This is a genomic window from Arthrobacter sp. BC5 (genome assembly GCF_056680255.1).
The window spans coordinates 224,846-275,029 of record NZ_JBWXPX010000002.1 but is presented as its reverse complement, the minus strand read 5'-3'; the positions used below and the strand labels follow the sequence as shown (position 1 = coordinate 275,029).

Annotated in this window: 46 protein-coding genes and 1 riboswitch; of the genes, 27 read left to right on the top strand and 19 right to left on the bottom strand. The window is 62.3% G+C overall.

Going from position 1 to position 50,184, the window contains the following annotated elements:
* The 7 genes from AC1MFI_RS18905 to AC1MFI_RS18875 all read left to right on the top strand — a co-directional run.
* On the top strand, positions 1–765 hold a 765-nt coding region (locus tag AC1MFI_RS18905), incomplete at its 5' end, for a hypothetical protein (RefSeq protein WP_479821280.1).
* Positions 762–1,508, top strand: coding sequence for a M48 family metallopeptidase (locus tag AC1MFI_RS18900; protein ID WP_479821279.1), 747 nt, complete (start codon positions 762–764; stop codon positions 1,506–1,508). The genes AC1MFI_RS18905 and AC1MFI_RS18900, both read left to right, overlap by 4 nt.
* A 300-nt stretch (positions 1,509–1,808) precedes the next feature.
* Complete coding sequence (locus AC1MFI_RS18895; RefSeq protein WP_479821278.1) at positions 1,809–2,393, top strand: recombinase family protein; 585 nt, start codon at positions 1,809–1,811, stop codon at positions 2,391–2,393.
* On the top strand, positions 2,390–3,073 hold the full coding sequence (locus tag AC1MFI_RS18890) for a M48 family metalloprotease (RefSeq protein WP_479821277.1): 684 nt from the start codon (positions 2,390–2,392) through the stop codon (positions 3,071–3,073). Before AC1MFI_RS18895 ends, AC1MFI_RS18890 begins: the two co-directional genes overlap by 4 nt.
* Positions 3,070–3,375 carry a hypothetical protein gene (locus AC1MFI_RS18885; RefSeq protein ID WP_479821276.1) on the top strand — a complete coding sequence of 102 codons (306 nt, stop codon included), beginning with the start codon at positions 3,070–3,072 and terminating at the stop codon, positions 3,373–3,375. The genes AC1MFI_RS18890 and AC1MFI_RS18885 overlap by 4 nt, the downstream gene beginning before the upstream one ends.
* Before the next feature lie 23 nt (positions 3,376–3,398).
* A complete protein-coding gene (locus AC1MFI_RS18880) occupies positions 3,399–3,884 on the top strand; it encodes a hypothetical protein (RefSeq protein ID WP_479821275.1) in 486 nt (161 codons plus the stop codon).
* A gap of 717 nt (positions 3,885–4,601) precedes the next feature.
* Entirely contained in the window at positions 4,602–5,009 is a 408-nt protein-coding gene (locus AC1MFI_RS18875; RefSeq protein WP_479821274.1) for a four-helix bundle copper-binding protein, read from the top strand.
* A gap of 176 nt (positions 5,010–5,185) precedes the next feature.
* Here the strand turns inward: AC1MFI_RS18875 and AC1MFI_RS18870 are convergent, their stop codons facing one another.
* From AC1MFI_RS18870 to AC1MFI_RS18845, 6 genes are all read right to left on the bottom strand, one after another.
* Positions 5,186–5,515 (bottom strand): metal-sensitive transcriptional regulator, encoded by a 330-nt coding sequence (locus AC1MFI_RS18870; RefSeq protein WP_479821292.1) that lies wholly within the window; start codon positions 5,513–5,515, stop codon positions 5,186–5,188.
* Positions 5,516–5,667: 152 nt separating this feature from the next.
* Positions 5,668–6,540, bottom strand: coding sequence for a prolipoprotein diacylglyceryl transferase (lgt, locus tag AC1MFI_RS18865; protein WP_479821273.1), 873 nt, complete (start codon positions 6,538–6,540; stop codon positions 5,668–5,670).
* 188 nt (positions 6,541–6,728) lie between these two features.
* Positions 6,729–7,478 carry a cytochrome c biogenesis CcdA family protein gene (locus AC1MFI_RS18860; protein ID WP_479821272.1) on the bottom strand — a complete coding sequence of 250 codons (750 nt, stop codon included), beginning with the start codon at positions 7,476–7,478 and terminating at the stop codon, positions 6,729–6,731.
* 84 nt (positions 7,479–7,562) lie between these two features.
* Complete coding sequence (locus AC1MFI_RS18855; protein WP_479821271.1) at positions 7,563–8,495, bottom strand: F510_1955 family glycosylhydrolase; 933 nt, start codon at positions 8,493–8,495, stop codon at positions 7,563–7,565.
* A gap of 146 nt (positions 8,496–8,641) precedes the next feature.
* Positions 8,642–10,354 carry a bifunctional copper resistance protein CopD/cytochrome c oxidase assembly protein gene (locus AC1MFI_RS18850; protein ID WP_479821270.1) on the bottom strand — a complete coding sequence of 571 codons (1,713 nt, stop codon included), beginning with the start codon at positions 10,352–10,354 and terminating at the stop codon, positions 8,642–8,644.
* 206 nt (positions 10,355–10,560) lie between these two features.
* On the bottom strand, positions 10,561–11,208 hold the full coding sequence (locus AC1MFI_RS18845) for a copper resistance CopC family protein (RefSeq protein WP_479821269.1): 648 nt from the start codon (positions 11,206–11,208) through the stop codon (positions 10,561–10,563).
* A gap of 261 nt (positions 11,209–11,469) precedes the next feature.
* On the opposite strand from AC1MFI_RS18845, the gene AC1MFI_RS18840 reads away from it, so the two are divergent.
* The 9 genes from AC1MFI_RS18840 (at position 11,470) to AC1MFI_RS18800 (ending at position 17,481) form a co-directional block, all read left to right on the top strand.
* Positions 11,470–11,877, top strand: a complete 408-nt coding sequence (locus AC1MFI_RS18840) for a hypothetical protein (protein ID WP_479821268.1) — start codon at positions 11,470–11,472, stop codon at positions 11,875–11,877.
* On the top strand, positions 11,877–12,104 hold the full coding sequence (locus AC1MFI_RS18835; protein WP_479821267.1) for a hypothetical protein: 228 nt from the start codon (positions 11,877–11,879) through the stop codon (positions 12,102–12,104). The genes AC1MFI_RS18840 and AC1MFI_RS18835 overlap by 1 nt, the downstream gene beginning before the upstream one ends.
* Before the next feature lie 503 nt (positions 12,105–12,607).
* Positions 12,608–13,654 carry a cytochrome c biogenesis CcdA family protein gene (locus AC1MFI_RS18830; protein WP_479821266.1) on the top strand — a complete coding sequence of 349 codons (1,047 nt, stop codon included), beginning with the start codon at positions 12,608–12,610 and terminating at the stop codon, positions 13,652–13,654.
* Between the two features lie 89 nt (positions 13,655–13,743).
* On the top strand, positions 13,744–14,322 hold the full coding sequence (locus AC1MFI_RS18825) for a peroxiredoxin family protein (protein ID WP_479821265.1): 579 nt from the start codon (positions 13,744–13,746) through the stop codon (positions 14,320–14,322).
* A complete protein-coding gene (locus tag AC1MFI_RS18820) occupies positions 14,322–14,591 on the top strand; it encodes a thioredoxin family protein (RefSeq protein WP_479821264.1) in 270 nt (89 codons plus the stop codon). The genes AC1MFI_RS18825 and AC1MFI_RS18820 overlap by 1 nt, the downstream gene beginning before the upstream one ends.
* A 73-nt stretch (positions 14,592–14,664) precedes the next feature.
* Positions 14,665–15,042: a BlaI/MecI/CopY family transcriptional regulator gene (locus AC1MFI_RS18815; protein WP_479821262.1), complete on the top strand. Its 378-nt coding sequence runs from the start codon at positions 14,665–14,667 to the stop codon at positions 15,040–15,042.
* A gap of 116 nt (positions 15,043–15,158) precedes the next feature.
* Positions 15,159–16,001 carry a M56 family metallopeptidase gene (locus AC1MFI_RS18810; protein WP_479821261.1) on the top strand — a complete coding sequence of 281 codons (843 nt, stop codon included), beginning with the start codon at positions 15,159–15,161 and terminating at the stop codon, positions 15,999–16,001.
* 186 nt (positions 16,002–16,187) lie between these two features.
* The gene (locus AC1MFI_RS18805; protein ID WP_479821259.1) at positions 16,188–16,460 is read left to right on the top strand and encodes an SHOCT domain-containing protein; all 273 of its coding nucleotides are present in this window, start codon (positions 16,188–16,190) and stop codon (positions 16,458–16,460) included.
* A gap of 322 nt (positions 16,461–16,782) precedes the next feature.
* Entirely contained in the window at positions 16,783–17,481 is a 699-nt protein-coding gene (locus tag AC1MFI_RS18800) for a DUF4396 domain-containing protein (protein ID WP_479821257.1), read from the top strand.
* A gap of 524 nt (positions 17,482–18,005) precedes the next feature.
* Here the strand turns inward: AC1MFI_RS18800 and AC1MFI_RS18795 are convergent.
* Entirely contained in the window at positions 18,006–20,828 is a 2,823-nt protein-coding gene (locus AC1MFI_RS18795) for a heavy metal translocating P-type ATPase (protein WP_479821255.1), read from the bottom strand.
* A gap of 172 nt (positions 20,829–21,000) precedes the next feature.
* Here AC1MFI_RS18795 and AC1MFI_RS18790 point away from each other — a divergent pair, with 172 nt between their 5' ends.
* The gene (locus AC1MFI_RS18790; RefSeq protein ID WP_479821253.1) at positions 21,001–21,630 is read left to right on the top strand and encodes a TlpA disulfide reductase family protein; all 630 of its coding nucleotides are present in this window, start codon (positions 21,001–21,003) and stop codon (positions 21,628–21,630) included.
* A 489-nt stretch (positions 21,631–22,119) separates the two neighbouring features.
* Here the strand turns inward: AC1MFI_RS18790 and AC1MFI_RS18785 are convergent, their stop codons facing one another.
* Complete coding sequence (locus AC1MFI_RS18785; protein WP_479821291.1) at positions 22,120–22,281, bottom strand: DUF4396 domain-containing protein; 162 nt, start codon at positions 22,279–22,281, stop codon at positions 22,120–22,122.
* A 494-nt stretch (positions 22,282–22,775) separates the two neighbouring features.
* Here AC1MFI_RS18785 and AC1MFI_RS18780 point away from each other — a divergent pair, with 494 nt between their 5' ends.
* From AC1MFI_RS18780 to AC1MFI_RS18770, 3 genes are all read left to right on the top strand, one after another.
* Positions 22,776–23,339, top strand: a complete 564-nt coding sequence (locus AC1MFI_RS18780; protein WP_479821251.1) for a DUF2243 domain-containing protein — start codon at positions 22,776–22,778, stop codon at positions 23,337–23,339.
* A complete protein-coding gene (locus AC1MFI_RS18775) occupies positions 23,339–24,172 on the top strand; it encodes a cytochrome c oxidase assembly protein (protein ID WP_479821250.1) in 834 nt (277 codons plus the stop codon). Before AC1MFI_RS18780 ends, AC1MFI_RS18775 begins: the two co-directional genes overlap by 1 nt.
* 235 nt (positions 24,173–24,407) lie before the next feature.
* Complete coding sequence (locus AC1MFI_RS18770) at positions 24,408–26,951, top strand: AMP-binding protein (RefSeq protein ID WP_479821249.1); 2,544 nt, start codon at positions 24,408–24,410, stop codon at positions 26,949–26,951.
* A 1,294-nt stretch (positions 26,952–28,245) separates the two neighbouring features.
* On the opposite strand, the gene AC1MFI_RS18765 is transcribed toward AC1MFI_RS18770, so the two are convergent.
* Positions 28,246–29,658 (bottom strand): TrkH family potassium uptake protein, encoded by a 1,413-nt coding sequence (locus tag AC1MFI_RS18765; RefSeq protein WP_479821248.1) that lies wholly within the window; start codon positions 29,656–29,658, stop codon positions 28,246–28,248.
* 187 nt (positions 29,659–29,845) lie between these two features.
* On the bottom strand, positions 29,846–31,363 hold the full coding sequence (locus AC1MFI_RS18760) for an LTA synthase family protein (RefSeq protein ID WP_479821246.1): 1,518 nt from the start codon (positions 31,361–31,363) through the stop codon (positions 29,846–29,848).
* A gap of 425 nt (positions 31,364–31,788) precedes the next feature.
* Here AC1MFI_RS18760 and AC1MFI_RS18755 point away from each other — a divergent pair, with 425 nt between their 5' ends.
* Both AC1MFI_RS18755 and AC1MFI_RS18750 read left to right on the top strand, forming a co-directional pair.
* Positions 31,789–32,247, top strand: coding sequence for a DUF3817 domain-containing protein (locus AC1MFI_RS18755; protein ID WP_479821244.1), 459 nt, complete (start codon positions 31,789–31,791; stop codon positions 32,245–32,247).
* A 278-nt stretch (positions 32,248–32,525) separates the two neighbouring features.
* Entirely contained in the window at positions 32,526–33,353 is an 828-nt protein-coding gene (locus AC1MFI_RS18750; protein WP_479821241.1) for an SURF1 family cytochrome oxidase biogenesis protein, read from the top strand.
* A 267-nt stretch (positions 33,354–33,620) separates the two neighbouring features.
* Here AC1MFI_RS18750 and AC1MFI_RS18745 read toward each other — a convergent pair whose 3' ends face one another.
* Positions 33,621–34,805 carry a heparan-alpha-glucosaminide N-acetyltransferase domain-containing protein gene (locus AC1MFI_RS18745; protein ID WP_479821239.1) on the bottom strand — a complete coding sequence of 395 codons (1,185 nt, stop codon included), beginning with the start codon at positions 34,803–34,805 and terminating at the stop codon, positions 33,621–33,623.
* A 430-nt stretch (positions 34,806–35,235) separates the two neighbouring features.
* A riboswitch (cyclic di-AMP (ydaO/yuaA leader) is annotated at positions 35,236–35,456 on the top strand.
* A 2-nt stretch (positions 35,457–35,458) separates the two neighbouring features.
* Between AC1MFI_RS18745 and AC1MFI_RS18740 the strand changes: the two genes are divergently transcribed.
* Complete coding sequence (locus AC1MFI_RS18740; RefSeq protein WP_479821238.1) at positions 35,459–36,370, top strand: C40 family peptidase; 912 nt, start codon at positions 35,459–35,461, stop codon at positions 36,368–36,370.
* 285 nt (positions 36,371–36,655) lie between these two features.
* Positions 36,656–37,633 carry a cytochrome c oxidase assembly protein gene (locus tag AC1MFI_RS18735; protein WP_479821237.1) on the top strand — a complete coding sequence of 326 codons (978 nt, stop codon included), beginning with the start codon at positions 36,656–36,658 and terminating at the stop codon, positions 37,631–37,633.
* A 107-nt stretch (positions 37,634–37,740) separates the two neighbouring features.
* Here the strand turns inward: AC1MFI_RS18735 and AC1MFI_RS18730 are convergent, their stop codons facing one another.
* Positions 37,741–38,493 (bottom strand): DsbA family protein, encoded by a 753-nt coding sequence (locus AC1MFI_RS18730; protein WP_479821236.1) that lies wholly within the window; start codon positions 38,491–38,493, stop codon positions 37,741–37,743.
* A gap of 338 nt (positions 38,494–38,831) precedes the next feature.
* On the opposite strand from AC1MFI_RS18730, the gene AC1MFI_RS18725 reads away from it, so the two are divergent.
* Positions 38,832–41,249: a transglutaminase TgpA family protein gene (locus AC1MFI_RS18725; protein WP_479821235.1), complete on the top strand. Its 2,418-nt coding sequence runs from the start codon at positions 38,832–38,834 to the stop codon at positions 41,247–41,249.
* A 471-nt stretch (positions 41,250–41,720) separates the two neighbouring features.
* Here AC1MFI_RS18725 and AC1MFI_RS18720 read toward each other — a convergent pair whose 3' ends face one another.
* The 7 genes from AC1MFI_RS18720 to AC1MFI_RS18690 form a co-directional block, all read right to left on the bottom strand.
* A complete protein-coding gene (locus AC1MFI_RS18720; RefSeq protein WP_479821234.1) occupies positions 41,721–42,086 on the bottom strand; it encodes a DUF4307 domain-containing protein in 366 nt (121 codons plus the stop codon).
* A gap of 98 nt (positions 42,087–42,184) precedes the next feature.
* Positions 42,185–42,352 carry a hypothetical protein gene (locus AC1MFI_RS18715; RefSeq protein WP_479821233.1) on the bottom strand — a complete coding sequence of 56 codons (168 nt, stop codon included), beginning with the start codon at positions 42,350–42,352 and terminating at the stop codon, positions 42,185–42,187.
* 370 nt (positions 42,353–42,722) lie between these two features.
* A complete protein-coding gene (locus tag AC1MFI_RS18710; protein WP_479821230.1) occupies positions 42,723–42,944 on the bottom strand; it encodes a hypothetical protein in 222 nt (73 codons plus the stop codon).
* Between the two features lie 460 nt (positions 42,945–43,404).
* A complete protein-coding gene (locus AC1MFI_RS18705) occupies positions 43,405–44,058 on the bottom strand; it encodes a DUF3105 domain-containing protein (protein WP_479821228.1) in 654 nt (217 codons plus the stop codon).
* A 318-nt stretch (positions 44,059–44,376) separates the two neighbouring features.
* The gene (gene lspA / locus AC1MFI_RS18700) at positions 44,377–44,883 is read right to left on the bottom strand and encodes a signal peptidase II (protein ID WP_479821227.1); all 507 of its coding nucleotides are present in this window, start codon (positions 44,881–44,883) and stop codon (positions 44,377–44,379) included.
* Complete coding sequence (locus AC1MFI_RS18695) at positions 44,880–46,835, bottom strand: heavy metal translocating P-type ATPase (RefSeq protein ID WP_479821225.1); 1,956 nt, start codon at positions 46,833–46,835, stop codon at positions 44,880–44,882. Before AC1MFI_RS18695 ends, lspA begins: the two co-directional genes overlap by 4 nt.
* A complete protein-coding gene (locus tag AC1MFI_RS18690; protein ID WP_479821224.1) occupies positions 46,832–47,218 on the bottom strand; it encodes an ArsR/SmtB family transcription factor in 387 nt (128 codons plus the stop codon). Before AC1MFI_RS18690 ends, AC1MFI_RS18695 begins: the two co-directional genes overlap by 4 nt.
* Positions 47,219–47,496: 278 nt before the next feature.
* Here AC1MFI_RS18690 and ccsB point away from each other — a divergent pair, with 278 nt between their 5' ends.
* Together ccsB and AC1MFI_RS18680 are read left to right on the top strand one after the other, a co-directional pair.
* Complete coding sequence (gene ccsB, locus AC1MFI_RS18685; protein WP_479821222.1) at positions 47,497–48,537, top strand: c-type cytochrome biogenesis protein CcsB; 1,041 nt, start codon at positions 47,497–47,499, stop codon at positions 48,535–48,537.
* Between the two features lie 188 nt (positions 48,538–48,725).
* Positions 48,726–50,009, top strand: coding sequence for an Nramp family divalent metal transporter (locus tag AC1MFI_RS18680; protein ID WP_479821221.1), 1,284 nt, complete (start codon positions 48,726–48,728; stop codon positions 50,007–50,009).
* Positions 50,010–50,184 lie beyond the last annotated feature (175 nt).

Below are 50,184 nucleotides of genomic sequence, written 5' to 3'. Positions count from 1 at the left end.
ACCCAGGCCGATGTCGACCGCTACCGAAACGACTACTCCCAGTTCGCTGAACTCCGCCTATCAGTGCAAATGCGCTACCAGGAGACAGTTGACCTTCGCGACTACGAGCCACGCATCCGCCGCCTGCTCGATGATCATGTGACGGCCCTGCCAGCCGAGACAATTATTGAACAACTCAACATCAACGATCCCACTGCGCTGAAGGCCGTTGTGGACGAGAAGGGCACGACGCCCGACTCGAAGGCGGACCGGATCGTCAGCGCCACTAAAAAGACCATCACCGAGCGTATGGACGAGGACCCGGCCTTCTACGCACGATTCTCGGAGTTACTGCAGCAGGCAATTGACGAGTACCGCCATCGTCGGGACGGTGAAAGGTACCTGTTCCAGGCGCGGGAGATAGCTGAACAGTTGGCCAGCGGTGACCGCGGCGCGGTGCTTCCCTCCGCAGTAACGCACGACGACGATGCCGCTGCAATTTACGGTGCGCTCGGCAAAAGTCTTCTCGAGTCCGCACTCCAAGGATTCCTGGCCGTACCCGACGACGAAAAAGCGAACATGGCAAAGACGGTAGCGGACATGGTTCGCAGCCGGATGGTGGTCAATTTCTGGACCAAACCAAATGAGCAGAACGCCCTCGCCACGGAACTGGATGACTTTTTCTATGACTTAGGTGAACGCCGCGGCATCCAGATGAAACAACCCATGGTAGACAGCCTCACAAACACGGTCCTCACGGTAGCAAGGGCGCGTTTCAGGAAATGAGGCTGGAGGAACGGCAGGTTGAATACGGAACTCACATCATTGAGTACCGTTTGGAGCGCCGAGAGCGCGCCACGCTTGAAATCACGGTAGAGCCGGGTGGGTTAGTTCGCGTCACCGCGCCAAGCAACGCGGCTGCGGAAGACATCGCTGCCCGGGTCCAAAGACGCGCCCGATGGATCCTTGCGCAACAGGCATCCTTTTCCAGATTTCGTCCACACACACCACCTCGCACTTACGTCCCTGGCGAGACTCACCTCTACCTGGGCAGGCAGTACCGCATTCGCGTCGTTCCACCGGAAACGGGAAAGGGGGGGGCCAAGGTGCCGAGCACACCAAGCGTGAAGATGGTTCCTGGGTTTATAGAGGTGCGTTGCGTCGACTTTCACGATACCGAAACCATAGAGAAGCACATCAAAGAGTGGTACCACAAGCGGGCACAAGTACAACTTCCCAGCCGTTTGGAATTGAATAGGCAGCGATTCCCAGATCTACACGCCGTGCAGCCAGCGTCGCTAAGGCTTCGACGTATGCCCACGCGTTGGGGCTCTACGTCGCCGGCCGGCAGTCTTGTGTTGAACCCGGATCTGATCCGCGCACCCATGGATTGTATTGATTACGTGGTCACCCACGAACTTTGTCACTTGCTGGTTCCAAACCACGGGAGGCAGTTTTTTGAACTTCAGCAATTGGTGATGCCCGACTGGGAGTCCCGTAAGCAGCGGCTTGAGAGGGTGATGGCATAGCCCGCGAGGGTTAGCTCCAAACAGTTATGCAGGTCAAAAGGTACAAGCAAGGGCCTTAACCGGGTGAGGCCGCCACCATTTGAGCACCAGTAGGTTCTACTACTGCTCAGGGTGGTTGGGGGTGCGCCACAAGCCATATGCGGAAGTCTCGCTGCGGTTTTAGTGAGTTCGGATGGTTTGTCACTCTGCCGAGGTGTTGCGTTTGGGTACACCCCAACGCCACAGTTCCAGACAGGCGGATTAGTGTAGTTTTAGGGTCCTTTTCTGGTTTTCGCAACACTTCTGTGCGAAGGTCTAGACATGACGCAACACAAAGGGCAACGAATTGGGTATGCCCGTGTGTCAAGCGTCGACCAGAATCTAGCCCGTCAGCTAACCAGCCTCGGCAGCGTCGATCGGCTGTTTGAGGAGAAGCAATCCGGTGCGCAACGATCCGGCCGGACCGCCCTCGCGGAGATGATCGGATACGCCCGCCACGGCGACACCGTCACTGTGTCGTCCATGGACAGGCTGGCGCGATCGGTCATCGACCTCAATCAGATAGTGGGGGAGTTGACCGCGAAGGGTGTAACCGTGGAGTTCATCGCCGAACGGGTCACGTTCACCCCGGGCGGGGCGGATCCGTTCGCAGAGTTCCAGCTGAACATCATGGCGTCCTTCGCGCAGCTTGAGCGAGCGATCACCAGGGAACGGCAGGCCGACGGCATCAGGGCAGCGAGGGAACGCGGCGCCTACCAGGGCAGATCCCGCAAGCTCACTGACGACCAGCTGCTCGAGGCCCGGAACCTGATCGAGGCGCGCGTACCGAAGGCGGAAGTCGCCCGGCGCCTGAACATTGACCGCACCACCCTGTACCGGGCGCTGGATCGGACGGCTCCCGGATGACAACGCCACACGACCGGACACCCAGCAATTACCTCTTACAGGAGGCCCGCGCCATCGTCGGGCGAGCCGCGGCACGGGCAGGTCTACCAACGCCGGTGGTCGCTCTTGCCCCATTGGTAGGTAAGCCGCGCTCACCACGGGCTAACGCCCGGTTCAAGACGCTTCATGGGGTGCCGACAATTAAGGTTACCGAGGCCGCCCTGCGCGAACTGCCGTACGGCGTTCTTGAGTTCTTACTTACGCATGAGCTGGGTCACCTTGCCAACGAGGAATGGTGGACGCAGAAGTTTCGGCGGTTTGCCGCCGGGTTCGCTTTCGGAGCACTCCTGCTGTTCGGGGGGATCATCGCGGGAGGCCTTGCACAGAGCGCTAGTGCCAGCACGATCCCTGGTGGAGCCACCACAGCTATCGGTGCCGTCATCGCGGCAGGATCATGGCTCCTACTACGTGCGAACAGCCGCACGGACGAGTTGTGCGCGGATGTTTTCGCTGCACGCCAGCACGGCAATCTGTCGAGTGCTCATGGTCTGTTCGACGTGTGGGATCGAGAAGCACCAGAACGCGAGTGGGGCCGGGGTCTGCTACTTCCGATCCGAAGCCACCCATACCGAGCCACGCGACTTGAAGCCATCGAAGCCGAACTCAACCGGCAAGACCCGCTGGCGACCAGGAGAACATGATGATCAGAATCATCCGATGGTTGCTCACCTCGAGCATCCGCTACAGCTACCTGTTCGTCCGTGCACTCATCGGACTTCCCCTGCTGTTGCTGCCGATCCCTGCGCGCATGCGCAACCAGGTCGCTGGCGCGTTGGCCGTCGGCCTGTGGTTCTTCTCATCGTGGTTCGTCGCCACCGCGGCCGGCGCACCGTGGTGGGGACAGCTGATGGTCGCTGCTGCAGCGGCCCTCGTCATCGCAGGTGTGGTGCGGATGGAAGGCCGTCGGCCGATCGTCCGCCGCCGACCCGCCCGCGTCCGATGACGTCCTGGCAGGGGTAGCCGGCGATGAGGCAGCGCAGGGGAGAGGCTGACCGGTTCTGGGAAAAAGTCGTCAAAGGCCCGCGGCCGCATGACTGCTGGATCTGGACCGGCGCCGTGGCCGACGACGGCTACGGACGGTTCTGGGTCACCAGGGACGGCGAGCAACGCGCCCTGCGGCCGCAACGCTACGCCTACGAACACCTCACCGGGGAAACCCTGCACCCCGGAATCACGCTCATGCACGTCTGCAACGTCCCGCTCTGCGTCCATGCCAGCACCGGGACGGAAACTCACCTGCTGCCCGGCACCCAGGCGTTGAACATGCTCGACCGGTCCCAGAAGGGCCGACATGCCAACGCCTCGACCTTCCGGTGGCGCGGCGTCGGCCGCGCCCAGTTCCGAGCCCAATCCGTCGAGCTGCGCACAGCCCTCCTCGAGCACGGATGGAACGAACCGATCATCCGACCCCTGCTCACCGGCATCGACCCCGAAGCCCCAACCCTGTTCTAGGGCTTACCTGATCTGCGCTACCAAGGTTGCTCGCCGTACACAGCTTCCGGACACGGCTCATGCAACACGACTACCACTCCGGATGCAGCTACTTCTAGATGTCCTATGGACGGCCGTTAGTTGACACCGTTCTGTACTCGATCTCATCGCGACTACTCAGCTTTTACAGAGATTCATCCAGATTGCTGGTGTGCGCACTGGCACTCAGCTCCAACCTAACGAACACTTCAACGATGCTGCACTTCATACGATCGTGACGATCATCAATGGTTCGCCGGACGCCTCACCACTCTGACGTTGCAATCCGCAACGCAGTTCGCGAGCTCAAGCAGACTTGCCCTGATGAATGGGCATGACTGCTGTTAGAACGTGCCACTTATCGCTGCGACTCATAATCTCCAACGAGGATTGGCAGCCTGTGTAGCAGAAATGTTCGTTTTGGGTGTTTAGATTCTGGGACTGACCGGTGACCGGTGATCATGGTGACCACTGTGATCGCCATGCTCAGGAGAGCGGGAAGGTTCGGCAGGAGCCGGGTACATGTCACCTTCAGACATGACCTGCCCGTATGTGCCCGAGGTGTTTTCCGCGCTATCAATTTTGCCGATTGATGGCCTGCAGTGCCGGGCGGAAGTTAGCGTGGCACTTGGGGCTCCGGTCCCGGACGCCCCAAAGCTCAGCAAAGCCAACCCGAACTGACGGAAGAGGAGCGGAACAATGACACATATCACCTCCATGCTGGAGACGTATCCGAAGGATCTGGGCGGGCTTGACCGGCAGAAATTGGCCGAGTGCATCGCGGCCTGCTTCGAGTGTGCGCAAACCTGTACGGCCTGTGGGGACGCCTGTCTGAGCGAGGACATGGTTGCCGAGCTCACCAAGTGCATCCGCACCAACGCTGACTGCGCCGACATCTGCGCGACTACTGGGCGAGTCCTCTCCCGGCACACCGGCTACGACGCGAACATCACCCGCGCGATCCTGCTCGCTTGCGAGGTTGCCTGTAAGGCATGTGGCGATGAGTGCGAGCAGCACGCCGACATGCACGAGCACTGCAGGATTTGCGCCGAAGCGTGCCGCCGCTGCGAGGCAGCCTGCCGCGATCTCGCCGCAACCCTTGGCTGAAACGCTGATCACCGGCGGCTGCCCCTCTTTTCACCGCCCAGGGCAGGAGGGGCATCCGACCAACAAGCCGGCGCCCGACATGTGCCGCGTAAGGCCCGACATGTGCCGCGTAAGGACTGGAGAGCGGTAGCCAGTAGTCAGTGGTGAGCAGCAGCAGGTAGGGAACTGCTCAAGATTCAGCGCAGAAGACGGCCGATGGCTTGAGTTGCTTCCTTGATCTTCGCGTCTACGGCGTCGGAAGAGCCACTGGTTGCGGCTTCGTTGGCTGCGTCGACGACGCAGTGCTGCAGGTGGTTCTTCAGTAGTCCGAGGCTGACAGCATGCATGGTGCTGTCGACGGCGGCGACCTGGGTGAGGGTGTCAGGTGCGGTGTTCCCTCTGCAGTGAACACGATGAGATTCATCCACGCCGTGGACTCCTCCAGCTGGTATTTCCCATACCCGCAGTGACCTATCGCGGACTGCTTGTTCTGCGTTTGGCCTGCAAAAAGGACTGTAGGCAATCATCACGCCCGGTGTCCTTGCTCGCGCCGGCGTTTTCCCGGGTCATCCCCTTGTGGGCGGGTGGAGCCCTTGCGGCCCAGCTCAAAGCCGTCCACCTGTGGGTGAGCCGAGCACCGGCGCAATAGGCGTTGCGTTGATCCTGCACACGGGGCGTTTCAATCGTTGGAGGAGCCTGTTCTGGAGCGGGAGCGGGAGCGGGAGCGGGACCTCAGGGCGAAGAATGCGATGGTCGCGGCGAGGAAGAGGATGCCGGAGACCCAGGTGTTGATGCGCAGTCCGAGGATGGTGTTGGCGTAGTCGGAGCGCATCAGTTCAAAGAAGAACCTGCCTGCGGTGTACAGGGCAACATACAGGGCCAGAACTGATCCGGCGCCCAGCGTGTATTTCCTGTCCAGAAGCAGGATCAGGAATGCTGCGGCCAGTGACCACAGTGACTCATAGAGGAAGGTCGGCTCGAAGTACCCGAGAACGACGGGAGCGCCGTCGGCGCCTTCCCGGGCTTTGCCGGTTGCGGGGTTCATGTCATGGATCTGGAGCGCCCAGGGCTGGGTGGAAGGGGCGCCGTAGAGCTCGTTGTTGAACCAGTTTCCCCACCGGCCGATCGCCTGGGCGATGAGCACGCCGGGGGCGGCGGCATCGGCGAAGGCGGTGAACTGGACGTTGTTTCGACGGCAGCCGATGTAGGCGCCGACCGCGCCGAGGGCGATAGCTCCCCAAATGCCCAGTCCGCCCTCCCAGATGCGCAGTGCATTCCAAGGGTCTTTGCCGGGTCCGAAGTAGAGCTGGTAGTCGGTGATGACGTGATACAGCCTGCCACCGAGGATTCCGAAGGGGATTGCCCAGACCACCACGTCGAGTACCTGCCCTGGCTGTCCGCCGCGGGCGGTGAGCCTGCGCTCAGTAAGCCATATCGCGACCACGATCCCGGCCAGGATGCACAGCGCGTAAAAGGCGATGGACAGTGGCCCGAGCTGTAGGGCGCTAATGGTCGGGGAGGGAATGTACGATCCTGGTTCTTCGGGGTTCATGGGCTGGTCCGATGAGAGGAGGTGTGGGAGGCAGGAGTATTGGCAGGCTCAGGAAGGGCCTCTGACATAGAAGCGGGATGGTGACGGGCCTGCGATTCAGCGGGTCAACCGTCCGCCGTGGTTTGTGGACCGGCCGATGGAAGGAACGCACTGCGGGGCTCGACCGTCGCTGGCCGGGGCTTGCCGTATCAGATTGGCGTGAGGAAGGTGCCGGCCAGGTTTTGCAGTTGGTAGATCCATAGGCCCCAGGCTCCCGAGACCATGAGCACCCCGACCAGGATCAGCAGGGACCCGCCTGCGATGTTGAAGACCCTGATGTGCCGCCGGACAAAGGACAGGGTCCGTGTCACCCAGCCGACCCCGAGTGCTACGAGGATGAAGGGGATGCCCAGGCCGAGGCAGTACACGAATCCCAGGAGCGCGCCGCGCCATGCGGTTCCGGTGGTTGTGCTCAGCGCCAGGACCGCACTGAGGGTGGGACCCATGCAGGGTGTCCACCCCAGACCGAACACCACTCCCAGCAACGGTGCCCCGGCTACCCCGTTCTTTGGCTTCCAGTTAAGCTTCTTGGTCTGCTGGAAGAAGGAAAAACGTCCCACAAGGACCAGGCCCATGAGGATGACGAACAGTCCGAGGACGCGGATGAGCAGGTCCTGCCAGCGCAGTATCCACCCTCCGATAAGTCCGAAGGCCGCACCGTAGAAGGTGAAGACCAGCGCGAATCCGAGGATGAACAGTCCAACGCCGGTGAGGACTTTCCGCCGGTTCCTGGGGGAATCCGGGTCAGTGAGCCCGGAAACGTACCCCACGTAGCCTGGTACCAGTGGCAGGATGCACGGGGACACGAAGGACACGATGCCTGCGATCAGGGCCAGTGGAATCGCCAGCAGGAGCGCCCCCGATTGCACGGATTGCGCGAAGAACTCCCCGATCGTCATGCGGTTTCCCTGCCCCCGTCAGCGTCGTCTTCAGCATGATCAGGGAACGGGTATGGTGCAGGCGTCGTGTGCCCGAGGCTGTCGCTACCCTGCCTGCACCGTCGTGGCAAAGGACGCTCCCTCATCGTCGGAGAACTCGAGGCCTTCCTGCGTGGAGACCCAGATCCGCAGGTCACCCTCTTCGTTGGCGTGCGCGGCGACCGCGGACGGCTGGGCTGTTGATCCGCCGGTTTCCGCCCAGGTCTGGCCTGCGTCCTGGCTGATATGCACGATTCCTTCCGGGCTGACGCCTACAACGGTGTCCGCATCGGCAAAGGCTGTCAGCAGCAGCACCGGCGAGTCAGCTGGCAACGTCCACGTCGTTCCGCCGTCGGTGGAGCGTTGGACGCCTTCTTCGGTGGTACCCAGGACGATCGGCCCGTCGACGGAGGCCGCGAGGTTCGCGGGCTGAATCTGCGTTTCGGCGTCGGACCATTCCTTGCCGTCAGATGTTATCCGCAGCGTCCCGTCAAACCCGATGACACCTTCTTCTGACACCGCCATGGTGTGGAAGTCCGACTCGCCCTGGCGGGAGAGTTCCTGCCAGGTCTTCCCGCCGTCGGTCGACTCGATCAGCCCTACCGGGTTGGGCAGATCCACTCCGGGTCCAGGATGCCCTGAGGCGTAGTACAAGTCCGGGCCGGCGCTGGCGAACCCCATCAGATCGATGGCCGGACTCAGCTTCTCGATAGGGTCGACGGCAACATCGAACAGGCCGTTGTGGGTGGCCAACAGGAGCTGCTCGGTGTCCTCATCAAAGGCGAGGCCATGCACATGGCCGAACGGGTCCTCTTCGGCGGACGAGGACCCATCGGTGTGCGGGCTCTCATCGCTGTGCGGTGTTTCATCATTGTGGGCGGCCTCGTCCTCATTGGTGCCCGCCTGTTGCCCGCATGCCGCCAGGAGGAACATCGCGGCGATCCCCAGGGCTGCGGTGCGTATCTTCCTGCCGTTACCGGGAGCAGTCGTGCGGGGCATGGAATCCCTCTCATTTCATGTGGTGGTGGCGCCGGTGGCCCCGCTCGACAGCGAGCCGACGCTGGTGCACGGCTGACGCTGCGAGGAAGCAGGACGACGATTATTACTACTCTTGATAGTAGATGAGTCGTCGGGACGAGTCCAAGTCAGAGTGTCGCGGCAGTGTCAGGCAGGTTGTGAGGCAGATCGTGGGCCACAGTGTTTTCGCGTATTCGTACGGTGTTCGAACGTCCGACGGCCAGAGCGGGCACTGGTGCCAGTGCGGCGCCCCAAAGAATCAATCCGGCGATGGGCTGGTCGGCGGTCACCGGGATGTTCCAAAGATCGGCTACGAGCAGATACCAGTCTCCTCCCAGAAGACTCTCGCGGGTGGCCAGTGAAATGCCCGTGATCGTATGGAAAGTCAGAACGATCAACAGGGCCGCTGAGGTGATCTTCACCGCGCCAGGGTCGGGCGGGTACGACAGGAGTGCGTGAGAGAGCATGAAACCGATGGCCAGCGCCGCTGCAGTGATGATAATCCGTCCGCCGTTGCTGCTGACCAGCGGACCCAGTACTGGGGTGAAGTACAGGGCACCGTGGAATCCCGCATAAAGGATCGCCGCTGGCAATGGGCGCAGCAGTGTGCGCGTTAGCGTCAGGCCCGCAGCGCAAGTGAGCCATTCTTTGGTTCCCATACTTCCGTCGGACCGTGGAGCCAGCGTATGCCGGGCGAGCAGCACGGGGCAGGCAAGAGCGAACAGGACAGGCACCGCAAGGCCGACGATGACCTGCCCGGTCACGAACATGCTGGGCAGCAGCCTTGCGTAGACAGCCGGGGCGCCGTTGGTGGCCCAGAAAAGAAGCACGCAGGCCAGTACCCAACTGACGGTCCTTGAGGCCGGCCATGCCAGTCCCTGCTGTCCTGCTTTCCGCACAGCACGGACGTACCAACCCAGGAGCAGTACGGCCACAGGCGCCCAGACGACGTCGATTCTCCATTGAGTCAACCACTGCATGGCGTCAGGTTCCGGCGGTAGGGCAGCGCCCAGAAAAGATTCGGCGGCGCTCTGGACGGCGGATTCAGCGAACGGAGATGTCCGCCCCAGTGCGACGGACAACCCGAAGACGAACGCCATGATGAGAATCTCCCAGCCGGCGAACAGGGCAAAGGTTCGTCCTGCCGTGGCTTGGGAGGCCAGCCGGGTGAGGATGCGGCGCCGCTGGTACCAGCCGGCGGCACCGAGCAGGATGACGGCCGCTGTCTTGGCCAGCAGCAGGATCCCGTAGGTTCCCTCCAAGCTCGAGGCCGAAGTCAGGCGCAATACCGCCCCTGCTACGCCGGTCACCAGAACCAGGATGTAGCTCACCCCGGCAATCCGTGAATACCTTTGCGCTACCGGGGCGAAGTCCTCGCCCAGAGTTTTCCGCAGAACCACGAGTGCAACGAGGCCTCCCGTCCAGATCGTGACTCCGATGAGGTGCAGACCGAGAAGGTTCACGGCCGCTTCATGGTTCGATGCGCCATGGGCCGTGACCGTCAACGGCAGCAAGGCCAGAAGGCTGAGCAGCGTGAGGATGCCGACATGAAGGGTCCGTGTTGCCATCCAGCACCCGGTCGCGACGATCAGGGCCAGAAGGGCGCTCAAGCCCAGGGAGCGGCCCAAGTCGAAACTGATGAGGAACTGAACCATGTCCCCGCCGTTGATGCTGGAAGGGCTGGATCCTGCGATATCGGAGTAGGCGAAGGTGATACCGACCGCACCGGAAACGGCCCACAGGGAAGCCGCCACCGCTCCAAACAACACCGCCTTGGCTGCGGCCGAACCAAGGGCCCCCCGGTCCTGCGTTCGGTGAGGAAGCATGAGCGCGGCTGCCATGAGGAAACCAACAGTGAGCGCTGCCCCCGCGTCATGGAGGGCGCGGGCGACAGGGGTGCCCCACCGGGTGATCGGGCCCGGGTCGGGAAGCCCTGGACCAGGCGGTCCCGCAACGCCTGCTGCGACAAGGACCGCGACCGCGGTGAGCGGCACGAGGACCAGCACCATCACCGCCCCCACACCCCGACGCATCGTAGTGCTGGGGCTCACTGTCGCACCCCGCGCGACCGCCGGCGAAGAACTAGACCCCTGGTCAGCACGGTCAGGATGGTCACGACGGTGACCCCCGTCAGCGAACCAAGAACCAGCAGCCACCCTTGAGGGATTCGCTGAGAACGGTCCTCAGCAGCCCATACCTCGGAGTCCACGCCATTCGCGGGCGCGGCGACTGGCCCTGCGTCCGCGGCGGCGACGGAACCTGGTGCAACGGTGAACGAGAAGGCTTCGTTCACCGGATGCCCGTCACTTGCGGTGACTCTGTAGGCGATCTCCCATAGCGCTGGCTCGCCGTCGGCCTGACCGGCAGCTGCCCCTGGTGGGATACGCACCACCAAAGATGTGCCCTTCGTCTCGATCAGTGCACCGTAGGCCGGGCCATCGGATACCGAGACGGTCACGCTGGCGAACTCCAGTTCAACCTCCTCCGTGAAGTCAAGGCTCACCTGGCTCGGGGCCTCCTCCAGGGTTGAACCATCGGTCGGATCCGCTGCCAGAAGATACGTATGCGCCAAGGCAGGGCTGGCGGGAACAGGCATCATCACGAGCAGGACTGCGCCGAGCGACGCTGCCAGCATCCACAGCGGCCATAGCGCGGGGGTAGGGCCGCTTCCTGTCTTCACCAGTTCCCGGTCCATCCAGCCACTCCTTCATCACTGCCGTGGAAGCGGTGCCTCCACGACATGGTGTGCCGATCGACACGACAAATCGGACAATACTATCAGCGGTAGTAGTTTATGGCCGATAGAGCCATGGGTGTTACCCACGGTCGCCCGGAGCGGTGGAAGTCACTGTGGCGCCCCAGGTCCCTGCCGACTCGTCCACTACTAATCTGCGTAGTATGTTGCTACTATCATTCGTAGTAGTTGATGTTGTCCGAACCGATGAGAGGAACGCACATGACTTCACGTATATGGATTCCAACGATGGCAGCCGTAGGGCTTCTCGCCCTGGGAGCCGCTGCCCCATCAGTGGCCGCCGCACCTCTGGCCATCACTGCCTCGAGTCCTGCCTCGAGCGCCACCACTGAGGCGACTACCGAGCCCGCTGATAAGCATCACGGCATGAACGGCCAGGATTCCACTCCTGGCATGGCCAAGATGCACGAAAAGATGATGGACGGCAACCCGGGCATGAAGCGCATGCACGAAAAGATGATGGACGACAACCCGGGCATGAAGCGCATGCACGAGCAGATGATGGACGGGGATCTTGAGACGGACCCGGACGACATGATGTCGGACGAGATGATGTCCGACGGAATGATGTCCCCCGAGTCGGCCCCGAAGGATGAAGGAGAACTTTAATGAGTGAAGCACTGTACGCACTTGCCCTGCTCGCATGCCCTGTGGGCATGGGTCTGATGATGTGGTTCATGATGCGGGGCAGCAAAGCCGCCCCCATGCAGGCAACAACAACTGAAGACGCGGAACTGACCAAGCTGCGCGCCGAAGTCGACCAGTTGCGCGCACATCAGAACGACGCAGGCGCTGATCCCGCTCAGCCCCAGCCGGCCAAGGCGAATCTGCGATGACTGAGTGGGTTTTCCCGCTGGCTATCCTCGCGGCATCGCTGAGTGCCACCTACTTCTTCTGCCTCCGCCCCATGCGACGTGGGCACTGCGCCGGGGCCCCACGAACCCGGACCGCAGGAGCGGGCGCCGCGCCAGCAGCCCACACAGCAGAGCTCGCACAGCTGCGCGAACAGGTTGAAGCCCTGAAGGCTCAGCCGCACACGCCCTCCCGACGCTGAGGCGACATCCTCAACCGCCTGATTGTCCGGCCATGACTACCGGGTCATCGTGCACAGCGTGGCTGCAAGACCGGCACGACCGCCGGCGCTGGCATCGCGATGCCTCTGCACCGCTCACCCCCACAAAATTCCCACGGCGTGAGCGTGCACTGTGGCAGTGACCGGCCCCTGGTGCAGCAGTGGTGGTGCTTCATGACTCACTCCTGGACAGTCCACGGCCCACCCATGGCTTATCCGTGTGCCATTCGTGGACCGCATCGTCATCACCATTGAAAGGATCGGGGCGTGGAGGGGATACTCCTGTCGACCACCATCTTGGCGTCATTTCTCGGGGGCATGGTGGCCCTTTTCGCCCCGTGCTGCGTCTCGGTCATGCTGCCGGCGTTCTTCGCCACCACCTTCAGGCGGAAGACGCAGATCCTGGGGATGACATTGGTCTTCGCCGCCGGGGTTGGCACCATCATCCTGCCAATAGCGTTCGGCGCCGCAGCGCTGAGCCGGCTGCTGATCGACTATCACACGCCGATCTTCGCCGTTGGTGGTTCGTTGATGATGTTGATGGGCGGACTCATCTTGGCGGGCCGGAAGATCATGCTGCCCATGTTCTTCCGGGGTGGAGCCGGTGGAAACAACACTCGTTCCGTCTATGCGCTGGGCGCTTTTTCTGGTGCTGCCAGCGCCTGTTGCGCCCCCGTGCTGGCAGGTGTGGCAGCAGTGTCCGGTGCGGCATCATCGTTTCCGGCGGCGCTGGCGGTCGGGATTGCCTACGTGTTCGGCATGGTCGCACCCCTCTGCGTGATGGCCCTCGTCTGGGACCGGCACCGGATCGGGGAAAGGAAGTTCCTCACCGGACGAACACTGCCGCTGTTCCCCGGATCCTCCCACCGTGTCCCTGTCGCCACCTTCCTCTCGGGCGCACTCATGCTGGTCATGGGCGCACTGACCATCGCCCTCGCAGTACGCGGACCGGGAATGGCACCCGATGGCTGGGAAGTGCGTTTCTCTGCAGGCCTCACGCACTTCGTCTCCACCGTCCAGGACGCCCTTGGCTTCATCCCGGGGTGGATCACATCCCTGCTGGTCTTCGCCGCGTTGCTGTGGCTCATCACGACCGCCATCCGCCGCCGATCCACTGGTGGACGCGGCACCACAGCCCACCCGGCATCTCCGGCCTCTTCTGCGGCAGGTGTTTCTTCTGCACCACCGGCCAAAACCTGCTCCTCCGCAGGAGCAACCTGCGAGCAGGGCAGCCCCGTCACACATCCGGCCACCGGCGGGGAGCAGCCGAGCCCTGAGAACGGCCGCCCCGACCTTCGAAAGGAACCCCTCTGATGGGATCAACGAAAACGTCCGTGCCCCTCGATAAGAATCCCGCCCGGCGATCGAGCCGGCGGTCGGGATTTCTGATGTGGGCAGCCATCGTGGTCGCTGCCGTCGTCGGTTTGTTCCTGGTGTATCAGAGCTCTACCGCACCCGAACCCACCAATGCCCGGGCCGAAGGTGCCAATTATGACGTCGGGTCCCCCGGCCCCGGAGCAAAGGCTCCCGCGTTCGCCTTGCCTTCCACCCAGGGAGACACCGTGGATCTGGGTGATTACAGCGGCGAAACCACGTTGCTGTACTTCCATGAGGGACTGGGCTGCCAGCCCTGCTGGGACCAGATCAGGGACCTGGAGGAAGACCCCTCAGTTCTGCAGGACGCCGGAATCGATGCTCTTATCACCGTCACCAGCGGGCCCGCTGATCTCATCGCCCAGAAGATGTCCGACGACGGACTGCAATCGGTGGCGTTGGCCGATACGGACCTCGCAGTGTCCCAGCAGTACGAGGCGAACAAGTTCGGGATGATGGGCGACTCACGCAACGGCCACACCTTCATCCTCGTCGGCCCCGACGGCACCATCCAATGGCGCGCCGATTACGGTGGGGCTCCGGACTACACCATGTATGTCCCGGTGAACCAGCTGATGAATGACCTCGAAGCCGGGCGAACCAGCTGATGCATACCGTGACTGTCCTGACGCAGGAGAACTGCACGTGGTGCGACCAAGCGAAGGACATCCTGCAGGACGTATCCGCTGCGTACCCGCTGGTGATCGAAGAAGTGGAACTCGCCAGCGCCGAAGGCCGGGACCTGGCACTGCGCCACGGCATTGTCTTCGCACCCGGGATCCTGCTCAACGGGAAGATGTTCAGCTTCGGCCGCCTGTCCGAGAAAAAACTCCGCCGACGGCTATCCAAGGACGACAACGGCCGGCAAGGACACTAGCCCCCAAGATCTACTATGCACGATAGGATTAGTGTTCCAGGTTCTGTTGACTGCACGAAGAAAGGGTCCTGACATGCATCGTCTCGGCCAGCTCGAATCCACCATCATGGAGCGGATGTGGTCCTACCAGGGCCCGGCCGCGGTGCGCGACATCCTGGAAGACATTCAGCGGGACCGGGAAATTGCCTACATGACCGTCAAAACCGTCATGGACACGCTGCACCGCAAGGGACTGCTGGAGCGTGAACCGGACGGCCGGGCGTTCCGCTACCGTCCCACTCAGACCCGGGAGCAATACGCCGCCGCGCACATGGGTGAAGTGCTCGCCGGCGGCAGTAACCGCACGGCAACCCTGCTGCACTTCCTGGAGCAAATCCCCGCCGACGAGGTCGCGCAGCTGCGGGCAGTGCTGGACCAGGCTGAGAATGCCAAAGCCAAGGCCAGCGAGTGAGCGTCCCGCTCCTTCTTCTCACCTATGCCGTGGCCGCTGCCGCGATAGCACCGCGGCTCTCTAGGGGCACCTGGGCCGACCGGTCGCCCCGGGTCGGGATCCTTGTGTGGCAGGCGATGACAGCGACAATTATTGCAAGCGTCGTCTTCGCAGGGACAGCGCTGGCGGTGCCGGCCATGCCGTTCACCTCGAACCTCGCCGATTTCCTGCGGGCCTGCGTCATGACGCTGCGTGAGCAGTACTCCACACCGGGAGGCGCACTGGTCACAACAATCGGTGCCATCATCGCCGCTATTGTCGTGGTCCGCGTGGGCTACTGCCTGCTGGTCGAATTGGCCTCAGCGCGCCGGGCACGCAAACACCAGCTGCAGTCCCTGGCACTGCTGGCCCGCCGGGACTCCAGCGGGCAATTCCTTGTCGTCGAACATGCCGACGCGGCCGCCTACTGCCTTCCCGGACGGCAGCATGAAATCGTGTTTACCTCAGCAGCCCTCGGCGCGCTCGATAAAGGTCAGCGATCCGCGGTCCTCGCCCACGAGATGGCTCACCTTCGAAGCCGCCACCACCTCATCCTTGCCGTTGCAAACGCAACCTATCGTGCATTCCCCCGCGTCCCAGCGTTCCGCATTGCACGCGCAGAGCTGACGCGCCTCGTCGAAATGGATGCCGATGATCAGGCCGCGCGCAGCAGTAGCCGTCTGACCGTAGCCACCGCTGTCGTCCGGCTCGCCGAAGCAGGCCCCACCCCCATGCCCGCGCTCGGAGCAGGAGGCACCAGCGCCCTGGCCAGGGTGCGTCGGCTCGCTTTTCCTACAGCACCCCTTGGCGCCCTCCGTGCTGCCCTGACAATTTCCGCAGCAGCGGTGATGCTCGTCCTGCCCCTGACCGTGGCCATCACGCCGGCAGTATCCAGCGCCTACGCACAAACCTGCCCCACCGGCTTCCCCGCCTCCACCTAGCACTCCCGCTTAGCCCTCCTCGTCATCCAGCCCCCGCAAGGCCGCCTCACCGACGCCACGGGACAGCGCTCCACTTCATCCCTGGCAGAAGCCGGCACATACTATTAAGACGCGTAGTAATACTACTAAGATACATAGTAGTATGTGCTTTACAGGCGGAACCTCAAGGCGAAGGTGGTGCGGAACATGGGCGGAATGATGGACGGCGGGATGATGGGCGGCGGGATGATGGGCGGTGTGGTGATTTGGTCAGTGGTGGTGCTGCTACTTCTGGCTGTCGCAGCGGCGGCTCTGGTTCTGCTAGCTGTCAGGTCCGGCCGGTCCGGCAGGGACCAATCGTCAGACCGCTCCACCACAGGCCGGGAGGCCCGAGAGATCCTGCGTTCCAGGTATGCCACAGGCGAGATTGACGACGAGGAATACCGCCGCCGGCTCACCCTCCTGAATGAGCCCGTGTAGCGGTCAGCGAAAGCGCCCACTCCTGCACACCCGTTGGACACTGCTGTTCTGGTCCATCGCTTCATGTGCACACTCGATCACTACAGACATCCTGCGATACGCACACCCTGCCAGTCCTGGCAGTCGATGCCTGTTGTGCTGATCGTGCCCTGGACGCCCCTCCTTCAAGGCGGCGGTGCATCCGCACCACCTGATGGTGGGCAGCACGGATCTCATGCCACCTCACGGGCGACCTCCGTAATCTCCGTGATCACCCTCAACAACCACCGAATACCTAGTAAGCCTCTACGAGAAAGTACCTACGACTATGAACGATGATGCGATGAACATGGCCCCGATGGAGACGATGTTCCCGGGTTGGCTGACACCGGTGTCCTGGGTTTTCGTTGCGCTAGGGGTCATCAGCGCGGCCCTGGTGCTGTATGACATCTACGGGCGGCGCCACCGGCAGACCAACGTTGCCATGGAGCTGGTGTGGCCGATCTCCGCCCTCTATCTCGGCCCATTCGGGCTCTGGGCCTATAACCGGTGGGGCAAAACCCGCAGCAATGCCCCCGGAGGACGCGGTGCACAGCCCGAGCGTGACCTCAACGGCAGGACAGTCGCCGGCAGCACGCCCGGTGGGGCTGCTGCGACCGTAGGGCACTTCATCGGAGTTCCCCTCGTGGTGGCCAGCGGTCTGACCATCGCCGGGACGAATCTCTGGGTGCTGATTATCTTCATCGCCCTGTTGGCCATCGCATTGCTGTTCGTCTTCGAGTACTTCTTCGCCTCGTCAGCAAAGCGCGGCCCTGCGGGACGGAATGTCGGCGCCGCACTGCTGACTGCCATCATCACCGTTCTGGCCTTCGACATCGGCATGGGTGGCTGGATGCTTGCCATGCACTTCGGGAACTTCATGCCGGCACCCACCGACATCCGCTTCTTCTTCCTCATGCAGATTGGGCTCGTCCTGGGGTTCCTCACCGCATACCCGGTCGTCCGGATCCTCATCCAACGCCGCGTCAAAGTCGCCGCATAACACAACACCCCCGGCGGCCCCCCGATCCCACCGAATGGCAGTGCTGGCAGCACCCCGTGGGCTGCCAGCACTGCCATTTAAACTGCTCGAGGACCACCGGACGCCGCTACCAATGCCGTTGCCAATGAGACCGCTAAGCCCGCGGAGCTTGATGAAAGGGCCACTGAAACGGCGTCTCTGGCCTCAGGGCCAAACCTGCATCGCCCATTTTAGGGTCCTCCGTTCACTTCATTGCACCGATCGCGCTGGGCACTTCACGCTGCACATGCAGGATCGGGAAGAGCTAACCGCGGTCGAAAGGGCCAAGCTGGTGTACCTGTGACATCCAGCCGCTCCGCGTTGACGCCACAGGTTCTGAGGGAACTGTCGTCACCTTGAGAATCGCCTGACGCTGAGCATCCTCCGGATTAGAAATCATCCTGTAGTCGGCAAACGCACTAACGGATGAGGTCACGCACTGGTGAGGTTTACGTACTGGATCAGTGCCCGGGCGGATCTGCGAGCCCGGTCAGCCTGGCGGGCTTTTACTTCTTCGGGGGCTGGGGCTGCGCCGGGGGCGTGAAGCGGTTGAGGCGGGCGGAGTTGACGACGACACTGATGCTCGATAGCGCCATTGCAGCTCCAGCGACCATAGGTGAGAGCAGGGCTCCGGTGATCGGGTAGAGCAGCCCGGCTGCCAGGGGGATCGCTGCGGTGTTGTAGCCGAATGCGAGGACGAGGTTCTGGCGGATATTGCGCATGGTGGCTTTGGAGAGCGCGATCGTGTTGGTGAGCCCTGACAGTTCCCCGGACATCAAGGTCACGTCGGCGGCTTCGATGGCCACGTCGGTTCCGGTGCCGATAGCGATACCGACGTCGGCCTGCGCGAGGGCGGGGGCGTCGTTGATGCCGTCTCCGACCATGGCGACGAGTTTGCCTTCATCTTGCAGGTTCCTGATTTCGGCCGCCTTGTGTTCGGGCAGCACTTCGGCCAGCACCCGTTCGATACCTACCTGTCGGGCCACGGCGAGGGCTGTTGATTTATGGTCGCCGGTGATCATGGCGATCTCCAGGCCCTGTCTGCGCAGGCCTGCGACGGCTGATATGGAGCTGGGCTTCAGGGTGTCCGCCACCGCGATGACACCGGCTGGGCTGCCGTCGACGGCCACGAACATTGGAGTCTTGCCCTCACCAGCGAACCGTTCAGCGGCTTCTGCAAGACCTGTGATGGGTATTCCCTTGTCCCTGAGCAGGGCCGCGTTACCGATGAGGATCTGTTGTTGGTCGACGGTGGAACGGATGCCTTTACCGGTGATCGATTCGAAGCCGGTGGCCGACGTGAGTAGTGCCCCGCTGTTGCGGGCGCCTTCGGTGATCGCTGCCGCCAACGGGTGTTCGCTGTCCGCTTCGGCTGAACCAGCAAGGTGGAGCAGCTCGGTTTCGTCGATGCCATCGGCAGGGAAGATGTCGGTGAGGGCGGGTTTGCCCTGGGTGAGGGTGCCGGTCTTGTCCAGCACAACGGTGTGCAGTTTGTGGACCGTTTCCAGGGCTGCGGCGCTTTTGATCAGTACCCCTAGGGATGCGCCTTTACCTGTGGCGACCATGATCGACAGGGGTGTGGCCAGGCCCAGTGCGCAGGGGCAGGCAATGATGAGGACGCTGACGGCCGCGACGATCGCCAGCGGAAGCGAACTGGCGAGAACGAACCACAGCACGAACGTGCTGATGGCGATGAAGACAACCGCCGGGACGAAGTATCCCGATACGGTGTCGGCGAGGCGTTGGATGGGGGCCTTGGTGCTTTGGGCTTCCTGCACGAGTCTGATGATTTGGGCCAGAGCGGTATCGGATCCGACCCGGGTGGCGCGCATCGTGAACACGCCTGTCGTATTGACCGTTGCCCCGATGACTGTATCGCCCTGGCTTTTGGTCACCGGAAGACTTTCGCCCGTGACCATCGATTCATCAATGGATGAGCGCCCTTCGGTGATTTCACCGTCCACGGGCACTTTCTCTCCTGGCCGAACCTTGACGCTGTCCCCGACGCGCACGTCCTCCACCGGTGTTTCCACTTCCTGCCCGTCCCGCAGGACGCGGGCCGTGGCCGGAGTCAGGGCAACCAAGGCGCGGATGGCGTCTCCGGTTCCTGCCCGGGCGCGGGCTTCCACCAGCCTGCCCAGCAGGATGATCGTGATGATGAAACTCACGACTTCGTAGTAGAGGTCCCTGACGCCTTCAGGGAGGATCTGCGGGGCGAAGGTCGCAACCAGGCTGTAAAGGAACGCAGCCGTGGTTCCCAGGGTGATCAGGCTGTTCATTTCAGCGGAACGGTTTCCCAGGGCCCGCCACCCGATCCGGTGGATGGGCCAGCCGACGAACAGCATCACCGGGAGTGTGAGGGCCAGCTGAACAAAAGGGTTCTCCAGGAGGTCGGGCACGTACTGCTCGCCCACCAGCTCGTAAACCATCACCGCGTATAGCACCGGCAGGGTCAACACTGCCCCCAACGTGACCCGCCACCGTAGGTCCTTCAGCTCAGCTTTGCGTGCTTCGGCTTCAGCGTCCTCGGTCGATGCCGAGCCCGGCTCGGGGCGCAGGCGTGCGGGGAATCCTGTGGAGTCGGCGATTGCGCGCTCGAGCGTAGCAACGTCCACCTGGTCGGCGTCATACGTCACTACCGCGCGTTCGGCGCCGAAATTGACCACGGCGGACCCCACTCCTGCGAGAGAGCGGAGTTCGGCCTCGCTGCGTTCGGTATCAATGGGCAGGCTGCTCAACGCTCCGGGCAGCATGAACTCGGCGCGCTGGTAATGATCCTGCAGCTCCAGTGTCGGCCCGACCCCTACAGCCCTGGCCGTCCTGCTGCCACCACGACCACCGCTGTCATTGCCGCCGCCATTACCGGCGTTACTGCTGGTGTCATCACCATTCGGACTGGTTGATGTCGTACCGGTAGATTCGCCCGCGCCGTTCTCAGCGCTTTCGTTGCTGGCGGGTGCTTCGACGAGGAGTGTGCCGTGCAGCATGTTCATCCCGCATGCCCACGGGTATTCTCCCGGTTCCTCAACCATCAGATCGACTGTCGTGGTGCCGAACGCTGCCAGGGAGGCGCTCTTGCGCAAATCGGGGAAAACGACGCGACTGGTGCAGTCACTGTTGTCCTGCCTGTCGAACCGAAGCTGGACCGGGACGCCCGCGGTCACCCGGATCAGATCAGGGGAATAGCCACCGCGGACCGTTATATCGGCAACCTGCACTCCCGCCCGAACCAACGCGACCTCCGCCTTGCGCGGAGCGAAAAAGTACCATGCGAGGAACCCGATCGCCAGAACACCACCGACGATGACAGCGACATCAACTAGATCCATGGAACGCCTCTCCTGTCATCAGCACCCACCCGACCAAAGCTTGGCCATAGTGTCGTCAATCAGATTTCTACTATAGACGATAGTATTACCTCTTGCGGCATGTAATGCTCATGACGAACCGGAGTAATGAAGGGTGGAATCGGTGGTGCATCCACAGACACGCGGCCGGAGTGTGGCCCAAACCCGCCAGCTAGGGGCAGCGCCCTATGGCACCCGAAGGACCGCCCGCGTCGCAGGTGCTATCACCCTCACCGCCGCACTGTTCCTGGCAGGATGCGCGGCCCCTGATTCATTGGCTCAGCAAGCATCATCAGGGGACAACAAGAACTACATCGCAGGAGACGGCTCGGTGTCTGAGTTTGCCGCCGGCGACCGGGGCGACCCCATACCCCTTGAAGCAACCCTCCTGGATGGAAGCACGATCAGCACAGCCGACCTGCAGGGCCAGGTGACCGTGTTGAACTTCTGGTACGCGGCATGTGCACCATGCCGTGTAGAAGCACCGGACCTGGAAGCTCTTCACCAGGAATTTTTGGGTCAGGGCGTGGAATTCTACGGCGTCAACGTCCGCGATGAAGCCCAGACCGCGGCCGCGTTCGAGCGGAACTTTGGCATTTCCTACCCGAGCATGCTCGACACCGACGGCCGCATCCTGCTGGGACTTAGCGAAATGGTTCCCCCGCAGGCCGTCCCCACAACCTTGGTACTGGACAAACAAGGCAGGATTTCGGCGCGGATACTTGGCATCACCGAAAAAAGCACCCTCAAAGCGCTGATCACAACCGCGTCCAGCGAGTCCTAGCCACATCAGCGCAGCAAGCCTGCAACACGGTACAGGTGCGTCGCACGGTACAACCCACTCTCGTCTGTGAACTACCGTCAACGCTCAGCAATATCGGCGTTTAAGGAGTCTCTCTCGCTGTTGAAATGGACAAAGGAGCTTTTCCTGTACCGCAGGCCCCTGCTAGCTGATCGTGTCGAGGTGATGTCCGCCGGTAAGATAACCGCGGCCGCGATGTAATAGCTGACTGCCTTGGACTAATCCATGAAGACGCGGGAGCGGCGAGGCAGGTCGAAAGGCATGCATCAACCTTACCGGCGCCCGGCCTCACTTCCTCGACGTGCAACGTGGCGGCTTCTGTGCCGGCGCGCCGAGCAATGGGGTGGTCGAAGGCAGATTCAGTGCCGTGCGGGAATGTGCGATCGAACCGTCGCACTCCGATGAAGGACCGGGTTCAGAGAGCAACTTACAACGCTCCCTCGACCAGGCCCTCCAACAACGCTTCGATCGTTATGCGGTGACGTTACCTAGGCGTCGAATAAGTGCTCGGACTGCTGGGAACGCGGTGAGAAAACCTAGGACGAGCCCGATCTGCATAAGGAAGAAGAAGCGGATGTCGGTGGGCTCAGGCATAAAGTTCCCGAAGTGCATGGCCAGCATCCATCTACCCATGCCAATGTCAGATGCCGACCACAGCATGAACAGTCCGCCCTGGCTTCACCTGTCTCGGTCATGATTCATCCCAAAACCACCACTTCAGACACAGGTCTTCCCGCACACCTAATCATCGAAGGAGATCCCTCCCACGGGCGGGAAAGAGCGTACAGACTAAACTCCACTCCGAGTTCGCGGTCGCGAAGCTTGAGCGCTGGGCTAGAGCGCGCGACTCGCTACCGATGATCTCTTCGCCCGATCAGCGACAGTCAATCAACTACCGCCTGATCATAGAAGCGGCGCTACGCCCTCAACGTAGCGGCACTTCTTCCGGAGACCGGTCAGACGCGTCCCAACCTCTGGCAGAGCGAGATCATCCGTCCGTCTTAGTGCGCCTCAGGAGCTCTGGCATGGCCGGGCGTTTACAGGAAGGATCAAACTCGCCCGTCAGGGCCTTCTAATGCGCCTACCGTGTAGGAGGTGGGGTAGTTTCACGGAATTAAGGAGTGGACATGGCGAGACCGGGTGCAGCATCCACGGAGAATCAGGGGGACGTTCCCCCATCGATCGTGTTGCCTGGTGTGCTTCTGGGGATCGGTTTGGGCGGGTTCGTGGACGGGATTCTGCTGCATCAGATTTTGCAGTGGCATCACATGCTCTCCAGTTCCGACACAGCCAACATCGATATTGGTTCCTACCCGGTTACTACCGTTCACGGGCTGCAGATGAACACGCTGTGGGATGGGTTCTTCCATGCCGTGACATGGTTGGCGGTGCTCATCGGACTGGGAATCCTTTACTCCAGGGTCATTGAGTCCCGGGGCCGTGTATGGGCCTCCAGGGTTTTGTGGGGGTGGGTCCTGCTCGGTTTCGGGACTTTCAATCTTGTTGAAGGTCTCGTAAATCACCACATTCTGGGTATTCACCACGTGATTAGCGGCCCGTACCAGACCCTGGCGGACATTTTGTTCTTGGTCTTCGGGGTGCTCCTAGTTGTGGGCGGGTGGCTGCTGCAGCGCTCCGGTAAGCCCGTGGATTACGTATCGACGGGTCGTTCTGCCGCCGCCAACAGCTGATGGACTCGAACGACGGAACTCATGGTGCCCACGTTGGGAACGGCGCTGGAGCGTTAGAGGTCGGCGTACCGCTGTTCCTGCTCGCGGTCCTGCTCCTGGGCTACGTGGTGCTCGCCCGCAAGCGGAGCGTGGAGCCGCGGGGCTGGAGCTCATGGCGCACCGCATCGTTCGCCGTCGGGGTGGTGCTGCTCGCACTGGGGTTAGTGCCTCAGTCGGGGCCCTATCCGCAAGGCAGTCTGCCCTCCCACATGTACCAGCATCTACTGATCGGAATGTATGCGCCTATCGGGCTGGTCCTCGGCGCGCCGATCACTTTGCTGCTGCGTTCCCTGCCCCGACGGTATGGGAAAATCCTGGGTCGGACCCTCGCGTCCGGGCCACTGCATTTTCTCGCTCATCCCGTGACCGCACTGGTCCTGAACGTTGGAGGGCTGGTTGTCCTGTACTTTACGCCGCTCTATGAGACCGTCACGCGGACACCGGCGCTGCACTGGGCGGTTCACGCTCATTTCCTTGCTGCCGGGTACCTTTTCACCTGGGTGATCGCCGGCCCCGACCCCGCGCCGCGGCGGCCCTCGGTTCCGGCCCGGCTCGTCGTACTTGGCGTCGCCATCACCGCACATGCCGTTATTTCCCAGCTGCTCTACGCCGGACTCTTCGTCCAGGTCACCGCGCCGGTCATCGAACTGCGCCAGGCCGGAAATCTGATGTACTACGGCGGAGACATCGCCGAACTGATCCTCGCTTTCGCCATGGTTTCGGTGTGGCGGCCAGACCCCCGCCGCCGCCGCACACTGGCAGGGATGAAAGCCTCGCCCGACACTCGGACCTGACACTGCCCTTCCGGTTGAATCGCCTTAGGTTTTCGAGACAGTATGAACGAGCGGCTGTGGGATTGATGCTGCATTTTCTATGAGGGTCTGCAACGTCGCTTTCAGCGAGTCCTAGGATGCGAGTGATAAGACAAATACTCATGTCGAGGACGAACTTTCCCGGGTCGGACCTAGTCTGTCCGGCACTCACGACGCTGTTTTACTTAGGTTAGCCTTATCTAATATGCTAGCTCGGGTGACCACGCAGCTAGATTCCGCGCGGGTGTCCTTTGCCGCTGATCTCGCGAGCTACGGGGACAGGCCCGCCATTTTTACCGATAACCTGACCTTGACATACCGAGAGTTGGCCGATCGTGTTGGTGCCCTTGCCTTCCGTCTCGGCCCAGTACGGCGCCTCGTGGCACTCGCTGCGGTCAATGACCTGGACTCGCTCGTTGCCTACCTGGCAGCCCTGACGTCCGGCCACCCGCTAATCCTCCTTCCGGGAGACAAACCCGCCGCCTTGGAGTCCCTCATTGAGGCCTATGATCCCGACGTCACGCTGCGCTCCGGGGACGGGCAGATCATCTTTGAGGAGTTCAGGCCCGGCACACGGCACGAACTGCACCCCAACCTGGCCCTCCTGCTCAGTACGTCCGGCTCCACGGGTTCACCCAAGCTTGTGCGTCTTTCGCATGCCAACCTGCAAGCCAACGCCGAGTCCATTGCTGCCTACCTGAACATCAGCTCGGACGACCGTGCGGCTACGACGCTTGCCATGTCCTACTGTTACGGACTCTCAGTAATCAATAGTCACCTGCTTCGCGGGGCCGGGCTGGTACTGACCGACCTGTCCGTCGTTGACCCGTGCTTCTGGGAGTTGTTTCGAAACAGTGGAGCGACGGCATTCGCGGCCGTTCCCTACACTTTTGAGCTTTTGGACCGGGTGGGCTTCGCGGACATGGAGTTGTCGAGCTTGCGCTACATCACCCAGGCTGGAGGCCGGCTTGCACCGGAGATGGTGCGACGTTATGCCGAGCTCGGCCGCCGGCAGAAGTGGGAACTGTTCGTGATGTACGGCCAGACAGAGGCCACAGCCCGGATGGCTTACCTGCCACCTGAATTGGCAGCCATCGTCCCGGGCGCCATCGGCGTTCCCGTACCCGGGGGTTCGTTCCGCATCGACCCCGTTCCCGGACTGGAGCATGGCGAACTCGTGTACACCGGCCCGAATGTCATGCTCGGCTACGCCGAAACCCCGGAGGATCTCGCTGCAGGCAGGACGATTAGCGAACTGCGTACGGGCGACCTTGCCCGGAAGCATCCCGCCGGCGTCTACGAAGTGGTGGGGCGACGTAACCGGTTCGTCAAAATTGTGGGACTGCGCGTTGATCTCGGACAGGTGGAACGGGCTCTGGCGGACCTCGGCATGCAGGCTGCCAGCGCAGGGACAGACGACGGCCTGGTCGTTGCCGTCGAAGGTGACCACGACACGCACCTACTGGGCAAGGTCCTGGCACAGGACATCGGGTTGCCACGGGCTGCCATTGAAGTGCACACCGTTGACCACCTCCCCAGGCTGAGTACCGGGAAACTGGACTACCAGGCAGTCCTTGCCCTTTGCCGAGCTGAACCAGCGGAGCCTGAACCCGGAACCGCCGCCGTGACCGGGCCTGATAACGTCAGGACGATCTTCGAGGACATTTTAGAACGCGCCGACATTGCGGAAAGCGACACATTCGTGTCACTGGGTGGGGACTCACTGTCCTACGTGGCCGCGTCCGTCAGGCTCGAGCAGGCTCTGGGGTATCTGCCGCCGGATTGGCATGTAACGTCTGTCCGGGACTTGGAGCCGCGGCCCCGCGAAGTACCGGTATGGAAGCTGCGGCGGTTCTTCGCGCCAATGGAAACGAGCATCGTGTTGAGGGCGGTGTCGATTGTGCTGATTGTCAGTACCCACGTTGGCTTGTTCAGCTGGCAGGGCACAGCCCACGTGCTCATGGCAGTTGCCGGATACAACTTCGCCAGGTTCCAGCTGGCCGGTGAGCGGTCCGCGCGCTTGCGGCGGCAACTGATCGGCCTGGCCAGGGTCGTCGTGCCGAGTGTCGCCTTCATTACGGTGGCCTACCTGATCACGGACAAGTACGGCCTAGCGAACATTGTGCTTCTCAATGCCATCATCGGTCCGGAGGCGGTAACCACCCAGTGGCACTTCTGGTTCATCGAAGTACTTGTTTACCTGCTGATGGGAATGACAGCCTTGCTCGCAATTCCGTGGGCGGACCGAATCGAGCGGCGCTTGCCCCTGCTTTTCCCCTTGGTCCTCACCGGCGCGGGACTGCTCACCCGGTACGAGCTGGTCGACCTCGATATTGCGCATACGGCGCCAGCACTTTGGCTCTTCGCGCTGGGCTGGGCCATTGCGCGGACCCGCAACGTGATCCAACGCTGCATCGTCTCAGCCGTTGCAGCCCTGACCGTTCCGGGATTCTTTGAGAATGCTGACAGGGAGGGAACACTGCTGGTGGGGATCCTGCTGCTCATCTGGGTGCCCAGCATCCCGGTGCCCAGAGGCTTCCGCCGCCTGACGATGTTGCTAGCCAGCGCCTCTCTATACGCGTATCTGGTTCATTGGTTGGTTTACCCGCCCCTGGTCTCAATCAGTCCGGTACTGGCCGTGGCAGCATCACTGACCGCCGGAATAGCGTACTGGGCGTTGTGCATGCGCGTGATGAGCGCAGTCAGCCAGTTACGGACCAGTTCAAAGAGTTCCATTCCAGAACCAATCTCGCAGGTCTAGTCCTCGGAGAAATGCTTCGCCTCGTCAGAGGGCAGTTCTCCGGTTGATGGAATGCCGCGGGGGTAGTTATCCATCGGCAACGTAGGCCATGAATGCTCTCAGACCACTCCCGCAAGGTGATTGCCAGAGCTACCGATGGCGCTACAGTGCGCGGGTGCTGACAGGAAGCCCGAGATTTTTGGCGAATATTTTGTCCAGGTACTTTACAGATTCGACTTGTATGCTTGCATCATCTTCATATGCGATGAGGATTGACCCGGCCTGCCGGGTCCGAGCGTCGACGAACATTCGGAACCTTCACCCCCGATGTCCGTCGGCGCTCCTTCATGTACAGTCCCCTCGTATTCAATTTGTGCTTCAGGGAGCATCACCTTGATTTTGATGTGTCCCAGCGTCACGGTCGTATCGTCCGCCGTGGCAACCAAAACCCCGAGGTCGCTATGCCGACGCAGGAACAAGGGCAACACCTGTCAGCGCCGCGAACTGGGCTTCATTGCTCACCCGTTGCCGCTGTCTCCCAACGGGACGAGCAGTTGGGATGCGACATCGGTACCAACACCAGGCAGGTCCTGCAGCATCGGCGCGTAGGAGTCCAGGATGAGCTGCAATTGAGCGGTGACTTCTTCAATCTCGACGGTCAGGTGCTGATACCGGGTGGACAAAGGTTTACAGCACCCGTGCTGTCACGTAATAGGGGTCGGCGGGGTGCCCTGAAGGTCTGGCACGAACCATCGCCCCGATCATGGGGACCCGCGCGGCCTGGCTGTCGATCATCGGATACCTCTGCATTGTCTTCAACTTCACGATCGTCAACATCTAGTTCTCGGGACTGTACAGCTACTCAGGGGTTTAACCGGACGCCCTGCACGGGGAGCGGGGTGAGATCCTTCCCTGTGTCCTGCCCTGAGCCGCGCCGTACCCCTCCGTCCCACGGCACGCTGCCGCGGAGTGAGAGCAAACCCAGCCCGTCCTCGGCGGCGGTGTGCTTCCATGGGGCGCTATCCGGCGTCGTTGCCCTCGCCATCGTGCCCACTAAAGGCTGATCAGTGCTCGATCGGTCGTGAGGGGACGACGATGACGGGGCTGGACGATCTGGCAGCGGCCGATGCCCGGTGGTCGCGCGATACGCGCACGACGACGCCGACAAGGGCATAGGGAAAGTACTATGGGTCTACTACATGGGGCACTTCCGGTTGGCGTGCTGGTCTACGCGATCATGGTCGTGCTGCTCGGCTGTGGCTGCGCCGAAATGCCCAGGTTGATCACCAGAGCTGGTGCGTTACATGCTGGCTTTTCAGCCGATGATAGGTCTTTCTTCCGGGTAGTGATACAGCGTGCTGCGTTGCCTCAGCGCAAGGGCGGAAGCAAGGGTGATGGTTCCCATACGTCCGGCAAACATCAGGGCCGATAGGACGTACTTGCCTGCGGGCGGAAGCTCGGCGCTGAGGTTGGTGCTCAGCCCGCACGTGGCAAAGGCGGAGATGACTTCAAAGAGCACCCGATTGAGTTCCTCGCCGGAAATCGCGAGGATCAGTCCGGTGGCCACGAGGACCAGCGTTGCACCCATGAAGATCACCGAGATGGCAACGCGCATGGCTTCATGGGGAATGGTTCGCCCCCAGGCGCGGACGTCGGAATCACCGCGTGCTTCGGCAACGATCGCGAGGAACATCACGGCGATCGTGGTTACTTTGATGCCACCCGCTGTTGACGCTGACCCGCCACCGGCGAACATGAGGGCATCGGTGAGCAGCATGGTGGTGGAGTTCATGGCGCCCTGGTCCACGAGGTTGAATCCTCCAGACCTTGTCATGACTGACGCGAAGAGGGCATGAATGATTTTGTCGGATGCGCTGAGGTTGCCGATGGTCCGCGTGTTTGCCCACTCCAGGGCTGCCCATGCGATGGTTCCTACGATCAGCAGGATCAGCGAGACGGCAATCGTGAGTTTGGTGTGGAGGGTCCACTTCTGGTAACGCCATTTGAGCTGGAGAAGCACCATGATGACGGGAAAGCCGAGACTGCCGAGGAACCCGCCCACCATCAGCGGGACCAGAATCCACAGGTCGGTTTCGTAGGGCACAAGCCCGTCCGAGTGGGGAGTGAATCCGGCGTTGTTGAACGCGGAGATGGAATAGAAGGTGCCGTGCCAGATCGCCTGCCACCATGGTTCACCGAGCACCATGAAGCGGGGAATCATCACCAGGGCCAGCACGATCTCGATGGCGATGGACGTGGTGATGACGATCCGCAGCAGGGTACCGACCTCGCCGAGTCGGCTTGCATTGTTCATGGATGCCTGCACGAGCAGCTTGCCCCGGACGCCGAGCCGCTTGCTGACGATCAGTGCTAACAGCGAGGCAAGGGTCAGGGTTCCCAATCCCCCTATGAAGATCCCGAGGAGAATGACCAGCTGACCGAAAAATGACCAGTGCGCGGCGGTCGACACGACGGTGAGCCCGGTGACGCAAACCGCCGAGACGGCGGTGAACAGTGCATCGTGCAGGGGTGTAACAGTGCCGTCTGCCGAGGATGCGGGCAAGCTGAGGAGTGCCGTGAAAACCAGGATAACGGCCAGAAAGATGAAGAGGGCGAGCCGGGCAGGCGAAGAGTTGGCGAAGGAGTCGAGGAAATCGCGGATTCCACCTAGGAAGCGAAAATACTTGCTCTGATCGCCCCGCAGCCACCGCGGCTGTTGACTTACCATTGACGCCCGCCCTGCGCGTTGCTGCCTGCGCCGCGGATGCGGCGGTGAAAAAGGTTTCCCGAGGAGTAAATCACTTCCGCTGTGGCTTCGATTTCAGGAATTCCACGGATCGCGTAGCTCAGTAGAATCTTGGCCGTCAGCTGACCGTTTTGGCGCGGTTGAACCCTCGGGTAGAAAACGGACAGCGCTACGGGACGGCGTCCTCGTTAGCCCAGGCCTCTGCGTAGAACTTTGGGGATAGGGAGTTCAGCAGTGCGGCATAGGTATCAGGTTCCATCGCCTGTGCTGAATCGGGCGGGATCTCCGGGGCGAAGGCGGACACGCCCAGCCCCGCTTCACGATCCTTCAGGGTCAGGCCGGCGGCTTCCAGGATGGTGGAGTACATGTTCAGCTGGTCCACGCCGGGGCGCAGCGTGGTGGTCTTGTCCCCGCCTGGAATCCAGATCCGATTGAAGATGGTCCGGTTGTTGTTGTCGTCCAGCTGCTCGTGGAAGGCGTCGCTAACACTCATGTGCTTGAGGTGGTCGCCCATGATCACCACGGCGGTGTCGTCGAGGTAGCCCTTTTCCTCCATGTACTCCACGAACCCGGTCACTTGGGTCATGGAACAGGAGTACACGGAGGTGAGCGCGTCCTGCGTGTCCACGGGGCAGTAGTCGTAGACGTGCACCGGCTCGTGGGTGTCCAGCGTCAGCATGGAGAGGTTGAACGGCTGGCCGGTCTTTTCCGCCTGGGCGTGCAGCTTATCGATCTCGTTCTTGGCGTTGGCCATGAGACGCTCGTCGCTTAGGCCCCAGTCGCTGCGGAAGTTCTCCTCCGGTTCGCCAGCGGCGCGCCAGTCGGAGAGCCCTTTCACCTCGGAGTAACCGTGACTGCCCAGGAAGGTGTCCTTCGCCGCGAAGGAGGCGTTGGCGCCGCCCATGAAGACGTTGGTGTAGCCGTTCTCGTCCAGGACATCACCCAGGCATGTGGTGCCTCCCAAATAGGTATCGACACGACCGCCGAGCTCGTTGAGGGCGCTTCCGCTGAGGGCGCTGCTGATACCCGCGGCCTGCCCTCCGCCCTTCAAAGGGACGCCGCATTGCGTCCCGACGAGGCCGGCCATGGTCCAACCTCCGCCCTCGTATTGCTGGAGACCGTCGACGCTCTGCCAGCCGTCCGAGGCCTCGGTGGCCTCTTTAAGAGGAGCGAACGCGTCTTTCTCGAACAGCTGATCGTTCGCGAGGGTGGCCTCGCCGGATTCGAGGTAGATCAGCACCAGGTTGCGCTTGTCCTTGTCGCTGGTAACGGTCGGCTCCGCGTAGTAGTCGCCAAGGTCGTATGGAGAGTTCGCCGCGTCGACGTAGTCCTTCAAACCCACCGTGCTGGCAAAGGCCGTGGTGCCGCCGACGACCACCGCGGCCGCCAAAGCGGTGGAAACGATGCGCATGATCCATTGAGCACGAAGCGGACGCGTGACACTGTTGGTGCTGCGGCGCTTGCGGCGCCGGGAGTGCTGCCACAGGGCGATCCCGACGGTGATGAGCAGGGGAGCGACGCCGACGGCCAGAACGGCGATCCAGATGATGGTTCCGCCTCCACCGTCGGTTTCCACGGAGACGAGGTTCAGGAGCATCTGACTCACGGAGATCTTGCCCCAAAAGAAACGGATACCGACGGCGGCGATGAGCAGCACAAGCCCCGCCCAAATCAGGACGTAGACCAAGATGCGTCCCACGACGACGCCGACCCGTCGGGTCACGTTCGAAATCCGGCCGTGCATGGAAACACCTCGCGTTCGACGATGCCCGCGTGTTCGCCGAACACCCTTGACATCCGACCCTTTCTCGGGCCTTTGAAAGCCTAGTACCGTTAAGCGAGCCGTTCAACGTTGTTCACCTGTGAGTCATCGTTCGTCCACCGCAGCACGGACCGCATGGCTGTCACTGCAGCTTGCGCCCCTGGCGAGTTTCGAAGGCCAGTGAAGCCCACTTCTCATGGCTGGGATCCTAGGAGCTCAGTAGCTCGACACGGGCATGCCTCGGATGTCGGTTCGTAAGCAACACAGGCAGAAGTCGGGATTGCTCGAATAGGGCGTCTGTGGCCGGGATGGAAGAATTGGGTCCGCCGCCCACTGATTAGGAGCACACCATGAATCCCCGCACGCTTTTTCGCACCGTCGCTGTGGCAGAAGCGTTGACCTGGGCTTTTTTGCTGTTGGGCATGTTCTTCAAGTACGTCACCCGCACCACGGAGGCCCTCGTACCGCCAGCCGGAGCCGTACATGGGTTCGTCTTCCTGTGCTTCGTGGTCACGACCGCGTTCGTCTGGGTCAATCAGCGCTGGTCGCTCATAACAGGCCTCCTCGGGTTCGCCTCGGCGATCATTCCCTTCGCGACGGTTCCGTATGAACGTTGGGTCGAGCGACGCGGGCAGTTGAGCGCCGCTTGGCGCCTCGCTCCTGGTGCGGAGTCGCCGCGGAACTTGCTCGAGCAACTCCAAGCGTCGGTTCTGCGGAGCCCGCTCGTCGCACTGGTCGTCACCATCGTCGGGATCTCAGGCGTTTTCACTGCCCTGCTACTTGTAGGCCCGCCAGGATCCTCGAGCTGAAAAGCGCGCCATGCGTAATTTGCAGAATTCATATAATCCGGAGCAACTCCTACCCGAAACGCTATCGATGGACTTATAGGGAAGGCAGAATGTCGAAGATGTGCAGCGCAGGCGGGGAACGGCTACACGATCCTGCGCTCCGTCAGCGGAGCACCGCCTGCCGGTGTCACGGCAACTCGCAGTAGCTGTTATTCGTTCAGCTCAGGTGCCATTGTGGGGCTAAATTTGCCTCAAGATAACATTCTTTGACCCTTAGATCTTTATTGGAGATGTACTAGATGTATCGCTTCCTATTCTCCGCTCAATGGATGGGGTGGCTCGCAATGGTCATCGTGCTTGCCGCGGGATGTGTGGGACTTGGACGCTGGCAACTGGAGCGCCGTGAGGCGGTGGTGGAGGACATCCGGCGCATTGAAGCGAATTACGACGCTGCGCCGGAACGCTACGTGCCGGGGGTGAACGACTTTGACAGTTTTGACCCGACCCGAGAGTGGACGCCCATCACCTTCACGGGTACGTACGACGTCGCGAACCAGACGGTCGCCCGAAACCGGCCGCTGAACGGACAACCCGGTTACGAGGTGCTCACTCCCTTGAAGCTCGAGGACGGAACAGCTGTGATTATCGATCGCGGTTGGCTGCCCATTGGCAACGCCAAGCCCGGGCGACCCGACGAGATACCGGCACCACCCGCTGGCCAGGTCGAGGTGACCGCAAGAATGAAGCCGGGTGAGCCAACCGTGAACCGTGGCGCCCCTGAGGGGCAGATTGCGTCGATTAATCTTCCTGCCCTCGCGGAAAGGGTGGACTACCCTTTGCAGGGTGCTGCTTACGGGCTCTTGGCACTCGAACAGCCAGCAGCAGCACAGACACCAGTTGCTGCCCCGAAGCCCTCGGTCGATGAGGGACCGCATCTTTCCTACTCGTTGCAGTGGTTTGCGTTCGGAGTGCTGGTTTTCATCGGCTTGGGGTACGCGGCACGGCAGCAGCGAAGGATCAACGCCGAGCAGGACGGGACTGCTGTAAACCGCCCGGTCCGCCAGCGTCGTCGCCCCTCCTCCGAGGAGGAAGAGGACGCCATCCTCGATTCGCAGGGCATCCGTTAGTAAGTCGCCCCCAACCCGCCACTCCTGCTCTCCTGGTCAACACTGTGGGCCATCCTTTGGATGAAACTGTCCAATAGACAGCGCGTGCCGTCTGGCAACGTTCATCAGTAAGTGGTTCTCCCAAAACCGTCCACGAAAGTGGTGCCGAATGCGTTCAGAGCATCTTCCACCCCATCACCCAGCGTGCTCCGTCGCCGCCGGTTGGCGTCTGATCGTGTCACTCATGAAGTCGGTCACGACCGTTTCCTCTTAGATCAAGCCCTGCCCTCACAGACTGTTTTGCTTCCAGTCACCTTTCCGGGCAGCACCTGCCGCACCCGAGATGAGAAGCTCAAGAGGACCTCGGACCTTCAACCGGTGGAAGAAAATGCCGAGCCCTACCGCAATCACCACTTGTACCCAGAACAGTTGCACTGCATCGGGTGATGGATTCAGTTGGCCGGCCGCGCTCATGACGGCTATATGCAGCGAATACAGCGTCAGCGTCATGGCCCCGGTCGCTGACAACGGCAGGAGTAGGTTCGGGTACTTGCGTGTCACCAGGAAGCAGATAGCAATCGTGGCTGTGGCTGATCCGGCTACATGCAGAAGGTCCAGCGGTGCGCCCGAGTGCGGTGCGCTGACGGCGAGCCACCACCACGACCCGGACTGGTTGATCCCGGTAAGGCCTACGTTGAGCATTGTTTCAAGGGGGTAGGCGTTTCCGTCGGGCGTCCTCAAAAGGGCTTGTAGCCCGCCTCCGCGTCCGAGCAGCTCGGCACTGATCAGCTTTGCCATGATGGCCGTTGTGAGTCCTGCACCAAGCAGTCCTAGCTGGACGCCGAGGCGTCGGAGGTTGAGGCGGCCGATGGCCATACCGATCAGGACGAAACTTAGCCATTGCAGGACGGGGTAGTAACCCGTGAGAAAGACGTCGGCAAAAAGTGTCCGGGGTTCGAAAAAGTGTTCAAAGGTCGGGTTCGCACCCAACGAGGACGGGTCTACATTTTCCCTCACCAGTGGCCGCAGAAGGTACGCGGCAACCGGTGACAGCAGTGTCCAAGCAACAGCCCATGCAGCCAAAGCCTTGAACGGCAGACCTGTGAAGGGCAGGGCGACGAGAAACAGGATGCCGTAGTGGAACAAGATGATCGCAATGTTTGTCTCCACTCCGCCGAGTACCAACCCAGTCAGAGCGATGATGAGCGCGCGGATGACGATGCCCCTACGATCTGCAGCGAGGGCCCCATCTCGGTGCGGCGAGCTTCCACCCGTCAGGAAGGCGAGCCCGATTCCCGCAACAACGGCGAAAAGACCTGATGCCCTGCCGGAAAAAACGAGCGCTATCCACGTTGCATTGCTGGTACCTGGTGAGTAGAGCGGAAAAATGTGGGTGCTCATCATGCCAAAAAGAGCAATTCCGCGAGCTGCATCGATTCCGGTCAATCGCCCTGGGAAAAGCTTCGTATGCACTTCCAGATAGTCTCACAGTGTCCCGCGCCACCATTGACCCGTCGGGAAGCCACTCAGAGCGCTTCATGAACAACGGACATCGCCGGGACGACACCTACGTGGTCATCAAAGCAAACGATAGTCCGGTCCTCAATCAGACCGTTCTGGTGGTCCCGGGTCGAGTCGACATACTCAAACCAAGCTGGTGCTCGGGCGAGTTAGGGTTCGCATGTAGGTCGGAGTCAGCGGTGAGGGCGTCCGAGCGAACAGCGCGGTTGGCAGTTCTGCAGGGCCTCTTTCGCGGCCCTTCTAACGGCGTGTTGCACAACACGCCGGGTTGCGTTACCTGAACGTGACTATTGATACCGCCCTGAGGTATTCTCCTCAAGTGATCCCGGCACCCGTCGAGATCATCCTCCCGCGCAGAATGCCGAGCCCTGCCACTGCTTCCGGGACCCGTTCGTAAAACCCAGTTGGCAGGGACGGGGGAACCACGTTTCCACCGGGTCACAGCACGTGAGTGCGATGATCCTTGGGGTTAAGTCGATCCGACAACCTAGGCACGACCTGAAGTAGCGTCCGCGACTGCAGGAATGCACAGGCTTGAACGACGGCCGGGTGACTCCCATCCGAACCCGACAGCTCACCCCGCAGGCATGGGAGAGGCAATCACCATGTCACGTTCATCCATTCCTGCGCGCCACCGCGCGGTCGTCACCCACTCAATCGCCCTCGAGGGCCTGTCGTATTCCGCGAAGACCGGCGCTGCGGCGCTGGGCAAGCCGGCCATCATTGCAGCTGCTACCGGCGGCCTCGTTTTCGCTGTCGGAGCCCCCGCTGCCCAGGCGGGGACCTACACGCAGGACACCTCCAGCGCTGTTGCTGTACAGGCTCCCGCAGCCACCGTTGCACCTGCACCCGCTCAGGCTCCTGCAGCATCTGCTGCCGGCGTGTACACGGTTGCCTCCGGTGACACGATGGGCGTTATCGCTGCCAAGCACGGCGTGAACCTTGACGCACTGCTGGCAAGCAACGGCCTGTCCTACGCCTCGGTCATCTACCCGGGCCAGCAGATCAAGCTCTCCGGCGGCGCCGCTGCCAGTGTTGCTGTCAGCGCAGCCACGGTTCCGGCTGCCGCACCTGCCAACCAGGTCTTCTACAGTGCACCGGCCGCAGCACCTGCTCCTGCAGCAGCGCCTGCAGGAATTTCCCTGACCTCGGCCTCAATCGCTCCGATCACGCCCGCTCCGTCGCAGCCCACCGTCGCCGCCAGTGGTGTCGGGGCAGCCCTGGTCGCCTCGGCCTATGCCCAGATCGGTTCAACCCAGGACTGCACCGTCCTCGTCGAGCGGGCCCTGCGCTCGATCGGCAAGAACGTCGGAGACCTCGGCCCGATGCAGTTCTTCCAGTTCGGAACTGTCGTCGCCACCCCAGCACCCGGTGACCTCGTGATCCGGCCGGGCCACGTCGCCATCTACGTCGGCGGCGGCAAGGTCATCAGCAGCGGAATGAACGGCATCAACGCCACCATGGAGCACCCCCTGTCTGACCTCGCCGGATCCTCTTTCGTGCGGGTTAGCGGCTAACCCCACCCCTTCAGTCAGGTGGTCGATCTAAGCTGAGGTAGCGGCAAGTGCCCTGGACGGGGGTGCTTGCCGCTATTTCAATGCGCGCTCGGCTCTTTATTGCGCTCCCGTCGCTACCTGCTTGGATGACGGTCAGGGTGAAGGTCCGGCACGAACTGCTGGTACCGCTCGTTATGCTTCTGCTTCCGTTTCTGGGCAGGATGGCATTGAGTGCCGTATGTGGCGCTCCGGGCTCGATACGCTAAATCACAGGCGAGACCGTGACGTTGGGATGGTTGGACATCAGTGAATAATCCGTGGGTTAGCGGGCCGGTCTGGATACCCGAAGCCCCACCGACATGGGCGACCTACCTGGCGCCGACACTGCAACCCATCCCGCTGATCCCTGCCATCGCCCTGGTGCTTGGCCTGTTGTACCTAGCCGGCGCCATCCGCCTGTGGTCCACTGGTCGGTCCTGGCCGGTATGGCGGACGGCAATCTTCCTATCGGGCTGCATTATCATCATGATCACCATGGGCGCAGGAGTCGAGGGCTACGGGCTCCGCATCTTCTCCGTCTTCATGTTCCAGCAGCTGACTCTCATGATGGCCGTTCCCCCTCTTCTGGTACTAGGGAGGCCCGGCACCCTATTGCTACGGGCAACCCCGCACCGTGGACTCGGGCGCCCGATCCTCCGGCTCGCCCACGCAGGACTGCGCTCGAGGTCCGCCCGGATTGTTCTCCATCCGGCGTTCATGATCCCGGTCTTCCTCGTCAGCTTCTATGGTGTCTACCTCAGCGGTATCGCCGACGCGATGCTGCCGTCCTGGTACGGGCACATCACCCTGGAACTGCTGTTCCTGATTTCCGGTGTGCTCTTCACCGTCCCCGTGCTATCGACGGACCCACTGCCGGTGAAGCAGTCCCACTTCGGCCGGTTCCTCGACATCTTCGCCGAAATGCCGCTGCATGCGTTCTTCGGCGTCGTCCTGATGATGGCTACCACACCTGTCGTCGACTTCTTCGGCACTCTGCCCGCGGGATGGGACGTTGATCCGATGACCGATCAGGGTATCGCCGGCGGGTTGGCCTGGTCCTATGGGGAGCTGCCGTCGGTGCTGATGCTGCTGATCATCATGGTGCGCTGGCAACGCGATGACACCGTGACATCGCGGGCCATCGACCGGAAGCACAACCTGGAGGGAACACCGGAACTCGACGCCTACAACGACTACCTCGAGCAGCTCAGGCAACGCGCTGCACGCCACGACCGCCAGCGATAGGCGTGTTGTCCCGTGTGAGCGCTGCGCCCATACGTCATTGGTCGTGAGGTGAGCTGTGAGCTCCGCTTACCCGTCCGTCTGGGGCGGCATCGAGAGAAGCCTTGTTCCTAGCTTGCAACGAATCGAACAGCTTCGCGGAAGTCTTCGAGAGACGTCAAAGCATTATGGTTCTGGTCATCCAGGAGGATCAGTGCCGGCGCCCGGCTCACGCCGACGGGCGTGGCTTCGGCCCGGTCGGCTTCAATGCGTGATTGCACCTCAGTACTGGTCATGTCGGCTTCGAACCGGCCTGTATTGAGTCCGAGTTCACGGGCAACAGCCACATAGGCGTCGATGGTGAGGCGGGTGTGCATGCGCGGCAATTCCTGGGCGTCCGCATCAAGGGTGAGTGCTTCCAGGAAGGGAAAAAAGCAACCTTGACGGTCAGCTGCCTCAAGAGCTGCCGCGCCGAGGAGCGCCTGATCATTGCTGGGCAGGTGACGGGCGACGAAGGTGATCCTCCGCGAGTAATCCGTGCGGAGGTTGGACAGGAACTCCTGAACAGAAATGCTGCCCGGCGCATAAAGGTCGATGAATTGCACCAGGACAGCCCGCTCGTGAGATGCACGCGCAATCAGACGGTCACTGGCCATGATCGCGTCCCGCAGGGCAGCCTGCTGTGCTGCACGGTCGGCCATGGCCGTATCGGACTCTGCCTGAAAACCCGATGAGGAGCTCAAGGATGGAAGCGAAGGCTCGGGATCTCGGCCGGTCTCATCGCGGTCGTTCGACAGGTACCCCTTGAATCCGATGAAGAAGGCAATCGAACCCAGCACCAGGATGATGGACAGAGGAATCATTGCCGCAAACCAGGGATTCATAAAAAGGTGCCGATCCTGTCACACCCGACACCGTCGAACAGATCTTCCTATTCGCGGAGCCGGACGGGTCATGTATCGGAACGTCCCGTTCCGAGATGCCGCCACCGTGGCACATCAAATACATCGTACCGTGAACCATTTATGGGGCATGGTTTTCCGACAAGACCTCAACACTTCTAGGATGCTTGGAACGATATGGGACAGTGTCATAGTCGGTGCTGCTCGAACCTCAGGTGCATGGTACTTGCCGGGCACCATTCATAGGACCGCTTTTTTGCCGCAGCCGGCCCGTTGGAGTTACCTCGCTCCGGCCGCGGTTCCACCCTGAGGGGAACGGCATGACTTCAACACTTTCCCGCCCCACTCCTGCTACCGAGCACGCATCTTCGTCGCGACGGCCAGCACCCTCTGCTGATCCCTGGCACTGGGCTGTCACGGGCGCGTCCCTCCTGGCTGTGCTCGCCGCCGCGACGAGCCTCAACGGCGTCGTGGAGCCCTGGACGTGGCTCGGCCCCGTGGTCCGCACACTCGTCCCGGTGCTGCTGGCGATGGCGCTGACGCGGGCCCTGCGCCTCAATGGAGTGCTGGGCGCCCTCGTGGGGGTGCTCGCGCTTGTCGGAGCCCTCACCGCCCAGTTCTTCCCCCGGCAGAGCATCCTCGGCGTCATGCCGGGGCCAGGCACCTCGCTCGAGCTCCGGCGTCTCCTTGCTGAGGCGGAGGAGACGGTCGTCTCTCAGGTGGCTCCCGTGCTGCCCGGCCCGGGGATCTTCCTCATCACGTGCGCAGCCCTGGGGCTCATCACCATCATCGTGGACCTCTTCGCGGCGACGATGCGCATGCCCGCAGCCAGCGGCCTCGGGCTCCTCACCGTCTTGGTCGCGCCGGCCATCGTGAAGCCGAACGGCGTCGGGATGTTCGCCTTCGTCGCCACCTCCCTCGCCTACCTGCTGCTCCTCGCGACCGCGCAGTGGCGCGAGAACCGGCTCGCATCATGCGGCGCGCGGGCCTCCTCTGGCTTCGCGGGGCGTAGCGCCGTCATCGGTTCGGCGGCCCTCGCCGTGGCCGTGATCCTGCCGCTGTTCGTACCCGGCTTCAACTCCGGCGCCTTCCCGCAGGGCGCGCGGCTCAACGTATGGGGCAACGCCACCGGCCTCAATCCGGCAGTGACGCTCGGCAACGACCTGCGCAATCCCACAGGCTTCGGGCGGATCGCTTACTCCACAAACTCGGATATTCCCCTATACCTCCGAGCGGTGACCCTCGAGGACTTCAGCGGCCGACGATGGGAACCTGACCAGAGACTCGACGACCGCGAGCAGGGCGTCGCCGAGATCGGTGCCGAGGACGGCGCCCCGCAGCCCCCGCCGGCTGGCAGCACCGTGTTCACGCGCGTCACCACACAGAGTTACTCCAGCCCGTGGCTGCTGGCCCCCTACGCACCCGTGAGCATCACGAACCTCTCCGGCACCTGGGCCTGGGACCCCGCGAACCTGTCGATCCTCGCGACCGACGGCGGGTCCACCGCACGCCAGGAGTACCTCGTGCAAAGCACTTCCGCCGAGCTCACGCGCGAAGGCCTTAGCGCCATCGGCCCGTCCGACTACGACGATGTACCCGAGGTCTTCATGCAGCTGCCGGATGACACGCCCGAAATCGTCCGCACCAGGACCGAGGAGGTCACCGGCGAGTTCATGAACCCCTACGACAAGGCCCTCGCTATTCAGAGCTACCTGCGCGGACCCGAGTTCACCTACTCGGAGGAAGCACCGGTGGACGGCGGGTACGACGGCAGTGGTATGGACGTCATGGCACGCTTCCTCGAGTCGAAGTCCGGGTATTGCGTCCACTACGCTGGCACCATGGCCGTTATGGCCCGGGCGGCGGGCATCCCCACCCGGATGGCTATCGGCTACACGCCAGGCAGCCCCACGGGCAACACCAGCGAGGGTCCCGGCGGGACGGAGTTGCGCGAGTTCGTGGTCGACTCCCGCAACGCGCACTCCTGGCCCGAGCTGTACTTCGAGGGCGTGGGCTGGGTCCAGTTCGAACCGACCCCGTCTCGGGGCGTCGTACCCACCTATGCGCAGCAGTCCTTCTCGCCGGTTGGCCCACGGGCCGATGACGGCGACGCCCCCAACCCCGGCGCTATACCCGGCGCGAATGGACAGACCAACACCGCGACTCAGCCGCCTGACGCCGGGGGCAGCACGCAGTCAGCGGGCCCCCAAGATTATGCGAGGTCCGGTATGGGGCTTTTGGCCGTCGTCGGCATTGCATTGCTTGCTCTTCTTCCGTTGCTCCTGCGAGTGGCGCGGACCAAAGCACGACGACGGTCTGTCGTCGTGGACGTTGACGGCAGCAGCAATGGAGCAGCGACGGCGGCTTGGGCTGAAACGACGGAGATCGCCGGCGACCTTGGCTATCCATTCAACCCCACGGACACCCCCCGCACATTCGCCGAACGCCTCGCCACGAATGCTTCATTGAGGGGTGAACCTGCAACGTCGCTTTCGCGGCTCAAAACCGCCTATGAGCACGAGGAATACTCCAATCACGGTCTGGGAAGCAGGACAGGAGAAAGCACCGGAGCCCAGCCACCGGCTGTACTCGTGCGCCCAGCGGCAGCCCCCCGTTGGGCGGACGTCGATGCAGTGACGCGGGCGCTCCGTCACGGCAGCTCTTGGTCGACCCGCCTTAAGGCCCGCCTCTTTCCCCAGTCGCTGCTCAACCGCTTCCGGGACAGCTCCCGCCGATAGCCGTATAGCCCTCTCACTATGGGATTGCAATGGGATTGCGTCACCGCCACCGGTGTCGCAAGGGTTGGTGCCTTCCACCCGCTACAGATCTGTATGGCTCTCGTGCATCACAAGCGACACTGACCAGGGACAAGCCGCACTTTGAACGACTGAATTACTTCGGCTCTACAGGTAGTAGTTGATTGATGTACTTTTATCAACTCGGAGGGGCTCCTTGTCTCGTCCACGGCAGCGGGTCCGTCCCGGATCTACTTGCCGGTCTGAATGCTCATCATCTAGGTTGGCTCCGTCGGCAACTTTTACCGCTGTCCAGCCGCAGCTAGGACGGTGCCGCTGCCGGCCGGACTGACCATTAGTGGCTACTTTCCGTCACCTCGACCTTCACCACTGTCGACGCCTATTTCACCAAGGCAGTTTCTGCTTTAGGCTCCCACCAATGAACTGCAGCACGGCGTGGGCTGTATTGACCGATCAGCCCTCCAATGATTCAGAGTCCTCTACGATCCAGCATGCATTAACTCCACCGCTCACGGCTGGTGAGTCCACGCGCAATTGCACGCGATGGGAAGTGGAACGTCCTCGGTCAGCTCCCTCATCCACCCCATTCGCGCCTATATCAACAATCTTCCAGCCAACTACCGCGTAGTTCTCACTCAATGCCTGCACTGCACACTGTGCGGTGGCCCCGGGGTCTTTAATCACTTCAAAATCGACGGACGTGAACCCATCCTGCTCCACGTTGAAGCCCACGTCCTTGCTGCTCACCGGTTCCGTGCTCGTCAAAGACAGGAAACCGGCAATAATGACGGCGAGCACTAAGGCAAGGATTAAGAGCACAGGCCTTGATCGTGGCGTCAGGCGGGTACTAGGTCGTCCGTATCGTTCCGCAGAGGACCCACGTTGAGGAGCAGATGATGTGCTCATTCCCGGACCACTCAACGGTTCAGATCCGCACCCGACATGTACTGGGCATTTACGGCGATGTCATCGATCACGACACCGGCAGATGTAGAAGCTCCACCATCGACGCCGATTGACGACGCAACCGCTGTACAAGCCAGGGCTTCGATGTCATGCAGCAGGGGGATGGCGACGCTGCTCAAGGTCGACTCCCGCGCCGCCTGAGGACGACTGGATGAACGTGGATGCCATGTATCGGGCAAGAAATTGGCATACTTGAAGCATAGGGCAAAGGACTTTCCGCTTAGGTGGCAGGTGTTTTGTCATCAAAATTGGTAGTGCTCGTGTTCAGCGTCGCTGAACTTCTGACACTCACCTGACCCCTAACTACGTGATTCCCTGACTTCCAACGCCGCCGTGGTCCTATACTGGCGCATGGTACCTGCCAGCTCGGCGTGGATGATTCGTCGGTCTGCGGCGGCAAGGGAGTCGTCCTGCTCGAGGACGAGGCGTTCTGCTTCGGCGTCACATAGACCCTGGATCAGGGCTCCTAGACAGGCGGGTCGGGCAGGCTTATCGGGGTTGACCGTTGACGACGTAGACGATGGTTTTCACACCCGTCAGGGCCGCACCTTTGAGGAACGCGCGTTTCGTTGCATCTCTCTCGCTGTTGAAGTGGATGGAGGAGCTTCCCTTGTACCGCAGGCCCCTGATAGCTGATCGTGTTGCGGTGACATCCGCCGGCGAGATGGCTGCGGCGGCGATGTAGTAGCTGCCTGTCTTGGACTCATCCACGAAGACGTGAGAGTGACGCGGAAGGGCGAAGGCTTGCATCGACCCTACCGGCGCCCGACCTCGCTTTTCGCCGTGCAAAGTGGCGACCAGGGTGCTGGCGCGCCGATCAATCGGGCGGTCAAACGTAGGTTCAGTGCCGTGCGGAAATGTGCGATTGAATTGTTGCACTACGGTGAAGAGCCGGATTCAGAGAGCAGCTCGCAACGCATCGCATACGAGCCACAGACCAGTTACCTACTGCCGTAAGAAAAAATGGTTGTCTCAGCCGGTTACTTTCCTGGCAAAACCATCACTCATCCTGCTAAGTAGTGATGCGTTGCCCGGCCGAAGCCACCTCATGTTTTCCGAGACGAATGAGGATGGACCGCCGGTCCATTTCGATATCCCGTAAGTCGACCGACTAGATACGCCCCGTCCTACCGAGGGCCAGGGCAGTTCAGCTAGCTGAGACAGATGGGCCTCAGGAGGCTCGTCCCGCTGGCGTGATGCCGCCGGAGCAGGTGGCGCCGGGTTCGCGGGTTTGCTCGCCTTGGATGTATTTGTCGAGGAAGGTGCCGAGCCGTGGATCGTCGGCGGAGTCGACCTTGAGCTGCAGGCCCCACGCGCTGGCGGCGATGGGGGTGTCGAGGCCGGGGTAGGGGCTGAGCAACACGTGGGAGCGTGTTCCGACGAGGCTGGTGAGCTTGTCGATGTCTGCCTGGCTGACGTCTGGGTTGTACATAAGCCATACGGCGCCGTGCTCCATGGAGTGGACTGAGTTCTCGTTGGGGACTGGCTCGGTGTAGACGCCACAGTTGGTCCAGGCCGGGCTGTGGTCACCGCCCACGGGGGGCGACTGCTCGTACTCGACGGCTCTCTCGACGTGATTGAACGTCACGTCGGGGTATTCCGCGATGCCTTCGATGGGCTGCGCGGCCGCGGTCTCACGGTCACGGTTCACCTGGACCTGGTTCACGATCACGAGGGACACCGCGATGATGACAGCGAGGATCACGGCACCGATCCCACCGAAGACCAGGGCGTTGCGCTTGCGTTCACTGGCACGCTGCTGAGCCTGAATGGCAGCCAGGCGCTCCTGACGGTTCTGATTCTCCTGAGACCGTTTCCTGTTCAATGAAATGCCTTTCGGTGTGTGAAACGCCGCCGGGTAGTGGCCGCAGCTCCAAACGTATGCCCTGCGGTCCTGTCGACCTTGAGCCAATGTACCTGTGGGCGAGGCTGCACCAGCTTGGATTACCTCCCCATTGCACCGAACCGGGTGTCAGAGCTGAGGTTAGCTCTGTTCGTGATGACCGCGGTGATGACCGCGGTGATGAACTTGACGGCCTCCCCGGCGGATCAATTCCAAGCTCCGTTGCGGCCGCGATGACGGCACAACGAGTGCCTTCCTAGACCAACGCGCGGCAGGCGAAGAGTGGGAGTGGGGGAGGACTTACTTTTCGGTTCGTGTCTGCGAGGAGAGCATGGTGCCAAGGACAAAGAGGGATACTCCGGTGGTGACGAACACGTCTGCGAGGTTGAAGGTGGGGAACCAGCCGCTGTGTAGGTAGTCGACAACTCCTTGCCCGTCGAGCCTGTCGATGAAGTTCCCGATCGCGCCTCCGAGCAGCAGGGCCGCTCCTGTCCTGGAGAGGGCGGTCAGGGATGGCGCGGAGGAAATGGTGTACCAGGTCAGGGCGGCGATGATCAGGCCGGTGGCGGCGATGACGACCCAGGGTGCCAGATCCGCGCCGAGGCTGAATGCGACACCACGGTTGTAGAGGAGCTTGATGTTGAGTGGTCCGAGGTCGGTCGTCGCGCCGGTGGAGAGCAGGGTTTCGGCTACAGCTTTGACCGCCAGATCGGTTGCGGCCAGGACCGCCGCTATCAGAAGCAACACCGTCCTGGAGCGTCGGGCCCGCCGGGCGTCCGCGGCCGGCGCAGCAGTTCCGGCGCTCATGCTGCCGGTTCCAGCATCGGGGCGGGCTGAGCGGCGTTGGGCGTGGTTCTACGGCTGATCCGGCCTGCCCTGACACCGTTGGCGATGACGACGACTTCGGCCAGTTCGTGGATGAGGACGACGGCGGCCAAGCCGAGCAGGCCGAACAGCGCGAGCGGAATCAGCACCGCGATCAGCGCCAGGGACAACCCCACGTTCTGGAGCATGATGCATCGGGTCCTGCGGGCGTGGTCGAGGATCTGGGGAAGATTGTTTAGGTCCTCGCCCATCAGGGCGATGTCCGCGGTTTCGATCGCGACGTCGCTTCCCATGGCGCCCATGGCGATGCCGCTGTCGGCGGTCGCCAGGGCGGGGGCGTCGTTCACGCCGTCACCGACCATGGCGGTAGGGGCACGGCCTTGGAGGGTGCGGATGATGTTGGCCTTGTCTTCGGGCCGGAGATCGGCATGGACCTCCGTGATTCCGGCGGCCTTACCCAGTGCCGTGGCGGTGATCAGGTTGTCACCGGTGAGCATGGCGGTGGTGTAACCGGAGGCGCTCAGCTGTGCGATGACTTCTGGGGCTTCGGGACGCAGCTCATCACGGACCGCGACAGCCCCGATGACCTCGCCTGCTTCTTCGATCAGGACGGCGGTCGCGCCGGCGTGCTGCATCCTTGCGACCTCGGTGGCCAACGGGCCGGCGTCGATCCAGCCCGGCCGGCCGAGGCGGACGGTCCTGCCCTCGAGCAGACCTTCCAGGCCGGCGCCGGGGACGGCGTTCACGTCGGTGATGGCCGCCCGGTCCGTGGTGGCGGCGAGGATGGCGCGGGCGAGCGGGTGCTCGCTGCGGGCCTCCAGACCCGCCGCGAGGGCCAGGACGTGTTCCTTGGTGGCCCTCCGGGTCGCAACGACATCGATCACGGCGGGCTTGTTGCGGGTGAGGGTTCCGGTCTTGTCCAACGCGATGGTGCGGATCTTGCCGAGGGTTTCCAGGGCGCCTCCGCCTTTGATGAGCACACCGATGCGGCTGGCCGCACCGACAGAAGCGACGACCGTGACGGGCACGGAGATGGCCAGGGCACACGGTGAGGCGGCGACCAGGACCACGAGGGCGCGTTCGAACCACAGCAATGGTTCGCCGACGATGAAACCGAAGACGATGATCAGTGCGGCGGTGATCAGGATGCCGGGGACGAGCTTTTTGGCGATGGAGTCGGCCAGGCGCTGGCCCGGGCCTTTGCGGGACTGCTCGGCCTCCACGATATGGACGATCCTAGCCAGCGAGTTGTTCTCCGCGGTGCTGGTTACTTCGACCTCCAGCGGGCCGGTGCCGTTGATCGATCCGGCGTAGACCTCGCTGCCCGGTCCGGCTTCGACGGGCACGGACTCACCGGTCAGCGCGGAGGTGTCCAAGGACGTACGACCGGTGACGACACGCCCGTCGGTGGCAAGGCGCTCCCCGGGCCGGACCACCATGCGGTCGCCGGGGACAAGCTCCGCGGGGTCGACAGTAATCTCGGCGCCGCCGCGCAGGACGGTCGCCTCCGCCGGGACAAGATCCAGCAAGGCGCGCAAACCACGGCGGGTTTTCGCCAGCGAGTACTCCTCGAGCCCCTCAGAGATCGCGTAGAGGAAGGCCAGCATGGCGGCCTCCTCGAACTGCCCAAGAGCGACAGCGCCGACGGCAGCGATTGTCATCAGGGTCCCGACTCCGATCTTGCCCTTGAACAGGCGCCGCAGGGTGGAGGGAACGAACGTCCAGGCCGCAATCAGCAATGCGGCGACCTCCAAGGGGAGCGTCAACCACTGGGGCCCGCCGGTCAGCGACACGATCCACGCCACCAGGAGCAGGACACCGGCGACGGCAGCCACCCGGACCTCACGGACATGCCAGAAACCCACGGCCTCCTCTGCATCCTCGGACTCGCCGGTTTCTGTCTCTTTGTCGCTACAGCCGCAAGCGTCGCTCATTGTGCATTCTCCATCGTGAGGCCGGCATCAGTGCTGCCGGTGCCGTAGTTCGGGCACAGGCTGACCGCGTTGCCGGTAGCGGCAAGCAGAACCTCTGCATGGGCGAGCAGGTCCATCAGTTCCGGGCGGGACAGGGAGTAGTACACGCTGCGGCGCTCCATCCGGCCTTCCACCAGGCCGCAATCGCGCAGACATGCCACATGGGCAGACACGGTTGACTGGGCCAGGCCTAATTCCCTGGTGAGGTCACCGACCCGAACCTCACCGCCAGCCATACGCTTCACGATGCTCAAGCGGGTTGGATCACTCAGCGAATGAAACAGCGCCACTGCAGGATTGAACTGGCTGCACGAAGCAGCGGAAACCGAAGGTATAATCGCCATGAGACGATGATAGCGCGATAATGTGATGTCATCGTCTGATGCTGTACCGTCGAACCAAAGCGACTTGGCACCTAAGGCATGATGGGCCGACCGCAGGGGCCGACGGCTTGCTGCTGATGGAGTAGAGCTTCACATGCTGACCAGGGAAAGTATTGGCAGGCATGGACGACTTCTTCGCCAAAATGGTGCAGTTTGGGCCCCGCAACACGAAGGAGGGTGCCGGAAGCCGTGTCGGCAGCTGGCTCCAGGCAGTCGCACGACAACGCAAAGGACACCTGATGCCACAACCAGTCAACGCCGAGCTCGGGCAGGTCAGCGAGCTCTTCATGCTGCTGGCTTCCATCGCCTACGTGGTGGCCCTCATCTTCTTCGTGCTGGACCTCGTGAAATCGAGCTCGACCATCGGTGCCCTCGAGTCACGGCTCGCCGATGAAAAGGCCGTTTCCGCGCGCGCCCTTGCGGGTATCGGGGCAGGGGCGGCGGGTTTGACGACGTTGGGCACTACTACGTCGTCGGCGCCCGTCACGGCCGACGATTCTATGGACTACGGCTCCGGCCCACGGCGTGGGCTGGCCCGTGTCGCAGTCTCATTGACCGTCCTGGCCGCGCTGATCCACGGTGCAGCCGTCGCCACCCGCGCCATTGCCGCAAACCGAGTGCCGTGGGGCAACATGTACGAGTTCTGCACCACGGGTGCCTTTCTCGTCTCCCTCATCTTCCTCATCACCCTCACGCGCAAGGACCTGCGCTTCGTCGGCTCTTTCGTGGTGGGACTCGTCGTCATCATGCTGTGCGCCGCCACAGTCGGTTTCCCCACGCCCGTCGCCCGGCTGATTCCGGCCCTGCAGAGCTACTGGCTGATCGTGCACGTGTCCATCGCCGTAGCGTCCTCGGCGCTCTTCACCATCACCTTTGCCATGTCCATCCTGCAGCTCCTGCAGACCTCGCGGGAGGCCAAGCTCCTCGCCGGCGAGGCCGACACCGCGAAATTCCTCCGCCTGGTCCCCTCCGCCCTCAGCCTCGAGAACCTCTCCTACCGCCTCAACGCCCTCGCCTTCGTCGGTTGGACCTTCACCCTGATGGCCGGTGCTATCTGGGCCGAACTGGCATGGGGACGCTACTGGGGTTGGGATGTCAAGGAAGTCTGGACCTTCGTGATCTGGACCGTTTACGCCGGCTACCTGCATGCCCGCGCGACGCGAGGCTGGACGGGGACGCGCGCCGCCTGGCTGTCGATCGTCGGGTACCTCTGCATCGTGTTCAACTTCACCATCGTGAACATTTACTTCTCGGGACTGCACAGTTACGCAGGGGTCTAGCCGGACGCCTTGCAGGGGAGCCGTTACCGGCCCTTTATCCGGCAGCGAGAGCCCGCGACAGCCATTGCAAGGCTCTCTGTCCCACGTAGTATGCTCCTGTGCGGCTCAAATCGGCGTCGGCGCCGTCGTCGTTGCCTCTTTGCACCCAACCCCTTTTTAGGCACGGCTAAAAATGTTAGGGTCGGGTCATGTTCCGTCAGAGTCCCGCACCGATTCCTCCCAAGTCCTTCAAGGCTGGTCCTTTGCCCGAGGTGCCCCTTAGCGGAGGCAGGACGATATGGCTGCTGGGACCCGCCCTCGTAGCGGGTGTCGCCTACCTCGATCCAGGAAACGTTGCGAGCAACATGACTGCCGGGGCGATCTACGGTTTTCTGCTGGTCTGGGTGGTCGTCCTCGGAAACGTCATGGCCTGGCTGGTGCAGTATCTTTCCGCGAAGCTCGGCATCGTCACCGGCAAGAGCCTCCCGGAAATACTGGGGGAGCGGATCAGCTCACGCTGGGCGCGACGCGGGTTCTGGTTGCAGGCCGAGCTGGTCGCTATGGCGACCGACATCGCCGAGATCCTCGGCGGGGCCATCGCCCTGAACATCCTGTTCGACCTTCCCCTGGTGGTTGGCGGGCTGATCACCGGGGCAGTGTCCCTGGCCGTCCTGCAGCTTCACGGCCACGGCCGTGAACGGATCTTTGAACGGCTCATCATCTCGATGATGTTCATTGTCGTGATCGGTTTCTCGGCGGGAGTGTTCCTCAGCCCGCCGGAACCGACCGATGTCGCAGCAGGCCTGCTGCCGGCCTTTGGCGGCAGCCAGTCCGTCCTCCTGGCCGCGTCGATCCTCGGTGCGACCATCATGCCGCATGCGATCTACGCGCATTCAGCGTTGGCACGCGACCGTTTTCCACGGCGCCCTCAGGCAGCGGTGCCACGGTTGCTGAGTGCCACCCGCTGGGACGTCACCATCGCCTTGACCATTGCGGGTGCGGTCAACCTCGCCATCTTGCTCCTGGCTGCCACGTCCCTGCAGGGCCGCGACGACACGGGCACGCTGGAGGGCGCTCACGGGGCGATAGCCGAGGTCCTCGGCCCTGTCATCGCGACGCTTTTTGCGATCGGGTTGCTCGCGTCGGGTTTGGCATCGAGCTCCGTCGGCGCGTATGCGGGAGCCGAGATCATGCACGGCCTGCTGCGGGTGAGAATTCCTCTGGCCACCCGACGCATCATTACCCTCATTCCGGCACTGTTGATTCTTGCCTTCGGAGTCGATCCCACGCAGGCCCTGATCCTCAGTCAGGTAGTGCTCTCCTTCGGCATTTCCTTCGCTTTGATTCCCCTGGTCTACCTCGGTACGCGCTCCGACGTGATGGGAGATCACCAGAACAGGTGGTGGACGACCCTGGTCGGCGCTGTTGTGGCAGCCCTACTGGTGACACTGAATCTGACCCTGCTTTACCTGGTCTTCACCGGCAGCGGATAATCCCGCCGCGAGATCGGCACCGGATGATGAGCACGGCCGGCTTAACGGTGGTCCGGACGCCTTGCGGCTCCGGACCACCGTTAAGCCGCCGGATGCACCCCTGTAGCCTGTTGCGTGCGGTGGCAGGCTCTCATCCGCAGCCCAAGGATCAGCCAACCACTGTCCATTGGCAGTT

Coding starts and splice junctions, on each gene's coding strand:
- AC1MFI_RS18755 (WP_479821244.1), top strand. CDS start 31,789: ATGAATCCCCGCACGCTTTTTCGCACCGTCGCTGTGGCAGAAGCGTTG.
- AC1MFI_RS18890 (WP_479821277.1), top strand. CDS start 2,390: ATGACAACGCCACACGACCGGACACCCAGCAATTACCTCTTACAGGAG.
- AC1MFI_RS18900 (WP_479821279.1), top strand. CDS start 762: ATGAGGCTGGAGGAACGGCAGGTTGAATACGGAACTCACATCATTGAG.
- lspA (WP_479821227.1), bottom strand. CDS start 44,883: ATGAGCGCCGGAACTGCTGCGCCGGCCGCGGACGCCCGGCGGGCCCGA.
- AC1MFI_RS18880 (WP_479821275.1), top strand. CDS start 3,399: ATGAGGCAGCGCAGGGGAGAGGCTGACCGGTTCTGGGAAAAAGTCGTC.
- AC1MFI_RS18860 (WP_479821272.1), bottom strand. CDS start 7,478: ATGACGATCGGGGAGTTCTTCGCGCAATCCGTGCAATCGGGGGCGCTC.
- AC1MFI_RS18680 (WP_479821221.1), top strand. CDS start 48,726: ATGTTCCGTCAGAGTCCCGCACCGATTCCTCCCAAGTCCTTCAAGGCT.
- ccsB (WP_479821222.1), top strand. CDS start 47,497: ATGCCACAACCAGTCAACGCCGAGCTCGGGCAGGTCAGCGAGCTCTTC.
- AC1MFI_RS18730 (WP_479821236.1), bottom strand. CDS start 38,493: ATGAATCCCTGGTTTGCGGCAATGATTCCTCTGTCCATCATCCTGGTG.
- AC1MFI_RS18840 (WP_479821268.1), top strand. CDS start 11,470: ATGACTTCACGTATATGGATTCCAACGATGGCAGCCGTAGGGCTTCTC.
- AC1MFI_RS18780 (WP_479821251.1), top strand. CDS start 22,776: ATGGCGAGACCGGGTGCAGCATCCACGGAGAATCAGGGGGACGTTCCC.
- AC1MFI_RS18870 (WP_479821292.1), bottom strand. CDS start 5,515: ATGATTGCCTACAGTCCTTTTTGCAGGCCAAACGCAGAACAAGCAGTC.
- AC1MFI_RS18805 (WP_479821259.1), top strand. CDS start 16,188: ATGGGCGGAATGATGGACGGCGGGATGATGGGCGGCGGGATGATGGGC.
- AC1MFI_RS18810 (WP_479821261.1), top strand. CDS start 15,159: ATGACAGCGACAATTATTGCAAGCGTCGTCTTCGCAGGGACAGCGCTG.
- AC1MFI_RS18875 (WP_479821274.1), top strand. CDS start 4,602: ATGACACATATCACCTCCATGCTGGAGACGTATCCGAAGGATCTGGGC.
- AC1MFI_RS18740 (WP_479821238.1), top strand. CDS start 35,459: ATGTCACGTTCATCCATTCCTGCGCGCCACCGCGCGGTCGTCACCCAC.
- AC1MFI_RS18725 (WP_479821235.1), top strand. CDS start 38,832: ATGACTTCAACACTTTCCCGCCCCACTCCTGCTACCGAGCACGCATCT.
- AC1MFI_RS18835 (WP_479821267.1), top strand. CDS start 11,877: ATGAGTGAAGCACTGTACGCACTTGCCCTGCTCGCATGCCCTGTGGGC.
- AC1MFI_RS18850 (WP_479821270.1), bottom strand. CDS start 10,354: ATGGCAGCCGCGCTCATGCTTCCTCACCGAACGCAGGACCGGGGGGCC.
- AC1MFI_RS18690 (WP_479821224.1), bottom strand. CDS start 47,218: ATGGCGATTATACCTTCGGTTTCCGCTGCTTCGTGCAGCCAGTTCAAT.
- AC1MFI_RS18765 (WP_479821248.1), bottom strand. CDS start 29,658: ATGGTAAGTCAACAGCCGCGGTGGCTGCGGGGCGATCAGAGCAAGTAT.
- AC1MFI_RS18895 (WP_479821278.1), top strand. CDS start 1,809: ATGACGCAACACAAAGGGCAACGAATTGGGTATGCCCGTGTGTCAAGC.
- AC1MFI_RS18815 (WP_479821262.1), top strand. CDS start 14,665: ATGCATCGTCTCGGCCAGCTCGAATCCACCATCATGGAGCGGATGTGG.
- AC1MFI_RS18820 (WP_479821264.1), top strand. CDS start 14,322: ATGCATACCGTGACTGTCCTGACGCAGGAGAACTGCACGTGGTGCGAC.
- AC1MFI_RS18885 (WP_479821276.1), top strand. CDS start 3,070: ATGATGATCAGAATCATCCGATGGTTGCTCACCTCGAGCATCCGCTAC.
- AC1MFI_RS18775 (WP_479821250.1), top strand. CDS start 23,339: ATGGACTCGAACGACGGAACTCATGGTGCCCACGTTGGGAACGGCGCT.
- AC1MFI_RS18845 (WP_479821269.1), bottom strand. CDS start 11,208: ATGGACCGGGAACTGGTGAAGACAGGAAGCGGCCCTACCCCCGCGCTA.
- lgt (WP_479821273.1), bottom strand. CDS start 6,540: ATGAACCCCGAAGAACCAGGATCGTACATTCCCTCCCCGACCATTAGC.
- AC1MFI_RS18750 (WP_479821241.1), top strand. CDS start 32,526: ATGTATCGCTTCCTATTCTCCGCTCAATGGATGGGGTGGCTCGCAATG.
- AC1MFI_RS18795 (WP_479821255.1), bottom strand. CDS start 20,828: ATGGATCTAGTTGATGTCGCTGTCATCGTCGGTGGTGTTCTGGCGATC.
- AC1MFI_RS18800 (WP_479821257.1), top strand. CDS start 16,783: ATGAACATGGCCCCGATGGAGACGATGTTCCCGGGTTGGCTGACACCG.
- AC1MFI_RS18855 (WP_479821271.1), bottom strand. CDS start 8,495: ATGCCCCGCACGACTGCTCCCGGTAACGGCAGGAAGATACGCACCGCA.
- AC1MFI_RS18785 (WP_479821291.1), bottom strand. CDS start 22,281: ATGGGTAGATGGATGCTGGCCATGCACTTCGGGAACTTTATGCCTGAG.
- AC1MFI_RS18695 (WP_479821225.1), bottom strand. CDS start 46,835: ATGAGCGACGCTTGCGGCTGTAGCGACAAAGAGACAGAAACCGGCGAG.